The sequence below is a fragment of the Pseudomonas sp. W2Aug9 genome (genome assembly GCF_023127755.1).
In the GTDB taxonomy this organism is placed as follows: domain Bacteria; phylum Pseudomonadota; class Gammaproteobacteria; order Pseudomonadales; family Pseudomonadaceae; genus Aquipseudomonas; species Aquipseudomonas synxantha_A.
This window is the reverse complement of record NZ_SPKL01000009.1, coordinates 52,588-110,258: the sequence shown is the minus strand read 5'-3', so window position 1 is coordinate 110,258 and position 57,671 is coordinate 52,588. Positions and strand designations below refer to the sequence as shown.

Sequence of the window (57,671 nt, the reverse complement as noted above, 5' to 3'; positions counted from 1 at the left end):
TCTGTGTTCAGTTCAGGGAGAGGTGACCCGATGTCGTTGATCACAACCATCGAAGACTTACGAAAGCTGGCGCAAAAACGTGTACCCCGGATGTTCTACGACTACGCCGATTCCGGCTCCTGGACTGAGAGCACCTACCGCGCCAATGAAAGCGATTTTGCGCGCATCAAGTTCCGTCAGCGCGTGGCACGCAATATTGATGAGCGTTCGATCCGCGCCAGCATGATTGGCCAGGACATGGCCATGCCCGTGGCCCTGGCACCTACCGGCCTGGCAGGTATGCAACATGCCGATGGCGAGATCCTGACCGCACGAGCCGCTGCGGCGTTCGGCCTGCGCTACACCTTGTCGACCATGAGTATTTGCTCGCTGGAAGACATTGCCGAGCATGTCGGCCAGCCATTCTGGTTCCAGCTTTATGTGATGCGCGACCGTGGGTTTATCGAGCAACTGATCGAACGCGCCAAGGCTGCCGGGGTGGATGCGCTGGTGCTGACGCTGGATTTGCAGATCCTGGGGCAACGCCACAAGGACTTGATCAACGGCTTGTCGGCACCGCCCAAACTGACCCTGCCCAATATCCTCAACATGATGACCAAACCGCGCTGGGTCATGGGTATGCTCGGCACCCAGCGGCGTGGCTTCGGCAATATCGTCGGGCATGTGAAGGGCGTGGCCGACATGAGTTCGCTGTCGTCCTGGACTGCCCAGCAATTTGACCCGCGCCTGAGTTGGGACGATGTGGAGTGGATCAAGCGGTGCTGGGGCGGCAAGTTGATCATCAAGGGCATCCTTGACGTGGAGGATGCGCGCCTGGCGGCCGACTCCGGCGCGGATGCGTTGGTGGTGAGCAACCACGGTGGTCGGCAACTCGATGGCGCGCCGTCGAGTATCAGCCAGTTGCCCGCCATTGTTGAGGCCGTAGGCAACCGTATTGAAGTGTGGCTCGACGGTGGTATTCGTTCCGGCCAGGACGTGCTCAAGGCCATGGCGCTGGGCGCCAGGGGCACCATGATCGGTCGCCCGCACTTGTATGGCCTGGGGGCGATGGGTGAGGCGGGCGTGACAAAGGCGCTCGATATCATCGCCCGTGAGTTGGACGTGTCGATGGCGCTGTGTGGCTATAACGATATACGCGATGTGAACCGCGAAATTTTGCTGCCTGGCACCTTTCCTGAAAGTGCTGCCTGAGCAAAAAAACGTAAAAATATAAAAAGAGTTGTCCACGAAAACCGTGGGTATCTCTGTGGATAACTTTGCGAAGGCCCGGCTGCGTTGGCGATTTGCGTGAAGATCATTATTTGATCAACTTGTGTTTCGAGCCAGTATGGGCAGGGTTTGCGCTTGACAGCCAAACGCGAACCCAGTGTCGAAAAGTGTATTTATGACGCGTTGTCGCGCCCTGTGGAGTGTGTCACTACCCGGGCGGGTATCTGCGTGCGCATCAGGTTTTCCAGCGTCTTGCCATAGTTGCGACCGGCCAGGCTCATGCTGTTGTTATGGCTGGCAACGGGCACCCATAACAATTGCTTGGGGTTGCTGGGCGGCTTCAAATAATTGCTGGCTGAAGCGCGTGGTTACGTGCGGTAGCTACAAAGTTGTGTAGATATTTATGCGGTGATGACCAGGCAGTTGATCGCCGACTGACGGTTGTTGTCAGAAATTTCCTACAGGAGTACAAATGTACTCCATGACCAACCTGACTCCCCGCCGTACCGCCATCCTGACCTTCATTCGCGAGCGCATCGCGCACCAAGGCCAGCCCCCCAGCCTCGCCGAGATCGCCGAGGCGTTCGGCTTCGCCTCGCGCAGCGTCGCCCGCAAGCATGTGGTGGCCTTGACCGAAGCCGGTTTCATGGAGGTCAACCCCAACCAGGCCCGTGGCATTCGTTTGCTCAATCAACCCGCGCGTCCCGAGTGGCTGGATGTCCCGGTACTTGGCCGCGTGGCGGCTGGCCGGCCCATCGGTGCCGATGCGGACGTGCACAGCCACTTGCAACTGGATCCGGCCACTTTCGCCAAGACCCCTGACTACCTGCTGCGAGTACAGGGCGATTCGATGATCGAAGATGGCATTCTCGACGGCGACCTGGTGGGCGTACGTCGCAGTGCCGAAGCCTTGAACGGGCAGATTGTGGTGGCGCGTCTGGATGGTGAGGTCACCATCAAGCGTTTTGAGCGCAACGGCGAGCGGGTGCGTTTATTGCCGCGCAACCCGGCATATCAACCCATTGTGGTCGGCCCCGACCAGGACCTGGCCATCGAAGGGGTGTTCTGTGGCCTGGTGAGGCAAGGCTGATGGGCGCCGTGGTTGCCCTGGACTCGCTGTTCAATGGCGGGCGAGTCTGGAAGGGCCGGCCCGCCGCACGACCGGCCAGCGTGCACCCCACGGGGCTGGCGGCGCTGGATGCGGTGCTGCCCACTGGCGGCTGGCCAGAAGCGGCCTTGAGTGAAATCCTCATGGCCAAGGACGGGGTGGGCGAATTGCAACTGGTGCTGCCAACCCTGGCACGCTTGTCGGCCCTGGGTGAGCGCATTGTGCTGGTGGCGCCGCCCTATACGCCGTATCCCCATGCCTGGCAGAACGCCGGGGTAGATGTGCGTCAGCTTTCCATTATCCAGGCCCAGGAGCGCGATGCGCTGTGGGCGGTGGAACAATGCCTGCGCTCCGGCAGTTGCGGTGCGGTGTTGTGCTGGCCGCGCAAGGCCGATGATCGGGCCTTGCGGCGCTTGCAGGTGGCGGCGGAAACCGGACAGACCCTGGCATTTGCCTGGCGCTCCTTGAATGAGGCGGTCAATGCCTCGCCCGCGGCCTTGCGCCTGGCGGTCGAGGCAAAGCCTGCACAAGTGCGCGTGCTCAAGTGCCGGGGCGGGTTGGCCCATCCGGCACCGATTGCCCTGGCGGGGCATTGAGGTTGCCATGCGTTGGGTCTGTATCGTATTCCCGCAATTGGCGCTGGACGGGGCGCAGCGTGTGCATCCCGAACCTGACCAGCCTCTGGCACTGCTGGCCGGCACGCCGCAGCGGCGTGTGCTGCAAACCGTCAACGCCGCCGCCCGCGCCCTGGGCTTGCGCCCTGGTCAATCGTTGACGGCAGCCCATGCCCTGGCCAAGGGCTTTGCCTGTGTGGAATACGACCCTCTGGAAATCGAGCGCTTGCAGCAGTTGCTTGCCGCCTGGGCCTACCGTTTCAGTTCCCAGGTCAGCCTGTATTACCCGCGCGCCTTGTTGTTCGAGATCGAATCGAGCCTGGGCCTGTTCGGGCCCTGGTCGCAGTTCGAGGCGCGCTTGCGCAAGGAGTTGACCGACCTTGGCTTTCGTCACCGCATCGTCGCAGCGCCCAATCCGGCGGCGGCGCGGGTGTTGGCAAACCTTTACGATGGCCTGGCCGTGGCCGATGACAACGCCTTGATGCAGGCCCTGGCGCCACTGCCTGTCGACCGCGCCGGTCTTGACCCGCAGGCCGCCACCGCCTTGTCACGCATGGGCCTGCGCACCCTGGCCCAGGTGCAGGCATTGCCGCGGCATACCCTGGCGCGACGTTTTGACGCCAGCCTGCTCAAGCACCTCGACGCCTTGAGCGGGCAACGCCCCTTGGCCCTGGCGTTCTATCAGCCGCCGGACCAGTTCGAGGCGCGCATCGAGTTGAACTTCGATGTGCAATCCCACCAGGCCTTGCTGTTTCCATTGCGGCGCTTGACCGGCGACTTGTCGGCCTTCCTTTGCGGGCGCGACAGTGGCGTGCAGCGCTTTGACCTGCACCTGGAACATGCCCAGGCGCCCGACAGCGTGATCAAGGTGGGCTTGCTCAGTGCCGAGCGTGAGCCTTTGATGCTGTTCGAGCTGGCCCGTGGCCGCCTGGAACAGGTCCAGGTCACCTCGCCGGTGCGCGGTTTGCGCCTGGTGGCCGAGGACTTGCCGGTGTTCGTGCCCCAGCGCCAGGACCTGTTCGACGACCGTCCGCAGCAAACCCTGCCGTGGGAACAATTGCGCGAACGCTTGCGTGCGCGCCTGGGGGATGAGGCAGTGCAGGGCCTGCGCTTTCACGCTGACCATCGTCCCGAATGCGCCTGGCAAGCCGCGACCGACAGCCGTCCATGCCCGAGCTTGAGCAAGGTGCGGCGCCCCGGCTGGTTGCTGTCCGAACCGACGCTGCTGGCCGAGCAGGGCGTGCACATTCTGATGGGCCCGGAGCGCATCGAATCCGGCTGGTGGGATGGCGCCGATATCCGCCGCGACTATTACCTGATCCAGACCCGCGCCGGCCAGCAAGGCTGGGCCTACCGCAATGTGGGGTGCAGCGATGGACTGTGGCTGCAAGGCTGGTTTGCATGAGCTCGGTAGGAGCGAGTAGCGCATGAGTTACGCCGAACTGCATTGCCTGTCCAACTTCAGCTTCCAGCGCGGTGCCTCCAGTGCACTGGAGCTGTTCCAGCGGGCCAAACACCAGGGCTACAGCGCCCTGGCAATCACTGATGAATGCACCTTGTCGGGCATCGTACGGGCCTGGCAAGCAGCGAAAGCGGTGGATTTGCCGCTGATTATCGGCAGTGAAGTGCGCATCGAAAACGGCCCCAAACTGGTGCTGCTGGTGCAAGACCTCAACGGCTACCAGCATCTGTGCCGTCTGATCACCCTGGCCCGTCGCCGTGCTGAAAAAGGCCGTTACCGCCTGCTGCAGGAAGACTTCGAGCAACCATTGCCCGGCCTGTTGGCGCTGTGGGTGGCGCAGGACCATGACACCCAGGCCTCGATCCAATGGCTGTGCCGCACTTTCAACGGGCGCCTGTGGCTGGCAGTGCAGCTGCATTGCGGCCAGGACGATGGGCGCCACCTGGAGCAGCGTCTGAACCTGGCCGCCCGGTTGCAGATCCCGGCGGTGGCTTGCGGCGATGTGCACATGCATGCTCGTGGCCGCCGTGCCCTGCAAGACACCATGACCGCCATCCGCCATCACGTCGCGGTGGCCGACGCCGGTACCTTGTTGCATCCCAATGGCGAGCGGCACTTGCGCAGCCTCGATGCCCTGACCGCGCTGTACCCGCAAGCGCTGCTTGACGAAACCCTGGCGATTGCGCGGCGTTGTACCTTCGACCTCAGCCAGTTGCGCTATCACTACCCACGCGAACTGGTGCCGACAGGTCATGACGCCGCCTCCTGGTTGCGTGCGGTGACCGAAGAAGGCATTGCCCGGCGCTGGCCCGAGGGCGTCGATGCCAAGACCTTGCAGCAGATCGACAAGGAGCTGCTGCTGATCAGCGAGTTGGGCTACGAAAGTTATTTCCTCACGGTGCACGACATCGTGCGCTTCGCCCGCAGCCGCTCGATCCTGTGTCAGGGTCGTGGCTCGGCGGCCAATTCGGCGGTGTGTTTTGCCTTGGGTATCACCGAAATCAACCCGAGCTTGAGCGACTTGCTGTTCGAGCGCTTCCTTTCCAAAGAGCGCAATGAACCGCCGGACATCGACGTAGACTTCGAGCACGAGCGCCGCGAAGAAGTGCTGCAATACGTATTTCAGCGCTACGGCCGCAATCGTGCAGCGTTGACGGCGGTGGTCAGCAGCTACCACGCCGCCGGCGCAGTGCGCGATGTAGCCAAGGCCCTCGGGCTGCCACCAGACCAGATCAACGCGTTGGCCGACTGCTGCGGGCGCTGGAGTGATGACGCGCCACCTCTTGAACGCCTGCGTGAAAGCGGTTTCGATCCGGACAGCCCACTGCTGCGCCGCGTGTTGACGCTCACCCGGCAACTGATCGGCTTTCCCCGGCACCTGTCCCAGCACCCCGGCGGTTTCGTGATTTCCGAATACCCGCTGGACACCCTGGTGCCAGTGGAAAATGCGGCCATGGCCGAGCGCACCATCATCCAGTGGGACAAGGATGACCTCGACGCCGTCGGCCTGCTCAAGGTGGATATCCTCGCCCTCGGTATGCTCAGCGCAATCCGCCGCTGTTTCGATTTACTGCGTCGGCATCGCAACCTGGATTTGAGCCTGGCAGGCATCCCAAAGGAGGATCCGGCGACCTACGCCATGATCAGCAAGGCTGACACCATCGGCGTGTTCCAGATCGAATCGCGGGCGCAGATGTCGATGTTGCCCAGGCTCAAGCCGCAAACGTTCTATGACCTGGTGATCGAAGTCGCCATCGTGCGCCCTGGGCCGATTCAGGGCGGCATGGTGCATCCGTATTTGCGCCGCAGAAACAAAGAGGAAGCAGAAACCTATCCTTCACCCGAATTGGAGGCCGTGCTTAAACGCACCCTGGGTATCCCTTTGTTCCAGGAACAAGTGATGCAGATCGCGATGGTCGCCGCCGACTACAGCCCTGGCGAGGCCGACCAGTTGCGCCGCTCCATGGCCGCCTGGAAACGTCACGGCGGCCTGGAGCCGCACCAGAAGCGCCTGCGCGACGGTATGCTCGGCAACGGCTACACCGAAGCCTTTGCCGCGCAGATTTTCGAGCAGATCAAAGGCTTTGGCAGCTATGGTTTCCCCGAGTCCCACGCGGCCAGTTTTGCCCTGTTGACCTACGCCAGTTGCTGGCTCAAATGCCATGAACCGGCGGCCTTTGCCTGCGCCCTGATCAATAGCTGGCCCATGGGTTTCTACAGCCCGGACCAGATTCTGCAGGACGCCCGGCGCCATCGCTTGCAGATTCGCCCGGTGGATGTGCAGGCCAGTGACTGGGATTGCAGCCTGGAGCCCATCGATGGCCAGCAACCGGCGATTCGTATGGGCTTGCGCATGATCTCGGGGTTTCGCGAGGACGACGGGCGGCGTATCGAAGCCGCACGCCACCGGCAACCGTTCAGCGACATCGCCGACCTGGACGCACGCGCCGGCCTGGATGCCCGGGCCCAGGCGCTGCTGGCGGATGCCGGTGCGTTGCGCGCCCTGGCCGGCAACCGACACCAGGCGCGTTGGGACGTGGCCGGTGTGCACAAGCAGCTCGGCTTGTTTGCCGGCCAGCCAGGTCAGGATGAAACCGTGGTGGCATTACCCGTGCCCAGCGTAGGCGAGGACCTGCAAGCCGATTACGCCACGCTGGGCACCACCCTTGGGCCGCACCCCTTGGCCTTGTTGCGCGCCGAGCTGCGCAAGCGACGCTGCCGCAGTTCCCAAGAGTTGCTGGCGGTGGAGCATGGGCGCAATGTGAGCATCGCCGGGTTGGTGACCGGTCGCCAGCGCCCTGGTACGGCCAGTGGCGTGACCTTTGTCACCCTCGAAGATGAATTCGGCAACCTCAATGTAGTGGTCTGGCGCGACCTGGCCGAGCGCCAGCGCAGGGCGCTGGTGGGGTCGCGCCTGCTCAAGGTGGATGGGCGCTGGGAGGCGGTGGGCGAGGTGCGGCATTTGATCGCAGGGCGCCTGACCGATTTGACGCCGCTGTTGGATGGCATGGTGGTGCGCAGCCGGGATTTTCATTGAGTTCAGTGGTTTCTGCATTCCAGCGTACACAAGATGAAACCATCCACCGTCGGCGCGCTCCAAAACTTGCGATCGTCCTCTCCTGCGCACAGAGCCCAATGATGCAATTTTTATCCAACCCCCACGGCTGTGAAGGCTGGGCCGGCGAAATGGCTCAGCGGATACGCACCTTTGACTGGTCAACTACCGACCTTGGCCCTTTGGATCAGTGGTCCACAAGCCTGGCTTGCACCGTGCAAATGATGCTGGCCTCACCCGTGCCGATGGTGATGCTGTGGGGGCAGGCGGGGTACATGATCTACAACGACAGCTATTCGGCATTTGCCGGCGGGCGCCATCCTTACCTGTTGGGCACGCCGGTGGAACTGGGCTGGCCGGAAGTGGCCGAGTTCAATCGGCATGTGGTGGATACGTGCCTGGCGGGCGGTACCTTGTCGTTCAATAACAAGGAACTGGTGTTGTCGCGTCACGGCCGACCGGAAAGCGTGTGGCTGGATCTCTACTACAGCCCGGTGGCGGGTGACAACCAGCAGCCGGCCGGCGTGCTGGCGATTGTGGTGGAAACCACCGAGTTGGTGAAGTCCGAGCGGGTACGCCAGGAGCTTACCCATAATCTGGAGCAACGCGTGGCCGCCGAGGTGCAGGCGCGCTCTGCCGCCGAAGACCAGTTGCGCCAGTCACAAAAGCTGGAAGCGATTGGCGGCCTGACCGGGGGCGTGGCCCATGACTTCAATAACCTGCTGCAAGTGATCGCCGGCAATCTGCATTTGCTTGCCCGGCATGAGCCGGACAATTGCCAGGTGCAACGTCGCGTGACCGCGGCCATCGCGGCAGTCGAGCGTGGGGCCAAGTTGTCATCGCAATTGCTGGCGTTTGCCCGTCGCCAACCGTTATCACCCGCGGTGTACAACCCGCAGCGCATTTATGCCGGCCTGGGCGAGTTGCTGCAACGGGCGCTGGGGGAAACCATCCATATCGACGTGCAATTGCCCCAGGACTCCTGGTGCATCAATGTCGACCGTAACCAGCTGGAAAACGCCTTGCTCAACCTGGCTATCAACGCCCGGGATGCCATGCAGGGCGAAGGGGTGATTCGGATCACCGGGGAAAACGTCATCCTCAACCCTGACGATTGCATCGGCAAAAGCATCAAGCCTGGCGAGTATGTGCGCCTGGCGGTGGCCGACACCGGTGTGGGCATGTCCCAGGCCACCCTCAAGCGCGCCTTCGAACCCTTCTTTACCACCAAACGCGAAGGCCACGGCACCGGTCTGGGGCTGAGCATGGTGTTTGGTTTTGTGCGCCAAAGCGGCGGGCATGTGGATATGTGGAGCGAGGAGGGCAAGGGCTCACTGGTGCAGATGTACTTCCCCCACAGCCTGGAGCCCGAGTGCCTCGACGACTACAGTGACGTGGACCCGCAAGGTGGCGGCCAGGAAACCATCCTGGTGGTCGAGGACAACGAAGGCGTGCGCCTGACGGTGGTCGAGTTGCTGCAGCAGTCGGGTTATACCGTATTGACCGCCGAAGATGGCGACCGCGCGATGCAGGTGTTGCAGCGCGGCGCAGCGCCGGACCTGATCTTCACCGACGTGGTGATGCCAGGCCGGGTCAAGAGCACTGACCTGGCCACTTGGGCGCGTACGCAGAACCCGCCGGTGGCGGTGCTGTTCACCTCCGGCCACACCCGCGACATCCTGTCCTCCAATCATTTGCTCGGCGCCGACATCCACTTGCTGAGCAAACCCTACAGCCCCGAGGCCCTGACTCAACGCGTGCGCAGGGTGCTCAGTGCAAGACAAGGTTGCCCATGACATCACAGCGCAACATCCCTGCGGTTACCGCCCAGCAACCGGGCTTTGTCAGGGTGCGTGGCGCCCGTGAACATAATCTGCGTAACGTCGATGTGGATATTCCACGCGATGCCCTGGTGGTGTTTACCGGGGTATCCGGCTCCGGCAAATCGTCCCTGGCGTTTTCCACCGTGTATGCCGAGGCGCAGCGTCGCTATTTCGAATCGGTGGCGCCCTATGCGCGACGCTTGATCGACCAGGTGGGCGTGCCGGATGTGGACAGCATCGAGGGCTTGCCGCCGGCGGTGGCCCTGCAACAGCAACGTGGCACGCCGAGTGCGCGCTCTTCGGTGGGCAGCGTCACCACGCTGTCGAGCTTGATCCGTATGCTGTATTCACGCGCCGGCAGCTACCCGCCGGGGCAGGCCATGCTGTATGCCGAGGACTTTTCCCCGAACCTGCCCCAGGGCGCGTGCCCGCAATGCCATGGCTTGGGCCGCGTGTATGAAGTGACCGAAGCGCTGATGGTGCCCGATCCGTCCTTGACCATCCGCCAGCGTGCGGTGGCGTCCTGGCCGCTGGCCTGGCAGGGCCAGAACCTGCGCGACATCCTTGTGACCCTGGGCTATGACGTCGACATCCCCTGGCGTGACCTGCCGAAAAAACAGCGCGACTGGATCCTGTTCACCGAAGAAACCCCCACCGTGCCGGTATACGCCGGCTTTACCCCGCAGCAGACCCGCGATGCGTTGAAACGCAAGCTCGAACCCAGCTACCAGGGCACTTTCAGCGGCGCACGGCGCTACATCCTGCACACCTTCGCCCATACCCAAAGCGCACTCATGAAAAAGCGTGTGTCGCAGTTCATGCAAGGCAGTGCCTGCCCGTTATGCCACGGCAAGCGCCTGACCCAGGCGGCACTGTCGGTGAAGTTTGCCGGGGTGGATATCGGAGAGTTGTCACAACTGTCCCTGGCGCAATTGGCCCAATTGCTGCGGCCGGTGGCGGCGGGGCAGGACAAGATGAAATTGTCGGTGGAAAAGCGTCTGGCAGCCCAACGCATCGCCCAGGACTTGCTCGAACGGGTGAACACCCTGATCGAGTTGGGGCTGGGCTATCTGTCGCTGGAACGCAGCACGCCGACCTTGTCCTCCGGAGAGTTGCAGCGTTTGCGCCTGGCGACCCAGCTGGGCTCGCAGTTGTTTGGCGTCATCTATGTGCTGGACGAGCCCTCGGCGGGCCTGCATCCGGCGGACGGCGAAGCGTTGTTCAGTGCGCTTGAGCGCTTGAAGGCCGCGGGCAATTCATTGTTTGTAGTGGAGCACGACCTGGAAACCATGCGCCGCGCCGACTGGTTGATCGACGTGGGCCCGGCAGCCGGTGAGCATGGCGGGCAGGTGCTGTACAGCGGGCCGCCTGCGGGGTTGGAGGCTATCGAGGCGTCGCAGACCCGTGAATACCTGTTTGCTCCACAGCGCCCGGCCAACGTGGCGCGGCGCGAGCCCACTGCCTGGCTGAAGCTCGAAGGCGTGACGCGCAATAACCTGGATGACCTGAAGGTGGACTTCCCGCTGGGCTGCTTTACCGCGGTAACCGGTATTTCCGGCTCGGGCAAATCCAGCCTGGTCAGCCAGGCGTTGCTGGAACTGGTGGCCACGGGCCTTGGGCGCGTGCTGGAAAATGACGACGAGCCAAGCCTGGAAGACGCCGCACCGCAAGCCAGTGGCGGGCGCATCAGTGCCGGGCTGGAACACATTCGCCGCCTGGTGCAGGTGGACCAGAAACCTATCGGCCGCACGCCGCGCTCTAACCTGGCGACCTACACCGGGCTGTTCGACAACGTGCGCAAGCTGTTCGCCGCTACGCCGGCGGCCAAGAAACGCGCTTACGACGCCGGGCAGTTTTCGTTCAATGTCGCCAAGGGCCGGTGCCCGAACTGCGAGGGTGAAGGCTTTGTCAGCGTTGAGCTGCTGTTTATGCCCAGCGTGTACGCGCCGTGCCCCACTTGCCACGGTGCGCGTTACAACCCCGAGACCTTGGCGATCAAATGGCAGGGTTTGAACATCGCCCAGGTACTGGGCTTGACGGTCGAGCAGGCAGTGGAAGTCTTTGCCGAACAGCCTGGCGTACTGCGCTCGTTGCAGGTGCTGCGCGATATCGGCCTGGGCTATCTGCGCCTTGGCCAGCCGGCCACCGAACTGTCCGGCGGTGAAGCCCAGCGCATCAAGCTCGCCAGCGAACTGCAACGCAACGCCCGCGGCGCTACGTTGTATGTGCTCGACGAGCCGACCACCGGCTTGCACCCCAAGGATGTCGACCGCTTGCTCAGCCAGTTGAATCAACTGGTCGATGCGGGGCATACCGTGGTTGTGGTCGAGCATGAGATGCGCGTCGTGGCCCAGAGTGACTGGGTGATTGACATCGGGCCGGGGGCAGGGGACCTGGGCGGGAAGGTGGTGGCGTGTGGTACGCCGCACAAGGTTGCCAAAAGCAAGCACAGCCGAACCGCGCCTTATCTAACCCAGGCGCTGACCTAGCAGTTGTTGATGACCAAATGTGGGAGGGAGCAAGCCCCCTCCCACATTAAGCCAAGCGCTAGTCAGTGAGATTATGCTGGATCTGCTCCTTGGCCAGCTTCACCACATTCTCCACGGTAAACCCGAACTTCTCCTGCAACTTGGCCAATGGCGCCGACGCGCCAAAGCTGTTCATCACCACCTTGGCACCGGTTTGCCCGACATAGCGATCCCAACCCAGGGGCCCCGCCTGTTCCACCACCACCCGCGCTTTTATCGCAGGCGGCAAGACGCTGTCGCGGTAGGCTTGATCCTGGTCTTCAAACAACTCCCAACTCGGCATCGATACCACTTGCGCGGCCACGCCTTCGCCCGTGAGTTGCTCGTAAGCGGCCACCGCCAGGCTGACCTCACTGCCTGTCGCGATCAGAATGACTTCAGGCTTATCCGCAGCGGCCAATACATAGGCACCTTTGGCCGCACCGGAGGCGCACGCATACTGGGTGCGATCCAGGGTTGGCAGCGCCTGGCGCGACAGCACCACGCAGCTTGGCCGATGGGTTTGCGCCAGGGCCACCTTCCACAACTCCAGGGTTTCATTGGCGTCGCCCGGGCGCAGAGTCAGCAGCCCTGGCGTGGCGCGCAGTTGGGTCAGGTGTTCGATCGGTTGGTGCGTCGGCCCGTCTTCACCCACGCCGATGGAGTCATGGGTAAACACGAAAATCACCGGCAATTCCATGATCGCCGCCAGGCGGATCGGTGGTTTCATATAGTCGCTGAACACCAGGAAGGTCGAGGTGTACGGGCGCAGGTAGGACAGTGCCATGCCATTGGCAATTGCGCCCATGGCGTGCTCGCGGATGCCGAAGTGCAGGTTTCGCCCGCTGTAGTCATCGGCGCTGAAGCGCCCGGCGCCGTCGAACGTCAGGTTGGTTTTGGTCGACGGCGACAGATCCGCCGAGCCGCCCAGCAACCAGGGGATCTGTTGGGCGAAGGCATTCAATACCTCGCCGCCGGAGGCCCGGCTGGCGACGCCCTTGGCATCGGCGGCGAAGCTGGGCAGGTGCGCCTGCCATTGCTCGGGCATTTCGCCGGCGCGCATCCGGTGCAGTTCATCGGCCCGTTGCGGGTCGAGGGATGCCAGGGTCTGGTTCCATTCGGCGAACAGCGGTTCGGCGCGTTCGTAGAGGGCATCGCGCAGTACCGTGCGGGCTTCGTCGGGCACCAGGAAGTTCGAATCCTGCGGCCAGCCATAGGCAGCCTTGGTCAGGCGAATCTCGTCTTCGCCCAGAGGCTCGCCGTGGGCGGCGGCGGTGTTGTGCTTGTGCGGCGAGCCATAGCCGATCACGCTGTCGACCACGATCAGGGTCGGCGCGCCGGTATTGGCCTTGAAGGTTTCCAGCGCCACGCTCAACGCCTGCAAGTCATTGGCGTCGGTGACGTGCTGGGTGTGCCAGCCGTAGGCCTGGAAGCGCTTGATCACGTCTTCGCTGAAGGCCAGTTCAGTGTGGCCCTCGATGCTGATGGTGTTGTTGTCGTAGATCCAGCACAGGTTATCCAGCTTCAAGTGGCCGGCCATCGAGGCCGCCTCGCTGCTGATGCCTTCCATCATGTCGCCGTCACCGCACAGGGTGTAGACGTCGTAGTCGAACAGCACCTGGCCGTCGCGGTTGAAGCGTTCGGCCAGCCAACGCTGGGCCATGGCCATGCCCACGCTGTTGGCGCAGCCCTGGCCGAGCGGGCCGGTGGTGGTTTCCACGCCGGTGGTCATGCGGTATTCGGGGTGGCCTGGGGTCTTGGAACCCATCTGCCGGAACTGCTTGATATCGTCGAGGCTGATGGCCGGCTGGCCGGAGCGCTGGCCGTGGGCGTCAATCTCCACCACACCGGCCAGATGCAACAGCGAATACAGCAGCATCGACGCATGCCCCACTGACAACACAAAACGGTCACGGTTAGGCCAATCGGGATGTTCGGGGTGATAACGCAGGAAGCGACTCCACAACGTATAACCCACCGGCGCCAGGCCCATGGGCGTGCCCGGATGCCCCGAATTGGCCTTCTGTACAGCGTCCATGGCCAGGGTGCGAAGCGTGTTGATGCATTGAGTGTCGGCAGCAGTGGCAGCGTGATTCATGAAACCTGTCTCCCTCGGGTGGCGATCTACAGTGGAGGGCAGGGCACGGCAAAGGTTTGATCCCATCGCATGCTGCACGACGAACGGGACTGTATTGACCTCAAACATGACAAGACCCATTGGAATGGGCTAGCTTCAAGGGCGTAGACCATTGATCAATTTGTGGAGGTACGCCATGCCAGTGAAACACGACCTGTATGAGGACTTGGGTGTCAGCAAGGAAGACGTTCACAAGCGCAGGGCGGACGACAAACGGCTGGATTCGCTGCTCACTCAATATGACGATGCCGACGCGAATGTGCTGGAGGCGGAAAAAGCCAGTGCCAGCGATGAGAAAGTGGAAAACCTGAAGAAGAAACGGCTGCTGATCAAGGACGAAATCGCCGGGCGATTAGGCTAGGCGCAAAACGGCAATATTTGTTCAGATTTGTATGCGGGACATCGCAGGACTGTGTCTTTATGATGCGCCCCGTCCACCCGGCTCTGGGGACTGTTGCGGCGCAAGGATTGTGCCGCTGAGCCGGGGAGGACACCCTATTTCAGGCCAGCAGTGTGCCCAGGCATTCATCAATGGAGCGCTGCTGCGTCTCGCCGTAAAGCTGCAACTCATCAATCGTCTTGCGCCCCAGCGCCTGTTCGAATTGCGCCTGGTTGGCGTTGGCCGCGTAATGACTCTGCGCCGCATCCCCCAGGTTTGACTGGAAAATCCCCGCCGCACTGACCGGCAGAAAATCCTCATACACCAATGGCTCCACCGCCACGTGATCGGCGTTGACCAGCGCTTGCAACGTTCGCGGCTGCTCGGGCTGGCCGCGTGCCGCCAGGCCCTTTGCGGTAACGAAGTAACGAAAGTACGCCAGGCCCTGCTCGCGCATCTGTGCGGGGGTATCCGGGAACGCCGTAAAGTGCCGTTCCATCAATTGCACATAACGTTCGGCGTTGGCCTCATTGGGGGACGCGCCGAGTTCATCGCGGGCGGCGTTCAGCAGTTGGTCGTACAGGGCGCGGCCTTTAGGCGTGAGCGCTACACCGCGTTGTTCGATTTCGCCAAAGCGTGCGCTGTGGCTGCCGTGGGCGTCGGTGAACGCGATCGGTTCGTCGAGCGCCTTGAAGCTGGTCTGGCGCAGCAGGATCGGGCAATGGCGCCGGGGTGGGCCTTCGATCACGGCTTTGGGCGTAATGCCTTTGCCGGGCATGGCGGCCTGTACCTGGTCGATGTCCAGGGTGCGTGGCGTGAGATGGTTGATATGCGGGCCCCTGAAGGCGACCACGTCGGCGATCAGGCGGTGCTGGTTGCTCAGTTGCTCGTATTGCGCGCCTGTCACGGTGGCGGTGTTATGCCAGCGGAACGTCTCCAGCGCCTCGTCGATGAAAGCCTGGGCGTCGCGGGCATTCAAGCCGCCCTGTGTTTCGGCCTGTTCGATCAGCGCCAGGGCGCCGGGGGTGAAGATCGAGCGCTTGGCCAGGGCACTTTCGGCGAAGGTGCGCAGCTCCAGGTTTTCGATCAGCTCCAGGCGCAGCAGCGAAGTGAACACCCGGAACGGGCTGGTTTGCAGCGCGTGCTCATGCACGGCGCGAAAGGCCGTGGAATGCACCGGCACACCGGCGGGGGTGAGGTCGTAGTAGCCCACCGGTTGCATGCCCATGACCGCGAACAGGCGGCTGATTGTCGCCAGTTCTGCGGCAGTACCCAGGCGGATGGCACCATGGCGCTCCATGTCCAGGCGCTGGATTTCTCCGGTGCGCTGCAACTGCTGCACCAGCTCAGGTTGGCTGTCGAGTACGCGTGCATTGGTTTGGGCCACCAGTTCCAGCAGCGCGCCGTACAGAGGTACTTCATCGCGGTACATGTCGGACATGGCCTTGGAAAAGCCCTTGCGGATCTCATCGGGGCTGACATGTGCAGTGGCGTGCATAGAAAAATTCCTGATGGCTGTGGCGAGCAAAATGACCTTTGCCCGATTTTGTTGAGGCGCAGGCCGGCTTGCAAACGAAGATTCCTCTGGACTTCATTCTGCAAATGAATGAGATGCCATGAACAGGAGCAAACCCAGCCCCAGCGGCTTGTCAACGCCTGGTGCTGTGAGTCTTCATGTGCAACCGGGCACCATTGGGTTCTACACTGCGCCTCACTGTGTAGGTGATGGAGGACTCAATGACGGCCGTACCCGCAAACCGCCTGCTTGACACGATTGAAGGCCAGCGCCTGGCGACGCAAGATGCCGAGCGTTGGCGTGAGTGGGGCCCGTACTTGAGCGAACGCCAGTGGGGCACCGTGCGCGAAGACTACAGCGCCGATGGCGACGCCTGGGCCTACTTCCCCCATGAACAGGCGCGCAGCCGCGCTTATCGCTGGGGCGAGGACGGCCTGGCCGGTTTCAGCGACAAGGCACAACGCTGGTGCCTGGGCCTGGCGCTGTGGAACGAACGGGATGCGATCCTCAAGGAGCGCCTGTTCGGCCTCAATAACGCTGAAGGCAACCACGGTGAAGACGTCAAGGAACTGTACTTTTTCGTCGATGGCGTACCGAGCCATGCCTACATGCGCATGCTCTACAAATACCCCCATGCCGCCTTTCCCTATGCCGACCTGATCGCTGAAAACGCTCGCCGTGGGCTGGGCGATACCGAGTATGAAATCCTTGATACCGGCGTGTTTGAAGACAACCGTTACTGCGACATCAGCGTCGAATACGCCAAGCACCAGCCCGACGATATTTTCATGCGTGTCACCGTGCACAACCGCTCGGAGCAGCCGACACGTCTGCAGGTGCTGCCCCAGTTGTGGGCGCGCAATGACTGGAGCTGGACCTTTGATGCGCCCAAACCCAGGTTGACGCTGGACGGCGACCGCGTGCTCGCCCGTCATCATGAGATGGACGATCGCCAGCTCACCGCCTGGGGCCAGGATGGGTGGCAATGGTTGTTCTGCGAAAACGAGAGCAACTTCGCCAAACTGGGCGGGCAGCCGACGTCCGGGCCGTTCAAGGATGGCATCAACGATTACGTGGTGGAGGGTGATCAAGGGGCCATTCGCGGTGACGCGGGCACCAAGGTGGCGGCGCGATTCAGTCTTGAATTAGCGGGCCTGGAAAGCAAAAGCCTCTATCTGCGCTTTGCCCCTCTGGACGCCCCCGAGGTCAACGCACGCAAGTTGTTCGAACAGCGCCGCCGCGAGGCCGATGACTTCTACGCAGCCCTGCAACAGGGTATCGCCGATGACGATGCGCGCAATGTGCAGCGCCAGGCCCTGGCCGGCTTGCTGTGGTCCAAGCAGTTGTACTATTTCGACGTCAACCAGTGGCTCGACGGCGATCCGGCCCAGCCTGCGCCGCCGCCCGAGCGTTTGCATATCCGTAATACCCATTGGCGGCACCTGTCCAACTTCGACATCCTGTCCATGCCCGATACCTGGGAATACCCGTGGTACGCCTCCTGGGACCAAGGCTTCCAGGCGGTGGCCATGGCGCTGATCGATCCCGGCTACGCCAAGCAACAGCTGCTGTTGCTGGTTAAAGACCGTTTCATGCACCCCAACGGCCAATTGCCCGCCTACGAATGGCGCTTCGACGATGCCAACCCGCCAGTGCATGCCTGGGCCAGCTGGCGCGTGTATCAGCAAGACAAGGCGCTGACCGGCGTGGGCGATATGGACTTTCTGGAGCGGATCTTCCACAAGCTGCTGCTGAATTTTTCCTGGTGGGTCAACCGCAAGGACGCTGAAGGCCGCAACCTGTTCCAGGGTGGTTTTCTGGGCCTGGACAATATCGCCTTGTTCGACCGCTCGGCCACGCTGCCGCCGGGTTACCAGTTGGACCAGGCCGATGGCACTGCCTGGGTCGCGGCCTATGCCCTGGATCTGATGCGCATCGGGCTGGAGCTGGCCAAGCGCAACGCCGTGTACGTGGACATTGCGGTAAAGTTTTTCGAGCACTTCCTGTATATCGCCGGCGCCATCAACCGCGTCGATGACAGTGCCGAAGGCTTGTGGGATGAGCAGGACCTGTTCTTCTACGACGTACTGCACCGTCCCGACGGCCAGAGCGAACCGGTGCGTTTGCGGTCCATCGTCGGCCTGATGCCGCTGTTCGCTGTGCTGGTGCTGGAACAGCGCGAACATGAAGGCTTGAAAGGCCTGCGCGAGCGTCTGCTGGGGTTTATGCATCACCGGCCCGACCTGGCCAAACTGGTCTCGCGCTGGAACGAACCGGGGCAGGGCAATCGCCTGTTGTTGGCGTTGCTGCGTGGCGAGCGTACCAAGGATTTGCTGCGCCGCATGTTGGATGACCAGGAGTTCTTGTCGACCTTCGGTGTGCGCGCCTTGTCCAAGACCTTTGCAGAGCAACCCCTGGCGCTGAAGATGAATGGCGACACCCTGTGCGCCAGTTACCAGCCCGGCGAATCCGACTCTCGCCTGTACGGCGGCAACTCCAATTGGCGCGGGCCGCTGTGGATGCCGGTGAACTACATGTTGATCGAATCGCTGCGCGAATTTCACCGTTACTACGCGGATAACTTCTCAGTGGAATACCCCACAGGCAGCGGCTATCTGGCGTCGCTGGAAGACGTGGCCGACAGCCTCAGCCAGCGCCTGACCGGATTATTCCTGCGCGATGAAAATGGCCTGCGGCCATCCATGGCAGGGTATGCGCAGCTGGAGGCGGACCCGGCCAGCCGCGATCTGGTGTTGTTTCATGAATACTTTCATGGCGAGACAGGGCGAGGGTTGGGGGCGTCGCACCAAACGGGGTGGAGCGCCCTGGTCGCCTTGCTGCTGCAGCCAAAGGTCTAGCACCCATGGCGTGCATAGGCATCGGTAGCTACACCCCTTTGGCGCCGCGTGCGCTCGATCTCTTCAAGCAAGCCATCTATGCCCGCCAGGCGTGCGCGGTTGTCATGTTCCCAGGGGTGAAACCCCGGTTTGAAATAATGCAGCCACGGCCTGAGCATCCGCGGGAACACGCCCTTGGGGCCGTACAAGTATTTGACCATGCGCCACAGCCCCTTCAGCGTGCCGCCCGAGCTGCGGTCGGCAATCAGCAGCCGCACGTGGAAGTCCAGCACCACTAGCCAGAACATGACGGTGGTGGTCAGCATGGTGCCGGTGCGCAGCAGGTAGCGTGCGGGGCCGGGTTTGATTACCTGGTTCCATACATCGAAGGCTACGGCTTTATGTTCGGTTTCTTCCAAGGCGTGCCAATACCACATCTGCTGGTAACCCTTGAGTGAATCACCAAAGCGCGAGGGGTCGCTCAACAGGATTTCCGCCAGCATCGCAGTGTAGTGCTCAAGAGCGATGGTCACCGCCAGGTTGAACGACGGCGGCAGGTGTTTCTTCTGCAAGTCGAGGAAGAACTTCAGGCGTCGGTCGAGGGTGTGCGCCGGCAAGCCCGCCGCTTGCAGCAGGTCGTTATAGGCCACATGTTCGCGGCTGTGCATGGCCTCCTGGCCTATGAAACCCTGGATTTCCTTTTTCAGTTCGGGATCGTCGATCTGCCCGCGGTAGTGGCGCACGCTGTCCATGAAAAACAGCTCGCCCTGGGGAAACAGCAACGACAGGGCGTTGAAGAAGTGGCTGATCACCGGCCCTTGTTCATGCCAGTCTTTGATGCGCTCGGCAGGCAAGGCAAAACGGATATCGCGACGGATCGGCAACATGCTGCGTCCTCCTGTTCAGAGATGGGACTGGTCGTTGGTTTCAAAGACCTGTGTGCGCGGCTTGGGCGCCATGCGTTTGCTGGCAAACACCACCAGTGCCTGATAGGCCGAAGGCAGGCAACGGGCGAGCAGGTCGAGAAAATAGGCGTCGCGGCCGATCAGCACACGGCGCTTGTTTTTGCGTACACCTAGCAGGATCACTTTGGCGGCCTGGTCGGCGTCGGTAATGAACAGCTTTTCGAAATCGGCGCGGGCCTGTTGTTCGCTGTGGATGAGGAAACCGGTCATGTTCGCGTCGATACGGCTGCTGCGGCAGATATCAGTACGAATACCACCGGGGTGCACACAGGTGGCCGATACGCCGCAGCGTTGCAGGTCGAGTTCCTGGCGCAGAGCCTCGGTGAACCCGCGCACAGCAAACTTGGTGGCGTTGTAACCGCTCATGCCGGGTTGGGCGAACAGGCCGAACACGCTGGAAGTATTGACTATGTGGCCTTCGCCGCTGGCCTTGAGATACGGCAGGAACGCCTTGGTGCCATGCACCACGCCCCAGAAGTTGATGCCGACGATCCATTCCAGGTCGGCGTAGTCCACGCCTTCGACGGTACTCGACAGCGCCACCCCGGCATTGTTGAACACCAGGTTGACCTGGCCATGTTCCGCGGCACAGCGTGCAGCCCAATCCTGCATGGCTTGGCGGTCAGAGACGTCCAGCACCTGCGTGGTAACGGTCACGGGCGACAAGGTCGATGTGCGGATCAGCTCCAGGGTCTGTTCCAACCCCTGGTTGTTCTTGTCGGCCAAGGCCAGGTGGCAGCCTTCGCGTGCCAAGGCTAAAGCCAATGCGCGGCCCATGCCGGAGGCTGCACCGGTGATCGCCGCAACGCGGCCATTGAATGACTTCATGACAGGCTGCCTTCTGTTGCGGAGTGAGGGGCTGGTACGGGACGTGGCAGAGCGGGCGCCGGCAACGGGCTGGCGACGTAGTCCTTGAGCGCAAAGTGACGGGTGAGCTGTTTGAAACGCCAGGTAGAACCGGGCCACAGCGTGGTGTTCTTGCCGGTGCGTGGGTCCAGGTACCAGCTCTGGCAGCCGCCGGTGTTCCAGATGGTGCGCTTGAGCTTGTCCTGCAACTGGTGGTTGTAGGCGTGCTCTACGGCGGGTTTGACCTCGACCGTGGCAATGCGCTGGCGCCGCATATGTTTCAAGGCATCGAGGATGTAGGTGACCTGAGCTTCGATCATCAGGATCATCGAGTTATGCCCCAGGCCGGTGTTGGGTCCGACGATCAGAAACAGGTTGGGATAGCCCGGCACGGTGGTGCCTTTGAAGGCATGGGCGCCGTCGCTCCAGGCGTCCATCAGGTCGATGCCGTCGCGGCCGATGATGCAGTCTCGCGGCAAGGGGTCGCTGGCCTGGAAGCCGGTGCCGAAGATCAGGCAGTCAGCGGGATGCTTGATCCCGTCGGCGGTGATCACACCGTCAGCTTCGATGCGCAGCACCCTGTCGGTGACCACCTCGACATTACTGCGCGACAGCGCCGGGTAGTAGTCATTGGAGATCAGCACGCGCTTGCAGCCGATGGTGTAGTCCGGCGTCAGCGTCTTGCGCAGGGAAGGGCGGGCCACTTGTTTGCGCAGATGCCGCAGGGCGATTTTCTGCACCATCTTCATCAGGCGTGGGTGCAAGGCAAAACCCACCACCCGGCCTTCCAGTGCCCAATAAAACGCGCCGCGCACCAGCTTTTGGGTGAACGGCAGGTGTTTGAACAGCCAGCGTTCAAGCGTTGAAATCGGCCGGTCCGGTTTGGGCATGATCCAGGGCGGCGTGCGCTGGAACAGGTCCAGGTGCGCCACTTGTGGCGCGATCTGCGGCACGAACTGGATGGCACTGGCGCCGGTGCCGATCACGGCCACGCGCTTGCCTTTCAACGAGTAGTCATGGTCCCACTGCTGGGAGTGAAAACGCTTGCCGTTGAAGCTGTCCAGCCCCGGGATATCCGGCAGCGCCGGGCGAGACAGCCCGCCCATGGCCGAGACCAGCACCCGTGCGCTGACTTGGCGGCCATTGCTGAAGCTCAGGTGCCAGCGCTGCTGTTGCTCATCAAACACCGCACGTTGCAGGGCCATGCCAAAACGCAGATAGGGCGCCAGCTCAAAACGTGTGGCGCAGTGTTCCAGATAGGCGCGGATCTCAGGTTGTGTCGCGAACTGTCGCGACCAGTCCGGGTTGGGCGCGAAGGAAAATGAATACACATGGGACTGCACGTCACAGGCGCAACCCGGGTAGTGGTTATCGCGCCAGGTACCGCCGAGGGTCTCGGCCTGTTCGGCGATGAAGAAGTCGGTGAGCCCGGCCTCCTTGAGCTTGATCGCCATACACAGGCCAGCGAACCCCGAGCCAATGATGGCAATGTCAATTGAATCACTGTGGGCAGTCATGGGCGTGCCTCATAGATAGAAAGCGGGTGGGCATCGGATGTGCTCCTCTTTTTGTTTTGTCTTTTAGATAGAACACCATTGCAAAGGAAAATTGAATTAATTATTTTAAAAAAGATTTTAAATAATCTACCTGAAAATTTCGCCTACGCTAGGACCTTGTTCCGCATGTGCGATTTGTCCGACGGACGAGCGTGGTATGCAGGACGTCCAGGTCCAAGGGGTGGACGATGGCTGAGGCCCTGATCAATTCCGGTCGGGTCGCCAGCAGCAGGGAAGCAGAGGACCGAGCTATGGCTGTGGAATGGGTTGTCGCTGCGGGTGTGCTGGCCGGCGCCAGCGTGGCGTTATGGGGCTTGAGTGCCTGGATGACGCGGCGCATTGAAGCGCGGGTTCCGATCAACGGGCGTTTCGTCGAGGTGGATGGCGAGCGCTTTCATTATGTCGAAGAGGGCAAGGGCCCGCCGCTGGTGATGATCCACGGGCTGATGGGCAGCAGCCGTAACCTCACATATGCCTTGTCCGGTCAGTTGCGAGAGCATTTTCGCGTGATCACCCTCGACCGGCCGGGGTCAGGCTATTCCAGCCGACACAGTGGCACGGCCGCAGACTTACCGGGTCAGGCCCGACAAATCGCGGCCTTTATCGACACGCTCGACCTGGGCAAGCCGTTGGTGCTGGGCCATTCCCTGGGTGGCGCGGTTGCTCTGGCGCTGGCCCTCGACCATCCCCATGCGGTATCCGGGTTGGTACTGGTAGCGCCTTTGACTCACCCGCAACGCATGTTGCCGCTGGTGTTCCTGTCATTATCGGTGCGCCCGGCCTGGCTGCGACGCTGGATGGCCCACACCCTGACGATGCCTGTTGGCCTGCTGAGTAAAAATGCAGTGGTCAAAGGCGTCTTCGGCCCCGATGCCGCACCGCCGGACTTCGCCACCCGGGGCGGCGGGCTGCTGGGCATGCGTCCAGACAACTTCTATGCCGCGTCCACCGAAATCAACCGGGTCAACGACCACCTGCCCGACATGGTCAAGCGCTACCCGCAACTGACCTTGCCCATCGGGCTGATCTATGGCACCCGCGACAAGGTGCTCGACTTTCAGAAACACGGCCAGGCCCTGGCGAGCAAGGTGCCAGGGCTGAAAATGCAAGTGGTCGAAGGCTGTGGGCATATGTTGCCGATCACCGCGACAGAGCGAGTGGTGGCGCTGGTGGAGCAGGTCGCCAAGCGCGTCAGGCCCGGGGCAGGCATCCGGCTGTTGCACCCTCCCAAGGCCCTGGCGAGTAGATAAGGGTGCACCCGACTCGCGGTTCAAAGGCGTTGATGCCTGTCCTAGACACCTGACCAGACGGCTGAAAAAGAGACTGCCCGGTCACGGTAAAAAGGGCGGGAGAAACTAGTTGACGACCTAACGATTCCGCGCTATTTATTTAAAAAAATTATTTCAATGTGTAATTTGAAATTATTTTTGAAATGCCTAAGAGCGAATAAAATAATGAAAAAAACGCCTTTTATCGCATGGTTGATTTCTCGGGGCAGTCAGCGCTCCGTAAACCTGTTTGCTGCCCCAATGCACACCGGATGTGTACGGAGGTTGCCATGAATCAGACCCTGGCCGCCCCGCACGTCTGGACCGACGCAAAGCGCCACCTGTGGTGGCTCGGCATCATGCCACTGGCAACCCCCTTGCTCTCCGGCGCCCTGGCGATCGGCACCGGCGTACAGCAATTGTGGTGGGTGGGTGTGCTGGTGATCTTCGGCTTGATCCCCCTGATCGACGGCTTGCTCGGCGAAGATGTCAGCAACCCGCCTGAATCTGCCGTCAGCAACCTTGAATCCCAACGTTATTATCGCTGGATCGTCTACACCGGCGTGCTGTTTGTGATCTCTTCAGTGATTATCACCGGCTGGCTGGCCGCCGGTGGCATCGACTGGATCATCAACGGCGGCCTGCTGAACGCCACGGCCACACTTGAGCCGTCGAGCTGGCTGGCCAAGGCTGCTGCATTCGTCACCGCACGCACTGAACTGCATGGCCACATCAGCGTGTTCACTTACCTGGGTATGGCAATGTCCACCGGCGCTGCCACGGGCATCGCGATCAACACCGCCCATGAACTGGGGCACAAACCCAAGCCCCTGGAAGTGTTCCTGGCCAAGGTCACCCTGGCGCCGACGTTCTACGGGCACTTCTACACCGAACATAACCGCGGCCATCACGTTCGGGTCGCCACCCCGGAAGATCCCGCCAGTTCGCGGCTGGGGGAAAGTTTTTGGGCATTCCTGCCGCGTTCGGTGTGGTTCAGCGCCGTGTCGGCCTGGAACCTGGAGCGCGAACGCCTGCGCAAACTCGGTTTGCCGGCCTTGCACTGGAAGAACGCCGTGCTCAGTGCCTGGATGTACAGCGTGGTGTTGTGGGGCGCGATGATTGCCTGGTTGGGCGCGGCGGTGATTCCGTTCCTGATCATCCAGGGCATCTACGGGTTCTCGTTGCTGGAGGTGGTGAACTACGTCGAGCATTACGGCCTCAAGCGCCAGAAGTTGCCCAATGGCCGTTACGAACGCTGCTCGCCGCGCCATTCATGGAACAGTAACCGGATTGTCACCAATATCTTCCTGTTCCAACTTCAGCGGCATTCCGATCACCATGCCAACCCCACGCGCAGTTATCAGTCGTTGCGCCACTTCGATGAGTCACCGCAACTTCCGTATGGTTACGCGAGCATGATTGTCTGGGCCTATGTGCCTTACCTGTGGCGACGTCGTATGGACCATCGGGTACTCAATCATTATGCCGGGGATATCACCCTGACCAATCTTCAACCGTCACAGCGTTTGAAGTATCTGGAGAAGTACAGCAACAGCGCCAAGCCGTTTTGAGATGAAGTAAGCAGTACGGGCGTACTCGGGATCTGTGTATCGCGCAGGTCCTTGTCGCCCCCAGTATCAGGTGCAAGAACGTGGTTTGACCCTACAAAAATAATTTCAAGGGAAGGACGTACACCATGCAAAGTTCTGCCAAGTTCACCGCCCATATCCTGCTGGCAGCGATGGGCCTGATTGTTTATCACCAGGCCCAGGCTGCCCGTATCGAACCTGCCGGCAGTGCCTTCACGGCTCAAGGGCCCATCAGCTTTTCCAAAGGCAAGCTGATCAGCGCCGACTGCACGATCAAGGTGGCCGGCAAGGTCGCGGCCGATGGCTCATCGGTGAATGTCGATAAAGTCGAGTTTGACGGTGGCCTCAAATGCAGCCGTGTCGAAGCGATCAATTTGCCCTGGGTGCTGGTCGCCAAAGATACAAAGAGTGGCTCGATGTCCAGGATCAGCGTCGATGTGCACGCCTTTGGCCTGGGCGGCAAGTGCGGCCCTTCAACCGCCGACGGTACTTGGGATAACGCCACAGGCAAGTTGGAAGCCGCCAATGTTGCTATTGGCGAAGACTGCAAGATCAACACGGTATCCATCAAGATGCCGCCCAACTTCAAAGTGGTCGAATAAACCGTTCCAACTGTTGCAGCGGTAAATGCATTGAAATTTGGCTGGAAAGGGAAGTTCTGCAGTTTCACCGTGACCTCTCGATCATGGCCATTACCCCTGGCGAAATGAATCGCCATAACATGTGAGGAAAAACAATGAAAAGCTTGAAAACTCTCGTGTCGTTGACTGCCCTGGCTGTTTGCATGGGTGCTGCTTCGATGGCCAGTGCGGCTTCAATCAGCCCGGAAGGCCCTTTCACCACGACCGCAGGCTCCATCGTGGTGCAGTCACCGTCGTCGTTCGGGGGCTCTGTGACCTGTGGCATTACCTTCAGCGGCAATGTCAGCGGCGGCGTTGCGACTATCAACAATGCCTCGCTGACCGGCGGTGGCCTGTGTGCATTGCCCACCTTGAAAAGCATCCCGTCGCCAGGCTGGAAGCTGACGGCCTTGTCGGGCACTACCGGCCAAGTAGAGAACGTTGGTTACACCATTAAAAAGACCATCGTAATCCCAGGTACCGACTGCGGTCCATCCACTATCAGCGTGGCCTGGAATGCTGCGACTCACACGCTTACGGCTGCCAACCAGGCTCTGAGCGGTGGCTGCAACGTGGTCTCGCTGACCACCACTGCTGCTGGCCTGACCGTCAATCCATAACGGCTGCTTGTTGCTGGATAAAGGGTTGATCACCCGCTGAAAGGCCGGTACCTCGCCAGAGGTGCCGGCTGACGTGGAAAGCCGGCCATGCCGGGAGCGCATAATAATAAGGAGTGCCGCATGATCAGTAAGAAACAACAGGCTCAAACACTGCTGGGGCTGGCAATATTGGGAGGCTTGATGACGACTGCGCCCGTGCAGGCGGGTGGTTTCTCCACGCCGACTTATGGTGCTCCAGGCTGGGGCCGGGCATTCGGCGGCGGCTCTCTGTTCAAGAATGATCCAAGCTCTGCCTACAACAACCCGGCGGCCATGGCGTTCGTCGACCAGTCCGTGGTTCAACAGACCGTTGACTATGCCCGGGTCAAAATCAAATACAGCGGCCAAGCCTATGATTACACCGGTAACCCGGTCAGTAATACGGCGGTAATGCCTGATGGCAGCTTTGACCCCAGCACTGCAGCACTCAATAACAACGATGGCGGCCAGGGTGGTTTCACCGCCTGGTTGCCTACCGGCTTCCTCGTTATTCCAATCGGTGACCGCTTTGCATTCGGCCTCAGTCAGGTCGTGCCGCAAGGTATGCGCACCACCTGGAATGAAAACTCCAAGTTTCGCGACTTCGCCGTGGACACCAAAATCGAGACCGTCGGTCTGACGGGCTCCTTATCCTTCAAGGTGCGTGACGACTTCTCCATCGGGGGGGGCCTTATCGTTCAGCGCAGTCAAGGCTTCGTCAGCCAGAATGTTGACCTGTTTTCGGCCGCGTCAGTCTCACCAGGCTTGGGTAACGGGGCATTTCCGGCGGGCGTCGGCACCGCGCTGATGCGGGTGAAGGTCGATAACATCTCCACTGGCTGGTTTACCGGTGTTGTCTGGAAGCCGACTGATCGAGACTCGCTGGGCCTTAACTATCACGCCAAAATCAAAAACAAGCTGACAGGCAAATACAGCGTCCGGGCTGATGCCTTGAACAATGGCCTGATGACTGACGATACGATCTTCGGTAACGGCAAGACGCTGGTCGAAACGGCTTATCCGGGCCTGACGCTGTACCCCGGTGGCGCCCATGCCAGTACTCAGTTGGATATTCCAGCCACCGCGGCGCTCGACTGGGTGCACCAGTTCAACGACCGCTGGACCTTGGGTGTCAGCGCCATGTGGACCCAGTGGTCGTCCTTCAAGGACCTCACGCTCAAGTCTCAGGGTTCGACTATCGTCGCCATTCCCTATAACTACAAAGATGCGTGGATGTACTCGGTGGGGGGAGATTTCAAGGCAACGGACGAGCTGACCTTGCGCGCTGGTGTGGCCTATGACCAAACGCCAACCCGCAATTCGACGCGCGATCCGCGTATTCCTGACGGTGACCGTTATTTTCTCTCTTTGGGTGCGGGCTACGATATCAAAGCCGTTCCTGGCTTGACTCTGGACGCCGCGTACTCGCATCAATTTGTCGAGAAGGTCAACATCAAGACCCAGAACGTAGACCGACTGGGCGGTGGCAGGCTTGACGGCAAGGCCGAGTCCTCAGGCGATATTGTCAGCCTGTCAGCCACGTACAAGTTCTGAGCCCACCCTGACAGCGAGTACCAGAGCATCTGGTGCTCGCTGCTCAACGATTTTGATAACTGTTTTGAGGCCTTCGTTCGGCCTCAAATTATTGCGCTCAATGACTAAATAAAAATTTCAAAACAAAATTTGAATTTAGTCATTCAAGTTTGTAGTGTGGTTTTACGCCGCCGCGCAGCTCGACCTGCCTGTGCTTTGGCCACATCTCGAATCAAGTAGAGGTATCCCTATGCTTATCTGGTTATTGGTGGGTTTCGCAGCAGCGATTGCCCTGGCGTATCGACAAGCCGCCGCTACCCTGTGGCTGGTCACTGGCCTGGTTTGGCTGGCAGCGGGTTACCTGTTCAACGTCGTGGCCGGCCTGGGCACCGCCGTCGCGGCGGTACTGGTGGTGTTGCCGGCCCTGGTGCTGGCGCTCAAACCCCTGCGCCGCACGCTGTTGACCAGCAAGGCCCTAGGCCTGTTTCGCACGATCATGCCGGCGATGTCCGACACCGAGCGTGCGGCCATCGAGTCCGGCACTGTGTGGTGGGATGCCGAGCTGTTCAGCGGCAAGCCCAACTGGCAGCGCCTGTTGCAAGCCGCGCCGGCCAGCCTGAGTGCGGAGGAGCAAGCCTTTCTCGACAATGAGGTCGAAACCCTGTGCGACATTGCCAACGACTGGGAAACCACCCAAGTCTGGCAGGACATGTCCCCCGAAGGCTGGCAATACACCAAGGACGCCGGGTTCCTCGGCATGATTATTCCCAAGCAGTACGGAGGCAAAGGCTTCTCCCACTACGCCCACTCCCAGGTGGTGATGAAGCTGTCGACTCGCTGCTCGGCGGCGGCGATTTCGGTGATGGTGCCCAACTCCCTGGGCCCGGCCGAATTGCTGCTGCATTACGGCACCGACGCCCAGCGCAATTACTACCTGCCGCGCCTGGCGCGGGGCGAAGACATCCCGTGTTTTGCCTTGACCAGCCCGTATGCCGGCTCTGATGCGGGTGCGATCCCGGACCTGGGCATTGTCTGCAAAGGTCTGCACGAAGGCGAAGAAGTGCTGGGTTTCAAAGTGACCTGGGACAAGCGTTACATCACCCTTGGCCCGATTGCCACGGTACTGGGCCTGGCATTTCGCGCCGAAGACCCGGACGGCCTGCTGGGCGCGGCCGGTTCCCTGGGTATTACCTGTGCGCTGATCCCGACTTCTCATCCAGGGGTGAACAGCGGTCGTCGTCACTGGCCGCTGAATGCGGTGTTCCAGAACGGTCCTACCACCGGCAAGGACGTATTCATTCCACTGGAGTGGGTGATTGGCGGCCGTGAACAAGTCGGTAACGGCTGGCGCATGTTGATGGAGTGCCTGGCCGCGGGCCGGGCGATTTCCCTGCCTTCGGCGAACGTTGGCCTGGGCAAGGTCGCCGTGCGCGGTACTACAGCCTATGCGGCGATGCGCAAGCAGTTCGGCTTGCCCATCGGCAAGTTCGAAGGGGTGCAGGCTCCGTTGGCGCGCATGGCCGGGCACCTGTATGCCTGCGATGCGTTGCGCAAGGTGTCGGTAGCGTCCCTGGATGCCGGTGAGAAACCTTCAGTGATCTCAGCCATTGCCAAATACCACGTCACTGAGCGCGCGCGCATCATCGTCAACGACGGCATGGACATTGTCGCCGGCAAGGGCATCTGCATGGGGCCCAATAACTTCCTCGCCCGTGCCTATCAGCAAAGCCCCATCGCCATTACGGTGGAAGGCGCCAACATCATGACCCGCTGCCTGATCATCTTTGGCCAGGGCCTGATTCGTTGCCACCCCTATGTGTTGCGCGAAATGGAAGCGGCGCGCAACCCGGACCGGCGCAAGGCGCTGGAAGACTTCGACAGCGCGATGTTCGGCCATGTGAGTTTTGTGCTGGCCAACACCGTCCGCGCAGCGGTGCATTCCCTGACCGGCGGGCGCCTGCTCGCCGCGCCAGCCAAGACCGACCCGGCGCTGGCGTCCTACTACCGTCAGGCCAATCGGCTGTCGGTGGTGTTGGCGTTGATCTCGGACATTTCCATGGGCGTGCTCGGGGGGGCCCTCAAGCGCAAGGAAAGTATCACCGGGCGTTTGGGGGATATTCTGTCGCAGCTGTACATCCTGTCGTGCGTACTCAAGCGTTTCGAGGACGACGGCCGGCCCCAGGAAGATCTGCCGCTGGTGCATTGGGCGGCGCAGGACGCGTTGCTGCGCGCCCATGAAGCCTTGGCTGAGGTGCTCGACAACTACCCGTCGAAACCAGCGGCGAGGGTGGTGCGCGCGTTGAGTTTTCCGTTTGGCATTCCCCTGCACAAACCGTCGGATCGTCTGTTGGCGCAAGTGGCCGATGTGGTGCAAACCCCTGGGGAAACCCGCGACCGCTTGCTGGCCAATTCCTACATACCGCGCCCGGAAATCGACAAGCTGGCCTACGGCGAATTGGGCTTTCGTTTACTGCCACAGGTGGAGTCGATCGAGGCTCGGCTTAAACCCGCCATCAAGCAAGGTTTGCTTGGCCCGCTGCCGATTTCGGCCACGGCCTTTACCGAATGGCGCGTCAAGGCGCGGGCGCTGGACTTGATCAGCGACGACGAGGACGCCTTGCTGGGCCGCTATGTGGAATACGCCGATCACGGTATCCAGGTGGATGACTTCCCCCAGGATTTTGGTTTGCTGGAGGCGTTGCAGCAGCGCAAGCAGGCGCTCGAACCGGCCGCCAAACGGCGCAGCAGCCAAAGCGAAAACGCCCCGGTGAATTGACAGTGTGGGAGGGGGCTTGCCCCCTCCCACATTTGATTGGGTTTACAAGGCAAATGTGTGGCGTGAATGAGTGCTTACCATGAGTGACAACTACCTTTCATTCGTCAACTCCCCCTGGGGCCGTCGCCTGGCCCAGGCTATTGGCTTGCCGCAACCCTTGGCGCTGCAGCGTCATCGCAGCGGCCAGGCCGGGCTGGCCAACCCGGTGATCATCGCCGGGGCAGGGCGCCTGGCGGCGTCGGTGCTGCGTATCTTCAGCGCCACCGACACCGTCGCCGCCACGGCGGCAACCCTCAAGGCACCGTCCACGGTCAAGGTGCAAGGCGCAGTGTTTGATGCCAGTGGCGTGGTCGATCTGCAACAGTTGGACGAGCTCTACCTGTTCTTCCACGCCAATGCCAAACGCCTCGGTCAACATGGCCGAGTGGTGGTGCTCGGCACCGCGCCGGAACACAGCAAGGACTTGCCCCAGGCCATCGCTCACCGTGCTCTGGAGGGCTTGGTGCGCTCGCTGGCCAAGGAGCTGCGTCGGGCGATCACCGTGCAATTGTTGTATGTGGCGCCGGGTGCCGAGGAGGCGTTGGACAGCAGTTTGCGCTTCTTCCTCTCACGCCGCTCTGCCTATGTCTCGGGGCAGGTGGTGCGCCTGGAAAGACCTGTGGATGGCAACACCACCGTCAATTGGGACAAACCCTTCGCCGGTCACCGTGCCTTGGTCACCGGTGCTTCCCGAGGCATCGGCCTGGCTATCGCCCAGGTGCTGGCGCGTGACGGCGCCCATGTGGTGTGCGTGGACGTGCCCCAGGCCCAGCAAGCTTTGCAACAGGCCGCCGCCAGCGTCGGCGGGTCGTCGTTGCCCCTGGACATCACCGCCGCCGACACCGCCGCGCTGTTGCAAGCCCATGTCAGCCAATACGGTGGCTTTGATGTGGTGGTGCACAACGCCGGGATCACCCGTGACAAGACCATCGCCAAGATGACCGAAGCCGCCTGGCGCAGCGTGATGGCGGTCAACCTGCAGGCACCGTTGCAGCTCAGTGAAGCCTTGCTCGACAACCAGGGCATCAACGCCGGTGGGCGCATCATCTGCGTGTCGTCGATCTCAGGGATTGCCGGCAACCTGGGGCAAAGCAACTATGCCACCTCCAAGGCGGGCGTGATTGGCCTGGTGCAAGGTCTGGCACCGCGTGCGGCGGCCCGGCAGGTCACAGTGAATGCGGTGGCGCCCGGCTTTATCGAGACCCAGATGACCGCGAAGATCCCGTTGATGATCCGTGAGGCGGGGCGGCGCATGAATTCATTGTCTCAGGGCGGGCAGCCCATTGATGTGGCCGAGACTATCGCCTGGCTGGCTCATCCTGCGTCGGGCGGAGTGAATGGCCAGGTCGTGCGAGTGTGTGGCCAAAGCCTGTTGGGAGCCTGAAGCGATGGACTATGTGACGCAGATTATCGACCCGCCGCCGTCGCGCACGCAGCTGCTGCTCGACGGTATGCGCGCTATGCGCAAGCCCAAGCTCGACGGTGCGCCGCTGTTACCCACGGCGTGCCTGGTGCGCTCTGCAGTGGCGCTTTCCCCCGCGGGTATCGCCGCTTACGCACGGGCCTGTGGCTTTCGTCCCGAACAGGGCGTGCCGCTGTCCTACCCCCATGTATTGGCCTTCCCCTTGCACTTGATGCTGCTGACCCGGCCAAGCTTTCCGTACCCGGCCAGCGGCATGGTGCATCTGGCCAATCGTATTCGTCAGCACCAGCGCCTGCACCAGGGCCAGGCGTTGCGCGTGGAGGTGTACTGCGAGCGCTGGGTCGCGCATCCCAAGGGGCAGGCATTGAGCATCGCCACCCGTGCCTTCAGTGCGGGCGCGCTGGTGTGGGAAAGCGACAGCCTGTACCTGCGCCGTAACGTCAACAACCCCGTGGGTGAGCCATGGAATGACCCATTGCCATTGCAGGAGGAAGGCTTGCTGCGCACCCAGCGCTGGGTGCTTCCCGCCGACCTGGGGCGACGCTTTGCCAAGGTTTCGGGGGATTTCAATCCGATTCACACCTCGGTCATTGGGGCCAGGCTTTTTGGTTTTCGCCGTGCCATCGCCCATGGCATGTGGACGCTGGGCCGTGCATTGGCGGCGCAACAACCGCCCGGTGGCCTGGAGCAGGCGCAAGCGCATTGCGATTTCAAGTTGCCGATTTTCCTGCCAGGCCAGGTCGCCCTGTGGAGCCACCCGGTGACTGGCCCACGCCGTGAGTTCGAAGTGCGCAATTTCGCCGGGGACAAACCCCATATGCGCGGGCTGTTTATTTGGAAAGAGAACCAGTGATGAGTGACTACAGCTTCAACCCGGCGCCAACTCGCCGCGTGGCGATTATCGGCGGCAATCGCATTCCGTTTGCTCGCTCCAACACGGTGTATGCCCATCACAGCAACCAGGATCTGCTGGTCGCCGCTCTCCAGGGCCTGGTCGACCGTTACAACCTGCATGGCCAACGCCTGGGCGAATTTGCCGCCGGGGCAGTGATCAAGCATTCGCGGGATTTCAACCTGGCCCGTGAAGCGCTGTTGTCCACCACACTGTCGCCGCAAACCCCGGCCTATGATGTGCAGCAAGCCTGCGGCACCGGGCTTGAAGCTGCGCTGCTGGTGGCGAATAAAATCGCTCTGGGCCAGATCGAAGTCGGCATTGCCGGTGGCGCCGACACCACCTCCGACGCGCCTATTGGTATCAACGAATCCTTGCGCCATACCTTGCTTGCGGCCAATCGCGCCAAGGGCATGGGCGACAAGCTCAAGCAACTCCTCAACGTGCGCCCGTCGATGTTGTTCAAGCCGCTGCTGCCGCGCAATGGCGAGCCGCGTACGGGGCTGTCCATGGGCGAGCACTGCGAAGAAATGGCCAAGCGCTGGCAGATCAAGCGCCTGGCCCAGGACGAGTTGACCCTTACCAGCCATCAACGATTGGACGCGGCCTACAACCGTGGTTTTTTCAACGACCTGATCAGCCCCCATCGCGGCCTGGCCCGCGACAATAACCTGCGTGCCGATATCAGCCTGGAGAAACTGGCGGGCATGTCGCCGGTATTCGACCGCCAGAACGGCACCCTCACTGCCGGCAACTCCACGCCCTTGACCGATGGCGCTTCGGTGGTGCTGCTTGCCAGTGAAGAATGGGCCACTGCCAATGGCTGGCCGGTGCTGGCCTACTTGCGCACGGGTGAGACGGCGGCGGTAAATTTTGTCGACGGCACCGAGGGCCTGCTGATGGCACCGGCCTACGCCGTGCCGCGCATGTTGCAACGGGAAGGCTTGAGTTTTGCCGACTTTGATTTATTCGAGATACACGAAGCGTTTGCCGCCCAGGTGCTGTGTACGCTCAAAGCGTGGGAAGACCCTGAATATTGCCGCGAGCGGCTCGGCCTTGAGACGCCCTTGGGCACCATCGAGCGCAGCAAGATGAACGTCAACGGTGGCTCACTGGGCTGCGGCCATCCGTTCGCGGCCACTGGCGGTCGGCAATTGGCGGCGCTGGCCAAGGCGATCCATGAACGCGGTGGTGGCCGCGGCCTGATCTCGATCTGTGCGGCGGGTGGATTGGGCATCACCGCCATCGTCGAAAAGTAACGCTTTTAAAAACAACAATAAGGACACTGCCATGAACGCTATCAGCCTGGAACACACCGAACGTATCTGGTTGAACACTTACCTGCCCGGCGTTCCAGCCGATATCGAGGCCGGGATCGAGGAGTATCCGTCGCTGCGTGAAGTGTTCCTGGAGCATCTGGAAAAATTCAGCGAGCGGGTGGCCTACGTCAGCATCGGCACCGAAATGACCTACGCCGACTGGCGGGTTCAGGGCATCGCCTTTGCCGCTTGGTTACAGGGCCAGGGCGTAAAGAAGGGCGACCGCGTGGCGCTGATGATGCCCAACTGCTTGCAATACCCGATCTGCCTGTTGGGCACGATCCTGGCCGGTGCCGTGGTGGTCAACGTCAACCCGTTGTACACCGCCCATGAACTCAAGCACTTGCTTAAGGACAGCGGCGCCGAAACCGTGGTGATCTTCGAGAACTTCGCCCACACCCTGGAAAAAGCCATGGCCGGCAGCAGCGTCAAGCGCGTGGTGCTCGCGGCTATCGGTGATTTGCTGGGGACCTTCAAGGGCGCGGCGATGAACTTTATCCTGCGCCGCGTGCAGAAGCAGGTGCCGGCTTTCAAGCTGCCCGGTGCGCTGCGCTTCAATCAGGTGCTTGAACAGGGCAGGGGGCTGCACCACTTGCCGGTTGCGCTGGATCGCGATGAGCTGGCCTTCCTGCAGTACACCGGCGGCACTACCGGCGATGCCAAGGGGGTAATGCTCAGCCATCGCAATATCATTGCCAACCTGCTGCAAGCCAAGGCCTGGGTCGGCGACCAACTGGACCAGCACAAGCAGGAAACCAATGTGACCCTGCTGCCGCTTTACCACATCTTTTCGCTGACCGTGAATTGCCTGATGTTCATGTGCCTGGGTGGGCGCAATATCCTCATCGCCAACCCGCGGGACGTGAAGCGGGTGCAGATGATCCTGCGCAAAGAGCGCTTCAACGGGATTGCCGGGGTTAACACGCTGTTTAATGGCTTGCTGGAGAACAAGGAATTCTGCTCGCGGGATTTTTCCGACCTGCGCCTGGTGATCGCCGGCGGTATGGCCACCCACACCGCGGTGGCCAAGCGCTGGAAGGAGGTGACCGGGCTGCCGATCATCGAAGGCTACGGGCTGACCGAGTGTTCGCCCGTGGTGAGCATCAGCCCTATCGATATTTCGCGTATGCGCGAGATGGAATTTACCGGCAGCATCGGCGTGCCGTTGCCGTCGACCTGGGTGCGTTTCATGCGCGAAGACGGCGAGCTGGCTGACATCGGCGAGCAAGGCGAGCTGCAAGTACGCGGCCCGCAAGTGATGCAGGGCTACTGGAAGCGGCCCAAGGAAACCGCTGAGGTATTGGATGCCGACGGTTGGTTGTCCACCGGTGATATCGGGGTGATGGACGCGCGCGGCTATATTCGCCTGGTGGACCGCAAGAAGGACATGATCCTGGTCTCGGGTTTCAATGTGTACCCCAATGAAATCGAGGATGTGGTGGCGATGCACCCGGGTGTCGCGGAAGTGGCGGCGATCGGTGTGGAAGATGCCGTGAGTGGGGAGAAGGTCAAGATCATCGTGGTGCGCAAGGATCCGGCCCTGACCCAGGAGCAGATTCTTGCGCATTGCCGGGGATACCTGACGGGGTACAAGGTGCCCCGGTATGTGGAGTTCCGCAGTACCGAGCTGCCCAAGACGACGGTTGGCAAGGTACTGCGGCGCGCATTGCGCTGACTCGGTTTACCGGGGCTGGCCAATCGTCAGAGGTAACCATCGTCGGGGAAATTGAGACCAATGACATCCTGGCTGTGGATCGGTCGGATGCTTTTGATCAAGAAATCAGTCTTGCCATTTCCCGTCAAATCGACACCGAGGAAGTACCTATTGGTTTTTGGGTTGAATGTCAGGATGGTATCGCCCGGTTGTCCGCTGTACTGACTGACGTAGTTGAGTTGGACTTGCGAATTTTCGCTCAGGCTGCTCAAGTCGATTTTGTCTTGGCCTGTGGTGAAGTCCATAAGCAAGTCAGCGTTGTTGCGCGGGGAGTCGCCGGCGGCATGATAAGTAAACGTGTTGGAGCCACCGTTGCCGGTCAGTATGTCGGCTCCGCCACCTCCAGTCAGGACGTTGTCCGCACTGTTTCCGGTAATACGATCGTTGCCTGTGCCGCCTTTGGCGTTTTCGATAAGGGTTTGGGCGCTGATGTGCACGTTGTTAGTCAAACCACCCACGCTGGAGCGTGAATCCGGGGCCAGGTTGATTCGCTGGTTTTGCGCGAAGCCAGAGAAGTCCAGCGTGTCATTGCCTTGTTTGTCGTGCACGCTGAAACCGGGCCTGTCGGTGGGAGACGTAAGGCTGGTTTCGGGCTTGCCCGTGTTGGAGTTGAAGCCGTAGACAGTGTCGGCGGCTGTGGATTGCGCAAGTGGAGGCGTAACCGGGGGTGGCGTCGTGGGTACCGGAGTGGGAACGGAAGGGCGTGTAAGTTTTGATTCAGGTGGCACCACTGGGGTGGCATTCGTCAAAATATCTGTGGGCTTTATGGGCTTTTCACTCAGAATCACCAGCATGGAATAGGGGTCGCCAGTTACATTCATGATCAGCCTGTAGCGCTTGATACTCTCATCGTAGTCCAGCGTCAGTTCACCTTTCTTCCCCGTGTGCCAGTCAACAAGCTTGGGTTTCTGGATGCCCGCATCTTTCAACATGGTTGTCAGGTCAATCTTGTCGATGCCACTTGTGAAGTCTGTGAGTGTATCGGGGTTTTCACCAGGTGAGTCGCTGACACTGTTATATACAAAAGTATCTGCGCCACCTCCACCGGTCAGCGTGTCGCCGCCAGCACCTCCCCTCATGCGGTTGTTGGCATTATTGCCGATCAGCACATCGTGCCCCGAGCCGCCAATGGCATTTTCAATAAACGCCCTTGGCAATTGATACATTACCCTCACGGCCGCCGACATCCGAGAGTGTTCCCGCGTTCAAGTTGATCCTTTGATTTTTTTTGAAACCGGAAAAATCCAGAGTGTCTTCACCGCCGTTATCCCAGACACAAAAGAACGGCAAGTCGTTGGGGGAGGTCAACGTGTAGTGGTCGCGCTCTGTGTTGGAGTTGAAACCGTAGGTCGTATTGCCTTTACGGGTTTCGTCGTTGGCCTTGTATTGCAGATGAGCGCCGGCAATATCGTGCATCATCGGGGTTTGGGAAGAGTCCGATACGAACGAGTTTTTATTATTTCCATTGGGGCGAAACAAGCTGAATTTATAACTCATAGTGCTATAGACGTCGCTGCTTTGAGGCAGGTCAAGATCCGGATGCTCAAGTCCCAAGGTGTGCCCGATCTCGTGGACCATTGCCGCATGCAGCCCAGCCCCTTCATTTTTTCCGATGTTTACGTCCTGAGCGCCGTGAGCATTTGGCAACGTAGCGTCACCGCCCCCACCTGAGACTTCCCGAACTGACAGGTGAGTGTCAGCATTTTTGCCATTTTCGACAAAATTGACTTTTATAACATCTTCCCAAGACCGAAGTGCCTGCCTGAATGCTCTCTTTTTGGTCTCGCTGAATTCGGTAAATGCATAGGACACAGTGAGTTGTCCGTCACCATTGCGATCTTGTATTTTATAGTTGCTGCGAGTGAGACTTTTAGCAACTTCATTGGGAGGATCGGAAGAGAGTGAGTTGCTAGCGGATAAGTTGCAAGTTTCGGTTGTCACAGAGAACGATTTTGCGGGCGGGCAGTAAGCGCGAATCGACGACATGATTGAGACCCTTGAGTAAGTGGGTATTAGTTGCTGGCCATGCTTGCAATTGATGTTGAAGGCGGGGGTAAGTTAGACGCTTTTGGGAGGCTGCTCTAGGGGTACAGTATTTCGATATATGATTGTGTTGTTAGGTAACTGTGATCATGTTGCTAGTGTGCTAGGTGTTGTCGGAATAATTACTTTGTGGGGGAGGTGCCAAGATAGTTAAGCGAAGGGCGAGGGTTATCTTGTCAGATGGAGCGGGCGTTGAATGGCTCGTGCGCTCATATTTTCGTTATTTAGAAAACAAGCAATGAGTGCGTGCCTAGAACATGCAACAATGAGTGACGTCGCCCGTAGACAGGGCGACGTGATTGATCATTTGCACCGTGATTGATTAAAGTGCGCTGACCTTGACCCAACGTTCTTCGAGGGCCGCCACGCGAATCGCTGTCGCCAACCGCTCCACCTCCCATGCAGCATCAAAGTCCGTGCCATCCGCACCTTGCCCCGCAAGCGCCATGATCAACTCCTGCACCTCCAGCGTCTTCAACTCGTTGTAGCCCAACTGATGCCCCGCCGCCGGGCTGAACGCCGCATAGCCGGGCAGCGCAGGGCCTGCCAACACGCGTTGAAAGCCGTCCTGGCCGACGCGGTGCAGGCGCAGTTCATTCAAGCGCTCCTGATCGAACGCCAAGGTGCCTTTGGTCCCGCTTATCTCAAAGCACAGGTGGTTTTTGTAGCCGTGCTTGAGCCAGCTGCTGCTCACCGTGCCGCGCGCACCGTTGGCGAAGCGCAGCAGGGCGTGCACCTGGTCATCCACTGCGATGGATTTCAAATCAGTGCTGCCTTGGGTAGCGGGGCGCTGAGCATGCACGGTCTGGGTATCGGCACACACACTGACCACATCGCCCACCAGGTAACGCGCCATCGACAGCAAATGGCTGCCCAGGTCAGCCAGAGCACCACCGGCGTGTCCCACTTCGCAACGCCACGACCACGGCGAGACCGGATCGGCCATGAAGTCTTCGCTGAACTCACCCTGGAAGCTGATGATCTGGCCCAGCTCACCCCGGGCTAGCATCTGGCGCGCCAACACGATCATCGGGTTGTTCTGGTAGTTGTAGCCCACTCGCGTCACCACCCCGGCGTTGCTGGCTGCACGGCGCATGGCATCGGCTTGCTCCAGGCTGATGGCCAGGGGTTTCTCGCAATACACCGCTTTGCCCGCCGCAATCGCGGCCATGGCCATGGGGTAGTGCAGGTGGTTGGGGGTGGTGATGGCCACGACATCGACCTTAGGGTCCTCGATCAGCGCCTGCCAATCACCATGGGCCTGGTCAAACCCCCAGGCCGTGGCGCAGCGTTGGGCTCGCTCGGTGTCGGCATCGGCCAGGGCAGCAAGCTTTAGCTGTACCGGCAACTCGAACACTGTGCGCGCGTTATTGAACGCTAACGCGTGGGCACGGCCCATGAAGCCTGTGCCGATCAAGCCGATTCCGAGTTCACGCATAGCCGTGGTCCTTTGATTATTGTTTTCAGGGATGGCATTAATGGAATAAAAATTCGCAAAGATCAATAGTTGGAATAAAAATTCACTCATCACTTCAGTTGATATGAACCTATTCAGCCGTAGCCAAACGCCGCCAGTTAACAAAAGATAACGTAGCGCCGATTGTCAGACGATTCCAAAGCCCGATAGGATGGCCCGTGCTGACTCCAGGCGCTCTAGATTGCAGGTTTCAACGTCCTGGAAGATAAGCCGACCTAACAATAATAAATGGGAGAAAGGTCTATGAGTGAGCCTGTCATGGGTTGGGTTGTTTGCCGCCCACGCGCCGCACGCAGGGTTGCGTTGCTGGCCACAGCGCTCTCGCTGCTTGCCGGTGCGGTGTTGTCTACGCCCGTACTGGCCGCCAGCGATACCTCCGCCGCCGCGGTATTTGCGATTCAATCCCCCAAGGCCGCCAAAGGCTTGATGATCGATGTGGTTCACGCCGGCAAGCGGCTGGTGGCGGTCGGTGATCGTGGGCATATCCTGTATTCCGATGACCAGGGCAACACCTGGACCCAAGCCAAAGTTCCCACCCGGCAACTGCTCACGGCGGTGTTTTTCGTCGATGACCAACAGGGCTGGGCTGTCGGCCATGATGCGCAAATTCTTGCCAGTTCCGATGGCGGCGCCACGTGGACCCAGCAATATGAAGACCTCAAGCGCGAAGCGCCGTTGCTCGATGTGTGGTTCAACGATGCCAAGCACGGACTGGCCGTCGGCGCCTACGGTGCGTTGATTGAAACCACCGACGGCGGCACCACCTGGGCCGACGTCAGTGACCGCCTCGATAACGAAGAACAGTTTCACCTCAACGCCATCGCCCGGATCAAGGACGCCGGCCTGTTTATCGTCGGCGAACAGGGCAGCATGTTCCGCTCCAGCGACGATGGCCAAACCTGGGAGAAACTCGAAGGCCCCTACGAGGGCTCGTTGTTTGGCGTGATCAGTACGGCGCAGCCGCAGACCCTGCTGGCTTATGGCTTGCGCGGCAATCTCTACCGCTCCACGGATTTCGGCAGCACCTGGGAACAGGTCGAACTCAATGCCACACGCGGTGCGCTTGAGTTCGGCCTGTCTGGCGCCACCTTGCTTGATGATGGCGCCATCGTCGTCGTCGGCAACGGTGGCAGCGTGGTGGTCAGCCATGACGACGGCCAGACGTTCAGCGTGTTCAATCGCCCGGACCGGATTTCACTCTCGGCAGTCACAGCCGCAGGCAATGGCAACTTGATTCTGGTGGGGCAGGGTGGCGTTCGTGTCGCCACGCCAGCCGGCGCCGAACTCGTAAAACAATAAGAAGGGCGGGGAACGCATGAGCAGTCATCACAACGATAAAGCGACCTTTCTTGAGCGCCTGATTTTTAACAATCGCCCGGCGGTGATCGTCATCTGCCTGCTGGTGAGTATTTTCCTGTTCTGGCAGGCGACGTTGATTCGCCCGTCTACCAGCTTTGAAAAGATGATCCCCCTCAAGCACCCCTTCATCGAAAAGATGATGGAGCACCGCAACGACCTGGCCAACCTGGGCAACACCGTGCGCATTTCGGTGGAGGCCAAGGATGGGGATATCTTCACCAAGGACTATATGGAGACCCTGCGTCAGATCAATGACGAGGTGTTCTACATCTCTGGCGTCGATCGTTCGGGCCTCAAGTCGCTGTGGAGCCCCAGCGTGCGCTGGACCGAAGTGACCGAAGAAGGCTTTGCCGGCGGTGAAGTGATCCCGCAGAGCTACAACGGCTCGCCGCAAAGCCTCGACCAACTGCGCAACAACGTGCTCAAGTCCGGCCAGGTCGGGCGTTTGGTGGCTAACGATTTCAAGTCGAGCATTGTCGATATCCCGTTGCTGGAGTCCTACCCGGACCCGCAGGACCAGGGCAAGCTACTGGCCCTGGACTACCAGAAGTTTTCCCACGAGCTTGAGGACAAGATCCGCAACAAGTTCGAGGCGCAAAACCCTAATGTAAAAATCCACATTGTCGGCTTTGCCAAGAAAGTCGGAGACCTGATTGACGGCCTGATCATGGTGGTGCTGTTCTTTGGCGTGGCCTTTGGCATCACCCTGATCCTGTTGCTGTGGTTCACCAACTGCCTGCGCAGCACCATCGCGGTGTTGAGCACCACATTGGTGGCGGTGGTATGGCAGTTGGGCCTGATGCATGCCGCCGGTTTCGGGCTGGATCCCTACTCGATGCTGGTACCGTTCCTGATCTTCGCCATCGGTATTTCCCACGGCGTACAGAAGATCAACGGTATCGCCCTGCAGTCCGGTGAGGCCGACAACGCCCTGACGGCTGCGCGCCGTACCTTCCGGCAACTGTTCCTGCCGGGAATGATCGCGATTCTCGCGGATGCGGTCGGCTTTATTACCCTGCTGATCATTGATATCGGCGTGATCCGTGAACTGGCCATCGGCGCGTCGATCGGCGTGGCGGTGATCGTGTTCACCAACCTGATCCTATTGCCGGTAGCGATTTCCTATGTAGGGATAAGCAAGCGCGCCATCGCCAAGAGCAAGAAAGACGCGAACCGCGAACATGCGTTCTGGCGCCTGCTGTCCAAATTCGCCAGCCCGAAAGTCGCGCCGGTCTCGATTTTCCTGGCCTTGGTCGCCTTTGGCGGCGGCCTGTGGTACAGCCAGAACCTGAAGATCGGCGACCTCGACCAAGGCGCACCGGAACTGCGCCCGGACTCGCGCTACAACAAAGATAACAACTTCATCATCAGCAACTACTCCACCAGCTCCGACGTGCTGGTAGTGATGGTCAAGACCCGTGCCGAAGGCTGCTCGCGCTATGAAGCCATGGCGCCCATCGACCAGTTGATGTGGAAGATGCAGAACACCGAGGGTGTGCAGTCGGCGATCTCGTTGGTGACCGTATCCAAACAAATGATCAAAGGCATGAACGAGGGCAACCTGAAATGGGAAACCCTGTCGCGTAACCCTGACGTACTGAACAACTCCATCGCCCGTGCCGATGGCCTGTACAACAACAACTGTTCCCTGGCGCCGGTGCTGGTGTTCCTCAACGATCACAAGGCCGAAACCCTCGACCGTGCGGTGCACGCTGTGCAGGACTTCGCCAAGGAAAACAACAAGGACGGCCTGGAGTTCATCCTCGCTGCTGGTAACGCAGGGATCGAAGCCGCCACCAACGAAGTGATCAAGGAGTCGGAACTGATCATCCTGATCCTGGTGTACCTGTGTGTGGCGACCATGTGCATGATCACCTTCCGGTCCTGGGCGGCGACTTTGTGCATTGTGCTGCCGCTGGTGCTGACCTCGGTGCTGGGTAACGCGCTGATGGCGTTCATGGGTATTGGCGTCAAGGTTGCGACCTTGCCGGTGGTGGCCCTTGGTGTGGGGATTGGCGTGGACTACGGTATCTACATCTACAGCCGTCTGGAAAGTTTCCTGCGTGCAGGTTTGCCGCTGCAAGAGGCGTACTACCAGACGTTGAAGTCCACCGGTAAAGCTGTGCTGTTCACCGGCCTGTGCCTGGCCATTGGTGTGTGTACCTGGATCTTTTCGGCCATCAAGTTCCAGGCCGACATGGGCTTGATGCTGACCTTCATGTTGTTGTGGAACATGTTCGGCGCGTTGTGGCTACTACCCGCACTCGCGCGGTTCCTGATCAAGCCTGAGAAACTGGCGGGGCAGAAGGGCAATTCGTTGTTTGCGCATTAAGCCAATGCAAAAAGCCGCACTGTGCGGCTTTTTGCAGAGCGTCAGTTGATCAGCCTCACAGCTCCAGAAAGAGCTTCTGGTCCAGCGGGGCTGTAATACTGGCTTTGGTTATTTTCTCCACGACGCCATTGTTTCCTGCTTCTCTAATCAAGTCCTTTTGGGTCTTGTAGCGTTGGGATGGGATTTTCAGATGCGCAGCGTTGTGGTCGGCTCGCTTCCAGCCTTTCTGCGGATAGTGGAAGTGGGCATACCACAACGGTTCGACTTCGCCTTTTTTGCGAACTTGGTACTCGGTGAGAAAGTCGTTTGGCTTTAATTGGAAGTCCCGCTTTACCAGGTTGATATCGACAAAGCGATGGGTCCACAAGAAGTCGACATTTTCCGCTGTCGGCGGCTGAACCAGAAAGCCGTCTGCGGCGTGTTGACGGGCCTTTTGCAGCAGCTCATCTGCGGCGGCCCTCCATTGTGCAACTAAGTCGGCGGTTTCCGGTCTGGCTCTATGGCTGGCTTCGGCTTGATCCGCTGTCTCCCTGAGTTTATTGGCCAGCGGTTCTAGCATATCGTTCCAATCCTTGGGGGTAACAGTATCGCGCCGCGCCGGATCGTTAAGTTTGCGTTTCTGGAAAAGAATTGACTGCTCCTCTTTCGCCGCGTCACTCATCAGCTTTTGTGCCTCGCTCTTATAGTTCGCCAGGGACCTCGGGGGGGAGGCAAGGCGGGGAGGTGTGGGCTGCCCACGGATGATCTTCACCCACCCACGATCATTCGCGTGTTCGCTGTAACTCGCCACGGGTTGGCCGCTTTGTGGGTCTATCACATCGACAATGTCAAAGGTCTGGCCCGGTTCCGGAGCGCGCAGGGTGCCGATCAAGGTCTCATTGTCTTCAGTCTTGAATACGCGTTGATTACTCGGTTTGGCCCGTTGGTCGCTGCGTGGGGGCGCTTTTGGAATTAGAAACTGCTCTTCTTCGACGACCTGGACCAACTCGGCTTCCGCTTCGGCGATGAGCTTATTGAGTACCTCGGTGAAACGCTGGTGGTATTGCGCCCGAAAGAGCTCTGGGTGCTCCTCCTGCATAAGGAGGCTGTCGCTCAATACCTGTTTGTATTTAGTGATAATGGTAGTCAGCGCGGCATTGCGTTCGCTCAAGGTGTAGCCGGTGTATTGGTGCAGATCATTAAAAGCGACTATTTCGGTTTTCAGGGATTCTGCCAGGAAACGCTTCATCTGCAGGTGGTCAGTTGCCCCTGCGCTGCGGGCAGACCATGTCGTGGTTAGTAATTTGAGGAACGACATCCTATTCAGTTTTGATGTCAGTATTCTGGCGGCGGGAGGGGAGGTGTAACGCTCTTTGATGTACTCCTCGGCTTTTTTATTACCGAAGGGGGAGTCGTTCTTCCACTGATCAAATGTGTCACTGACCGCCTGCTTCGACGCCAATAGGTTTTCAGTAGCGTGATAGGCCATTTCGGACACTTCCATCAATTCATCGTAAGCGATCTCGGAGTCGTTATTGGACTGCCGTATCAACTCCTCCAGCGAGGCGCCGTTCACTCCAACGTGGCGGGCGTCGTTGGCCAGCTTCGTGTAAACGTCATCTATTTCAGTCAGGGCGTGCAGGACTTTTTCGTACACCTCTGAGCGGTCCTCTTTGAATTTGGACAGGTCGTCGACCCCGCCGAATTTTTTGGGTGCAATGATTTCAATGGCTTTTTCGCCAGCCACCTTTAGGGTTTGTGTCAGCGGCTTGAGCGCCTGAAGTTGCTGGTCCAGGTTGCTCTTGAGCCGCTCGGAGGCCTCGTACTGTTCTAGATAGGGCGCAAGAAATCGCTGTGCCGAACCCTCACTCCTGGATAGGTTGCGAAGCGTCTTGAGTTTTTTTCGAGCGGTCTCGTAGTCGGAGAGGCTGGTTTGGATTTCTTTGAGTGCGCTTGTATGGGCTTCTACCACTTTGGTCAATTCCCGCGTGCTGCGCTGAAAGTTCGCCTTTGCTTGCTTCTGCGCTAGCAGGTTTTTTTTGACCATATCCTGCGGGCTCTCGTTTTTTGGCATGCCTCCCTTGAGCTTGGGTGCCACGTCAAAATGCCAACGACCCTGGGCATCGCGTTGTATTGGCGGTGCCGTACGTGCCTTGTTCTGTTCATCAATAACGTACGGGCCATCCAGGTCGGTCGCTACGCGATACCAGTGATTGTCGATGTTGGCATACAGCTTATCGTTCACTTGGTACAGACCTTTTTTGATGCCTTCGGCGATGGGCAATCCAGGGGCGGTCGGAGCCGTTACTTTGAACGAGTCTATGTGTGCAAGCAGGCTTGGCGTCAATCCACGCGGGCTGGATAAGCGGATATCGATGGCCATACCGTTGCCGCCAAAATTGCCGGAGGAGGGAGGTGTCGGGTCCTGACGGATCACAGCCTGGCGTACTATCGGCTGATTGCTGTCGCGAGGGCGCGGACCGCGGCTGTCGGAATGGGCGTCCTGCTCGAAGTGTTCAAAGGACTGCGCTGGTTTGCCAGGTTCGCCGGTCGGAGCATGGGTCAGCGTCATGCCCAAATTGATCAGCAGGTCGATCACCGCCGAAGTCGGGTCCGGGTCGCTTGGTGTGGAGAGCCGCTTGATGTCCTCTTCGCTGTTGGCCAATTGCAGTAACCAGCCCGCCATAGCCCCCGGCCCGCGCAATACCGGCAGCAACGTGTTGAACAGCAGCCAACCGAGTTCCTTGTGCGAGGCCCAGCGGCTTTCAGCGTCGGAGGTGGATTGGCCTTCCGCCAGGGTGACGAGGCTGTTGGCGTTGGATCGGAACCAATGCGTGAACAGACCACCGTTGAGCTGGTCCTGGCGTAGCGTGGTGGCCTCAGCATAGCCGTCGACGGCGAGGGTGGTGGGCTTGGGCGTGGTGGGTGGGTCGAACTCATTGAATACGGTGAAGCGTGCAATATTGGGGGTGCGAAAACCGCCATTGCCATACACCGCTCTGACCTTGTCATCCTTCAACCAGGCCAGCACGCTGTCTTGCAACGCACCCGGCTGGCGGATGGCTTCCAGCAGCGCGTCGCGGCTTGCAAACTCCAGCAACGCGGGCTTCAGTTGCGCACGATAGAGAATATGTGGGCCGCTGGTACCGGCCACTGGTTCGATGATGAACATGTTGTCGACAACGTCTGGCGTTGCCCCTGGTTTGCGCACAAATGCCAGGGGGCGCACGGTAATCTCCTGTCCGTCCACCTGTTTGCTGCCCGCACCGGGCTGGGTGAGTGCTTCAATAAAGCGGTAACCCTGGGCGCTCATGCTGGCTTCGCCCTTGAGCTTGAGCTCCAGCGCCTGCATGGCGAGCTGGATCGGTACCTGCTCGACAAAACGCGCTGCCCGGTCCCGGGATTGCTGGGTCTCGCTGAGCAGTTCGCGATTGAGCAGTTGTGGGTAGTGGCGACCGATATCCACGCTGCTGATCAGGTTCTTGAGCATCTGCGGCATTTGCGGGTCGCTGCTCGGTTGCCCACGCAGATGGACTTCCATCTCGCCCTTGGGCAAGCCGGCGAGATTGTTCAGAGCCATATCCACCAGGCTCATCTTCACCCGCTCGATGTAGCCGCTGCCCAGATTACCCACGGCGACCTTGAACACCACCTCCACATCCTTTGCCGTGTAGCCCTTACCGGACAATTGCTCGTCCAGTTGCTGCTGGGCGTAGGTGCGGATATCGGGAATGCCGTCGAGAAACGTCCGGCCGTTGTTACGTTGTACGCTGCTGGCCAGTGCCAACGAGTGACGCCGGTAAGTGTCACGATCTGCTTCGCTGGCGTTTTTGAGCCAGCCTGGCAAATTATCGCGCAGCCGCCCAAGCTCGGCCGCATTTGCAGCATAGGCTCCGGTGAACCAGGGGCTCGGGTCGCTTGCACGGAAGAAGGCCTGCTCCAGTTGATCAGGCGTGCCCGACGTTGGGAGCTCAATGGATGCGACGTTTTCCACCATGGCATTGAGGATGAGCGCCGCTTGTGTATCAAAAATGTTTGTATCGATTTCCTGGCGCTTCCAATTCAGGCTGTCGAAAACAAACACTTTCTCCAGGTTTCTCCCCCAGGCTTCGCCGAATGCTTGCAATGAGTCATACGGTGTGACGACTCCAGCGGGGGTTGTATGCAGCACTTGCGTACGGCCGTCGACTTCTCGTGTGATCAACAGATCCGGGCTCAGTTGAGCTGAATTGCTGGCGCCATGGCTTACGGTGGTGTCGAGGATAAATACCTTGGCCGCTGCGTTGCCTTTTGCGGCTTGGCGGTGCACTTGATCCGGGTAGGTGGCGAGCTGATCGAGAGTCTCGCGTTGCGTGTCGGTGAGCCCGGGTTGTTTCAATGCGGCGGTTCGCAGGGTGTCCCTGAGTGTGTCGCTCAGCCATAGCCAACGGTTTGTCTCAAGATTGGGGATGTCCTGGGTGTTATAGGCGTTGCCGTTGAAGTGGCGAACCAGCGCTTGTTCGAAACCGCTTTTGAGAGTGGTTCGCAGGCTGCGGATGATCAATTCGATGGCTTGCATATCGATGCCCGGCACCAGCGCTCCCGCCAAGGGCCCCGGTTTGAGCATATGGCCCGTGGCTTGATCAATCAGCGTGCAGGCCAGTGAGTGTTTATCGGTAAAGTCCAGCTCGCCGTCGCGGGTCAGGTGCTTGAGTGCTACGTCCAGCAAAGGGGTCAAGCAGTACTGGGGGGGATTGTTGGAAATGGGTTCGGCCAACGCTGTGTATCGAGGGTCAAACGCCAGGGTGGGATACAGGTTTTTGATGGCGTCGCTGAGCAGGTTCGACACCACTGAGCGCAACGTGGGCCGGCCAGCGAACTGGTGTGCAACCGTATTGGCTGTGATGTCGGCAGCGGGCTGCGGCGTTGAGACCGTAGCGGTCGGCGTTGGGCTTAGCGGCACAAAGCTCAAGCCGGATCTGAGCGATGACGACCCCGGCGATGTTTCGTAATGGACGCTGGTATCGCGCCGGGATCTGCGCAGTGATTGATCGTGGTCCGTTTGGAGCGACGCCTCGGAGTGGCTGCCAGGGGGTATTTCGAGCACTTTCCCCGACTTGTGGGTAACGGGGGGGAGCGGTACGGGGCTCAAGGTGTAGTCGGAAAGTCTTGGAGGGTGGTTTCCATGGATCATCGTGTAGCTTCCTTGTCGTTGAGATCTTGCTCGGCGTAGCGATTTGACCCTGAACGCCTAAAGCGAACAGGCGAGCGAAAATTAACGACCGGTGCTTAACCGTCAAATGAACAATGAGTAATCAGCTGTTTCCGGCAACGCTGTATCAGCGGCAAAAGCTGATAATGCGCAGGCCGACGTAGGGGGGAGTAATTATGGCGGCATGTGAACGCCCCCGATGGTTGAACGCAGCGTTTAGGCCGATGCAACAATTTGGCCTATCATGAGGTCTTTCCTCTGAACGACTGATGTGATGACTGCCGAATCTGCCACCCTGCCGGACACCCTTGAAACCAGCGACATGCTTGAAATCGATGGCTTGCACGCCTTTGACTTCGAACTCGATAACGAGAAGTTGCTGATCACCGCCATGGACGGCCGTGCAGAAAAACGCTGGGCGTTCAGCCTGGCCCAGGTGCAGGCGGCCACGTTCGACGGCACCCTGCAAAGCTGGACCCTTACCGGTGAATCGGGCGAGCACCGCTTGATCTGCATGAGCGCCTTCACCGGCAACAATAACGATGAGGATGTAGCCGATGATGATGCGTAAATTCTGGCCCTTGCTGATGGCGGGCAGTGTCGGTGCCATGTCGGTGCAGGCTGCACCGGCTGACACCTATGAGCTGCTGGTGGGCAGCTATACCGCCGGCACCAGCGAAGGTATCTACCGCCTGCAATTCGACAGCCGCACCGGGCAGTTCAGCGGCAAGCCGGTGCTGGCTGCCAAGACGGCCAACCCGTCGTGGTTGACGGTTTCCAAGGACCAGAAGTACCTGTTTGTGGTCAACGAGAACGGTCCAGGCCAGAAAGACCCGGTGGGTCGTGTCAGCAGTTACAGCATCGACCCGCAAAATCATCAGCTCACCCTGATCAACCAGGTGCAGAGCCTGGGCAACGAGCCGACCCATTCCAGCGTCGCCGCCGATGGGCGTCACCTGTTTGTTGCCAACTATTCGGTACTCGAAGACCCGGGCGGCAGCCTGGCGGTGCTGCCGATAGGCGCCGAGGGCAAGCTGTCGGCCCCGGTGCAGTTGAGCGGGCATCCGGCCAGCCGGGTAAATCCTGAGCGCCAGGCGTCCAATCACGTGCATTCCGTGGTGTCGTCACCGGATGGCAAGTACGTATATGTGCAGGACCTGGGCGCGGACAAAGTGTTTGTCTACCAGTACGATCCCAAGGCCAATCACGAATTGCCGCTGACGCCGGCCAACCCGGCCTCGGTGCAACTGCCACCCGGCAGCGGCCCGCGTCATTTGCTGTTCAGCGCCGACGGCAAACACGCCTGGCTGACCACCGAAATGAGCGCCCAGGTCGCGGTGTTCGATTACAGCGACGGCAAGCTGACGCAAACCCAACTGCTGGACTATGCCGCTGGCCAACCGGTGTCCGACAAGGCCGGCGCGGCGCTGCATGCGTCAAGCGATGGCAAGTTCCTCTACGTGAGCAACCGCGGTACGGCCAATCAGTTGCTGGTGTTCAGCATCGACCCGGCCACCGCGCACCTCAAGGAGATCCAGCGTCGCTCTGTCGAAGGTGATCACCCTCGTGAGTTCAGCCTCGACCCGAGCGGCAAGTTTCTGCTGATCGCCAACCAGAAAAGCAATGAAATCATGGTGGTTGAACGCGACCCCAAGACCGGTCTGTTGGGTAAAACCGTGCAGCAATTGCCGATCGATGCCCCCAGCGACCTCAAGTTCCTGGTGCGTCAATAAGCCACAGGCCCCGCAGTGCGGGGCCTGAGCCTTTGTATTAATTCGGTTGATAGCGGCTACTGTTTCAAAGCATTTCTAAGGTTCAATCCTCGGGCGTAAGTTTGGTTCCAAGGCCTCCACCGGCCACTCAACCAAACGAACACAAGGGTTACCGCCATGAACTTGAATCTCTTCTCCATCATCGCCGCTTCCGCTGTTTCCGCCACCGTGGCATTGCCTGCCAGCGCCAGCGTGGAAGTCACTGACAAGAAATCCAGTGTCACGGCCTACACCCAGAAATACCTGCAACAGAGTGCCAATTTCTATGCAGCGCTGGATCACAAGACTCAGCACTGAGCTTCAGACAATAGAGGCCTGATGTGGGAGGGGGCTTGCCCCCGATGAGCATGGGTATCTACACAACTTTTGTAGCCACCGCCGAGCGTAACCACGATGCGAAGCGAGCCGCTCTTGATCTTGATCTTGATCTGCTTTTGATCTTAAGCGCCCCGTCAAACCACGCTGGCCGGAATTCGACAGGGATTTGGGGGGTAAACCGGCAGGGATGCCGGTTTAGCCGCCCCGCGCCATGGATGGCGCGTGGCGGCGGCCCCCCAAATCCATGGCGGATTACGGGCACACCGAGCCTAAGCGAGGTGCCGAGTGGTGGGGCAAGAGCGTTTTGCTTACTTTTGCGCTTTTCAAAAGTGAGCCGCTGTAAGAGCGGAACCAATAGTAGCCGTTGCCTAAATAACGGATATGTACTCGGTTTGATCCGGCATCCTGGTCGGCCCTGAGGCCGCCATCGGGAGCAAGCCCCCTCCCACAGGTACAGCGCCATACCAGAAGTTGTGTAGATACCTATGCCCCGATGAGGGAGTATCAGTAAGCACACCTGTGACTGACCCACCGCTATCGGGAGCAAGCTCCTCCCACATTTAGTCGAGTAAGACTCAGGTTTTTGCCATCACCGCAATAAACAGCGGTGATTCCAGAAACCGTTGAAGCCACGCCTGCAACCGGTAGTACGGCGTCCCCGCAAACCACTCGCGATCCACATGGGCAAACTGCCTTACAAAGGGCACCAGCGCCGCATCTGCCAGGCTCAGGTGATCGGCAAGCAAATACTCCCGCTCTGTCAGCAAACCCTCCAGCTTGCGCAAAAACACCTCGCCCTCGGCCCGATAATGTTCCATCGGTTGCTCCGGGTAGCGTTCGGCGTACTTGTATCGATTCAAGTGATGTTTGAACACCTGATCGTTCTCGCTAATCAGCGCCAATACCGCAGGCTCACCCTGCAACAACCAATCCTCGGGATCGTGCTGTGCCAGCGCCCACTGCATGATCTCCAGGCTTTCTTCGATCACTCGGCCTTCGACGCTCAACACCGGCACCGTGCCCTTGGGCGACAGCGCCAGCATCTCGGTCGGTTTGGCTTTCAGGCTCACTTCGATAATGTCCACCGGCACGCCTGAATAGCGCAGCGCCAATCGCGCCCGCATTGCATAAGGGCAGCGCCGGAACGAATACAGCAGCGCCTGGCTCACTTGACCTCCAGGGTGCTCAGGCCATTGCCCTGGCGCTTGACCTGGATTTGCACCGGGATACGCTCGTGCATTTCCTGAACGTGAGAGATCACCGCCACCTTGCGGCCCTGAGCCTGCAAACCATCCAAAGCGTCCATGGCCAATTGCAGGGACTCGGGGTCGAGGCTGCCGAAACCTTCATCGATAAACAGCGACTCGATCTTCAAGGTGCTTGAGGCCATGGACGCCAGGCCCAAGGCCAGCGCCAATGACACCAGGAAGGTTTCGCCACCGGACAGTGAGTGTACCGAGCGCAATTCGTCACCCATCTCCGTGTCCATCACCAACAGCCCGAGCATACTGCCGCCGCGTTTAAGCCGGTAGCGGCGCACCAGTTGGCGCAACTGCACGTTGGCATGGTGCACCAGCAAATCGAGGTTGTAGGCCTGGGCGATCTTGCGGAAGGTGTCGCCGGTGGCCGAACCGATCAACGCATTCAGGCGCGCCCAGCGCTGCCATTCTTCATAGGCCTTGGTGATCTGTTCGGCCAGGGCCTGGTTGGCGTCCTGGCGGCGTTGATCTTCGGCTTGGCGGGCGCGCAGTTCGGCGCAATGCTTCTCGCCTTCGGCCAGCCGCTGATTGAGCGCCGCCAGGGTGTGGTCCAGTTGATCGGCGTCGAGATTGCCGTTGTGCAAGGCCTGGTGTTCGGCCAAGCGCTGTTCGCGCTCTTGCAGCAGCACCTTGGCTTGTTCGACAGTTTTTTCGCTGCTGTTCAGGTCCTGGCGTAGCTGCGCGATCTGAGCCTCATCGAAGGCTAATAAACGTGACAGGCCCTGGTTATCCAGATCGGGGTGCAGCGTGCGCCATTCATTGATGCGTGTTTCAAGCGCTTGTTGTTCCGCTTGCAGCGCGTGCTGGCGGTCCTGCTGGGCCTTAAGGTCAGCAGCCAGTTGGACCAGGGCCGTGTGCACGGTGTGCAGCTCGTGGTTGGCGTCGGTCTCGCTTTGGCGTGACTGCGCGACGGTCTGCTCCAGTTGCTGCTGCCAGTGTTCGGCGCTGGCGTGGTCGCCCAGCAAGGCGCTGAGTTTTTCTTGAACAGCTTGTTGCTGTGAGGCCACTTCGGTGACTTGCAGCGTGAGCGCGTCGAGCTGCTGCTGGCGATGTTGCTGGTGGGTCTGCTGTTTCTCGATGGCCTGCTGGCGCTCCTGCTGCTCGGCCAGTTCATCGCGCTGATGGCCCAACTGCTCAAGGCGTTGACTGACCTGCTGGTCGAGCTGCATGAAGGTCGCCGCAGGCGCACTGCGCAAGCCCTCCAGGGTTTGGGTGGGCAACAGGGTGGCGAAGGTGGCGAGTTCTGCGTCGAGGCGTTCGCGGTCCTTGGCCAATTCCCGTTGCTGGTCCACCAGCAACTGCCGGGTTTGCTGGCTGGCCTCCTGAGCGGCTTGCAACTGCTGCTGAAGGCGCCCGGCGTTTTGTTGCAGGTTGAGCAGGGCGTCCTGGCGTTGTTCGTCCTGAGTGAGGCTCTGGGTCAGTTGGGCCAGTTGCTGAGCCAGCCAGCCGCTGCGTTTGGCCGCGTCCTGATTGAACAACGAGGCGTACAGCGGATGGGCCTCCAGGCTCTGTGCCAGGCCTTGCTGTTGTATCGCCAGCTGTTCCTGTTGGCGCAGGAACTCCTTCTGTTCGGCGATCAGTCCACCGACTTCACCGCGCAGTTCATTGAGTTTTTCCTTGAGGTCGTCGACCGCCTTTTGCGCCGTGGCTTCTTCGTTCTCGTCATGGCGACCCAGGCTCTGCAACAGGGCTTCGGGCTGGTGATACGGATGCTCGTGGCTGCCGCACACCGGGCAGGGCTGGTCATCCTGCAATTGCGCGCGCAACTCTTCGACGCTGGCGCTGCGGGCCAGGCGCTGACGTTCCAGCAGTTGCTTGGTCACCGTGAGGGTTTGCTCGGCCACGCTGAGTTCGGCCTTGGTTTGCAAACCGCTCTGGTTCAGTCGCTCGCGGCGTTGCGCGGCATCGGCGAGTTGTTGTGTCAGCGCGCCTGTCTGTTGATCCAGTTGCTGCTGGCTGTCCCACAAGCGGGCCAGGTCTTCGAAAGCACGCTGTTGCTTGCGATTATCCTGCAGCAGGCTGGCCAGCAACTGAATTTGCTCGGCCACCGCGTGGGGTTCGGCACCGGCTTCCTGATAGAGCAGGTCGAGGGCTTCGCGCTGTTGGGTGAACTGATCGGCGGCGGCGCTGGCACGCTGTTCGAGTTGCGGCAGTTCGGCCTCGCCCTTGTTGAGGCGATTGCCGATCACCATCAGCTGTTGCAGACGGTCGCGGTAGGCGTTCCAGGCTTCGCTCAGCGGGGCAAGGGCGGTGCTGTGCTCAAGCTCGGCAGCCAGGCGGTGCAGGCGCTCGGCGACTTGGGTTTGCGTGTCTTGCAAACCCTTGAGCAGGGCGTGGCCTTCGTTGCAGGCGCTTTGCTGTTGTTGTTTTTCTTCGCTGCGCTTGGCCAGTTCCCGGGTCAAGTGGGCGAGGGTGTTCTGTTCTTCAACGGCCTGGCGCAGCAGGGGAGCCGCCTCGGCCTGGTTTTTCAGGGCGCCGGCCAGCGCCGCTTGGGCGGCCACTTGCTGTTGTTGCGCCTGGTCCTGGCGGGTATGCAGGGCGACTTGCTGCTCCAGCTGTTGCTGAATCTGTGCCGCGAGTGGCGTCAGCAGGGTGCCGAGTTCAGCCTGGCGCAGGAAGTGATGACGTTGCGGTGCCAATTGCTCCAGGCGATTGAGGTCCTGGCGTTGCGGGCCTTGGCTGTCCCACTGCTGCTGGGCCTGCTGCAGTTGTTCGACGGCGCTGAGCTGGCGCTCTTGCCACTCACGCAACTCTTTAAGCCAGGTGTGCTGCAACTCCAACTGCTTGAGCTGGGCCTGCTGGGTCTTGAGTTGTTGCTGGGCCTCGGCCAACTGTTGATCGAGTTCGGCGCGGGCTTCAGGTGCCAAGGGCACTACGCCGGTGGCCTGGTCTTGCAGCTGTTTGTGGGCGTCCCTGGCCTCCTTGGCCTTGTCGAATGCACGTCGCCCCAGTTGGGTGTACAGCGCGGTGTCGGTGAGCTTTTCCAGCAGTTCGCTGCGCTCATTGTCATTGGCCTTGAGGAAGGCGCTGAACTCGCTTTGCGCCAGCAACACCGCACGGGTGAACTGCTCGAAGTTCAGGCCCAGGGCCAGCTCAAGCTGAGTCTTGTATTCGGTTTTCTGGCTGGCCAGCAGTTGCTCGCTGTCCAGGTCGATCAAGCTTTGCCGGCTGTTCTGCAACTTGCCGCTGGCCTTGTCGCGGGCGCGGTTGGCTTCCCAGCGCGCACGGTAGCGACGGCCACTGACGCCGACGAAATCCACTTCGGCATAACCGCCGCCGGTGCCGCGCCGAATCAGCGTGCGCGGATCGCCGATGGAGATATCGGTGTCGGCGTCCGGCATCTTGGCCTGGCCGGTATCGCCCAGGCGCGGCACCGCGCCGAACAACGCCAGGCACAATGCGTCAAGCAGCGTGCTTTTACCCGCGCCGGTCGGCCCGGTGATAGCGAACAGGCCCGCACTGGCCAGGGGCTCGGCGGTGAAGTCGATCTCGAACGGGCCGGCCAGGGAGGCGAGGTTTTTCAGGCGGATAGCGAGGATCTTCATGGCTGTTCGCCCTCCTGTTGCACTTCCTGGAGCAGCACGGCGAAATCCTTCAGGGTTTGTTTATCCACTTCGCTGCCATAGCTGTCCTGCCAGGCACGGCTGAACAATTCCTGGGGCGTGAGCTGGTCGAGTTCGATCAAGCGCTCATCGTCGCTTTCGCTGTTGCCGCGCTGGCCGGCGTATTCGGCGGCGATGCGCACCAGGCGTACGGCCTTGCCTTGCAGGGCGGTTTCGATCTGCTGGCGCAGGTCTGGCTGTGGTTCGTCGAGGCGTACCCGCACTTCCAGCCAAGGGTGACGTTGGGTTTCGGCCAGCAGGTCGATGTCCGGCAGGTCGCGCAGCTGCTTGAGGATGTCCGCCAGCGGTGCGGCTTCCAGACGTTGCAGGTTGACTGAACGGGGGATCAGCAGCGGTTCGACGCCCACCAGCCGTTCGCCCTGAAATGTCACGTCGAGCACCTGATGCTTGTAGCCAATCTCGGAAAACGACAGCGGAATCGGCGAGCCGCTGTAGCGAATGCGCTCTTCGCCATTGACCTGTTGCGGCTTGTGCAAATGGCCGAGGGCAACATAGCCGACGGTTTTGTCGAACAGGCTGGCCGGCAGTGCCTCGGCATTGCCGATGATCAGGCTGCGCTCGGAGTCTTCCGATACCGACCCCCCGGCCATGTGCGCATGACTGATGGCTATCAGTGCCTGGCCTTTTTTGCGTTTGGCATTGGCGGCGGCGATCAGCCATTCATGCACCTGGCCGATACCCCGCAAGTAGTCGTCTCCCAGATGCGCACCGGTAACTTCCGCCGGGCGCAGGAATGGCAGCGCCAGGCACCAGGCGGCAATCTTGCCTTTGGTATCCGGCAAGGGGATCAGCAGGCGTTCGGCGTCCAACTGGCCATCGTCGAGCCACAACACCCGGCCCAGGGCATGAGTGCGCAGGCGGCGCATCAACGGCGCGGGCAGCTCGATACGCGAGCCGGAGTCATGGTTGCCGGCGATCATCACAATCGTCAGCGTCGGGTTTTGCTCATGGGCGCTGATGATGAAGTCATACAGGCGTTCCTGGGCCTTGAGCGGCGGGTTGACCGTGTCGAAGATATCGCCAGCGATCAACAGCGCATCCGGGCGCTGGGCCTTCAGTTGGCCCAGCAGCCACTCAAGGAAACAGGCATGTTCGAAGTCGCGTTCCTGCCCGTGGAGGTTTTGGCCCAGGTGCCAGTCGGAGGTGTGAAACAGACGCAAGGCGAACTCCGTGGAGAAGATGAAAAGGAGGGGAGTTTACCTGTAAACACGCACACAGTGCCTGCAAGTGGCCCAGACCCGATATAGCAGAGGACTTGCCCCGATGACGGTGAATCAGATATGGATTAATTGGCTGATCCACCGTTATCGGGAGCAAGCCCCCTCCCACAGGGGTTATGGGTGTTGACGGGGTTGGGGGGGCAGGCAGGCCATTGCGCGGGCCATGTCGCGTTGGGCGCCAGCCGTGGGGAACGGTTGGGCAGGGGAGGACCACACACTCACGTGGACGCCTTAATTAACCTTCGGAATCAGAGACTCACCATGACAGTTTCAATAAATGCATCCCCTATTAGTCCTTTTCACGTGATGCCTCAGCAGGTGAACCCTGAAAAAACCTCACCCTCGTCCAGCCATTGGCAAGCGCGAAGCGCTGAGGCCCAAGCCGGCGCCCCTCACGCGCGTCCTTTCGGTGGAGTGACCGACCGGCAACTGATAGGGCTGGTCCGCGACCACTTTCGCGAGTTCGCCGCCGGGGCGACAGACAGCTACGTAAACTTCAATGAATTGAAAGAAGCGGCCGGTCTGATAGCCAGCGACAGGTCATTTTCTCCAGAGGCACACCACACGGCACTGGAGTTGTTGTCACGCCCCGAACTGCTGCGCAAGCTGGATATCGGCATCAGCTTCTTTGGTGGCCCCGGCAAGGAAGATGGCCGGTTCGATATGGATAACCTGAACTATCTGTACAAATTCCCCCATCGTGAATGGAAGGTGCCGCGCCGTAATCACTAACATCCAGATGGATGTCGAACAGGCGACACAGGGCAACTGTGGGAGGGGGCTTGCTCCCGATAGCGGTGGGTCAGTTAAAGATGTATCAACTGAAACTCTGCCATCGGGAGCAAGCCCCCTCCCACATGAGTTTGCGGTATTACTTGGGATACAACGGCGGCAAGCTGGTGGTGTCGGTCGCCGGGTCCTGCTCGCGTTCGGCCACGGGGATGGCCTTGATCGCACGCCACAGGTCTTCACCCAGCCAGTACTGGCCGCTTTCGCTGTACAGCGCGCCGTTCAAGCCATCCAGGGCATCTGACAATGGCACAAACCGCGCCGCCATGTCGGCCAGGGTTTCCGGCTGTTGACGCGCCCAGGCATCGAGGGCCTGGCGGGTGGCTTGCGGATCGTTGGCCTGGGTGGCGCGCTTGAGGTCGTCGAGCAGGGTGCGCGGGCTCGGGCCGGTTTGCGCGGCGCGCTGTACGGCCGGCTGCCGACGGGCGCGCCACCACAGGCCGAAGCCCAGCAACGTGGTGCATGCCAGGATCAGTGTGCTCAG

At 60.3% G+C, this 57,671-nt stretch carries 35 protein-coding genes and 3 pseudogenes; 25 read left to right on the top strand and 13 right to left on the bottom strand.

Translation table 11 applies throughout. The features are described 5' to 3' along the window. Window positions 1-30 precede the first annotated feature (30 nt). Window positions 31-1,191, top strand: coding sequence for an alpha-hydroxy acid oxidase (locus tag E3O56_RS06875; protein WP_032880790.1), 1,161 nt, complete (start codon window positions 31-33; stop codon window positions 1,189-1,191). A gap of 191 nt (window positions 1,192-1,382) precedes the next feature. Here the strand turns inward: E3O56_RS06875 and E3O56_RS06870 are convergent. Continuing rightward, window positions 1,383-1,572 (bottom strand): annotated as a pseudogene (locus E3O56_RS06870) (alpha/beta hydrolase); the annotation flags it as partial. A gap of 109 nt (window positions 1,573-1,681) precedes the next feature. Here E3O56_RS06870 and lexA point away from each other — a divergent pair. From lexA to uvrA, 6 genes are all read left to right on the top strand, one after another. Continuing rightward, window positions 1,682-2,299, top strand: a complete 618-nt coding sequence (gene lexA / locus E3O56_RS06865) for a transcriptional repressor LexA (RefSeq protein ID WP_248128026.1) — start codon at window positions 1,682-1,684, stop codon at window positions 2,297-2,299. After that, complete coding sequence (gene imuA, locus E3O56_RS06860; RefSeq protein ID WP_248128025.1) at window positions 2,299-2,913, top strand: translesion DNA synthesis-associated protein ImuA; 615 nt, start codon at window positions 2,299-2,301, stop codon at window positions 2,911-2,913. The genes lexA and imuA overlap by 1 nt, the downstream gene beginning before the upstream one ends. 7 nt (window positions 2,914-2,920) lie before the next feature. Further along, on the top strand, window positions 2,921-4,336 hold the full coding sequence (locus E3O56_RS06855) for a DNA polymerase Y family protein (protein WP_248128024.1): 1,416 nt from the start codon (window positions 2,921-2,923) through the stop codon (window positions 4,334-4,336). Between the two features lie 22 nt (window positions 4,337-4,358). Continuing rightward, entirely contained in the window at window positions 4,359-7,430 is a 3,072-nt protein-coding gene (locus tag E3O56_RS06850; RefSeq protein WP_248128023.1) for an error-prone DNA polymerase, read from the top strand. A gap of 101 nt (window positions 7,431-7,531) precedes the next feature. Continuing rightward, entirely contained in the window at window positions 7,532-9,244 is a 1,713-nt protein-coding gene (locus tag E3O56_RS06845; RefSeq protein ID WP_103734968.1) for an ATP-binding protein, read from the top strand. Next, window positions 9,241-11,760: an excinuclease ABC subunit UvrA gene (uvrA, locus tag E3O56_RS06840; protein ID WP_248128022.1), complete on the top strand. Its 2,520-nt coding sequence runs from the start codon at window positions 9,241-9,243 to the stop codon at window positions 11,758-11,760. The genes E3O56_RS06845 and uvrA overlap by 4 nt, the downstream gene beginning before the upstream one ends. 58 nt (window positions 11,761-11,818) lie before the next feature. On the opposite strand, the gene tkt is transcribed toward uvrA, so the two are convergent. After that, window positions 11,819-13,876, bottom strand: coding sequence for a transketolase (tkt, locus tag E3O56_RS06835; RefSeq protein WP_248128021.1), 2,058 nt, complete (start codon window positions 13,874-13,876; stop codon window positions 11,819-11,821). 175 nt (window positions 13,877-14,051) lie between these two features. On the opposite strand from tkt, the gene E3O56_RS06830 reads away from it, so the two are divergent. Continuing rightward, on the top strand, window positions 14,052-14,276 hold the full coding sequence (locus E3O56_RS06830) for a DUF465 domain-containing protein (RefSeq protein WP_032880801.1): 225 nt from the start codon (window positions 14,052-14,054) through the stop codon (window positions 14,274-14,276). A 139-nt stretch (window positions 14,277-14,415) separates the two neighbouring features. Here the strand turns inward: E3O56_RS06830 and E3O56_RS06825 are convergent, their stop codons facing one another. Then, window positions 14,416-15,792: a VOC family protein gene (locus E3O56_RS06825; RefSeq protein ID WP_248128020.1), complete on the bottom strand. Its 1,377-nt coding sequence runs from the start codon at window positions 15,790-15,792 to the stop codon at window positions 14,416-14,418. 239 nt (window positions 15,793-16,031) lie between these two features. Between E3O56_RS06825 and E3O56_RS06820 the strand changes: the two genes are divergently transcribed. Beyond that, complete coding sequence (locus E3O56_RS06820) at window positions 16,032-18,668, top strand: glucosidase (protein WP_103734972.1); 2,637 nt, start codon at window positions 16,032-16,034, stop codon at window positions 18,666-18,668. On the opposite strand, the gene E3O56_RS06815 is transcribed toward E3O56_RS06820, so the two are convergent. From E3O56_RS06815 to E3O56_RS06805, 3 genes are read right to left on the bottom strand one after another with little or no spacing between them, the layout of a single operon-like run. After that, on the bottom strand, window positions 18,665-19,534 hold the full coding sequence (locus tag E3O56_RS06815) for a metal-dependent hydrolase (RefSeq protein WP_248128019.1): 870 nt from the start codon (window positions 19,532-19,534) through the stop codon (window positions 18,665-18,667). The genes E3O56_RS06820 and E3O56_RS06815 overlap by 4 nt on opposite strands. Before the next feature lie 15 nt (window positions 19,535-19,549). Beyond that, window positions 19,550-20,440 (bottom strand): SDR family NAD(P)-dependent oxidoreductase, encoded by an 891-nt coding sequence (locus E3O56_RS06810; RefSeq protein WP_248128018.1) that lies wholly within the window; start codon window positions 20,438-20,440, stop codon window positions 19,550-19,552. Further along, window positions 20,437-21,975 carry an NAD(P)/FAD-dependent oxidoreductase gene (locus tag E3O56_RS06805; protein ID WP_248128017.1) on the bottom strand — a complete coding sequence of 513 codons (1,539 nt, stop codon included), beginning with the start codon at window positions 21,973-21,975 and terminating at the stop codon, window positions 20,437-20,439. The genes E3O56_RS06810 and E3O56_RS06805 overlap by 4 nt, the downstream gene beginning before the upstream one ends. Before the next feature lie 290 nt (window positions 21,976-22,265). On the opposite strand from E3O56_RS06805, the gene E3O56_RS06800 reads away from it, so the two are divergent. The 10 genes from E3O56_RS06800 to E3O56_RS06755 all read left to right on the top strand — a co-directional run bounded on the left by E3O56_RS06800 (window position 22,266) and on the right by E3O56_RS06755 (window position 35,786). Continuing rightward, window positions 22,266-23,264: an alpha/beta hydrolase gene (locus tag E3O56_RS06800; RefSeq protein ID WP_148853912.1), complete on the top strand. Its 999-nt coding sequence runs from the start codon at window positions 22,266-22,268 to the stop codon at window positions 23,262-23,264. A gap of 308 nt (window positions 23,265-23,572) precedes the next feature. Next, complete coding sequence (locus tag E3O56_RS06795) at window positions 23,573-24,853, top strand: alkane 1-monooxygenase (RefSeq protein WP_032880808.1); 1,281 nt, start codon at window positions 23,573-23,575, stop codon at window positions 24,851-24,853. Window positions 24,854-24,978: 125 nt separating this feature from the next. Then, window positions 24,979-25,473: an alkane oxidation protein activator PraA gene (praA, locus tag E3O56_RS06790; protein ID WP_078821199.1), complete on the top strand. Its 495-nt coding sequence runs from the start codon at window positions 24,979-24,981 to the stop codon at window positions 25,471-25,473. Window positions 25,474-25,607: 134 nt separating this feature from the next. Then, the gene (gene praB, locus E3O56_RS06785; RefSeq protein WP_032880810.1) at window positions 25,608-26,111 is read left to right on the top strand and encodes an alkane oxidation protein activator PraB; all 504 of its coding nucleotides are present in this window, start codon (window positions 25,608-25,610) and stop codon (window positions 26,109-26,111) included. Window positions 26,112-26,231: 120 nt separating this feature from the next. Continuing rightward, window positions 26,232-27,683 carry an outer membrane protein transport protein gene (locus tag E3O56_RS06780; RefSeq protein WP_103734977.1) on the top strand — a complete coding sequence of 484 codons (1,452 nt, stop codon included), beginning with the start codon at window positions 26,232-26,234 and terminating at the stop codon, window positions 27,681-27,683. A 229-nt stretch (window positions 27,684-27,912) separates the two neighbouring features. After that, the gene (locus E3O56_RS06775) at window positions 27,913-30,438 is read left to right on the top strand and encodes an acyl-CoA dehydrogenase (RefSeq protein ID WP_248128016.1); all 2,526 of its coding nucleotides are present in this window, start codon (window positions 27,913-27,915) and stop codon (window positions 30,436-30,438) included. A gap of 79 nt (window positions 30,439-30,517) precedes the next feature. After that, a complete protein-coding gene (locus E3O56_RS06770) occupies window positions 30,518-31,861 on the top strand; it encodes a 3-oxoacyl-ACP reductase (protein ID WP_248128015.1) in 1,344 nt (447 codons plus the stop codon). Window positions 31,862-31,865: 4 nt separating this feature from the next. After that, on the top strand, window positions 31,866-32,753 hold the full coding sequence (locus E3O56_RS06765; RefSeq protein ID WP_248091570.1) for a MaoC/PaaZ C-terminal domain-containing protein: 888 nt from the start codon (window positions 31,866-31,868) through the stop codon (window positions 32,751-32,753). Continuing rightward, window positions 32,753-34,051, top strand: coding sequence for an acetyl-CoA C-acetyltransferase (locus E3O56_RS06760; protein ID WP_248128014.1), 1,299 nt, complete (start codon window positions 32,753-32,755; stop codon window positions 34,049-34,051). Before E3O56_RS06765 ends, E3O56_RS06760 begins: the two co-directional genes overlap by 1 nt. A 31-nt stretch (window positions 34,052-34,082) precedes the next feature. Then, window positions 34,083-35,786: an AMP-binding protein gene (locus E3O56_RS06755; protein ID WP_248128013.1), complete on the top strand. Its 1,704-nt coding sequence runs from the start codon at window positions 34,083-34,085 to the stop codon at window positions 35,784-35,786. A gap of 29 nt (window positions 35,787-35,815) precedes the next feature. On the opposite strand, the pseudogene E3O56_RS26850 reads toward E3O56_RS06755, so the two are convergent. After that, window positions 35,816-37,630: pseudogene (locus E3O56_RS26850) on the bottom strand (M10 family metallopeptidase C-terminal domain-containing protein); the annotation flags it as partial. Between the two features lie 560 nt (window positions 37,631-38,190). After that, window positions 38,191-39,306, bottom strand: coding sequence for a Gfo/Idh/MocA family oxidoreductase (locus E3O56_RS06740; RefSeq protein WP_248128012.1), 1,116 nt, complete (start codon window positions 39,304-39,306; stop codon window positions 38,191-38,193). Window positions 39,307-39,603: 297 nt separating this feature from the next. Here E3O56_RS06740 and E3O56_RS06735 point away from each other — a divergent pair, with 297 nt between their 5' ends. Together E3O56_RS06735 and E3O56_RS06730 are read left to right on the top strand one after the other, a co-directional pair. Further along, the gene (locus E3O56_RS06735) at window positions 39,604-40,644 is read left to right on the top strand and encodes a YCF48-related protein (protein WP_248128036.1); all 1,041 of its coding nucleotides are present in this window, start codon (window positions 39,604-39,606) and stop codon (window positions 40,642-40,644) included. 16 nt (window positions 40,645-40,660) lie between these two features. Beyond that, window positions 40,661-43,036 carry an RND family transporter gene (locus tag E3O56_RS06730; protein ID WP_103734986.1) on the top strand — a complete coding sequence of 792 codons (2,376 nt, stop codon included), beginning with the start codon at window positions 40,661-40,663 and terminating at the stop codon, window positions 43,034-43,036. A 55-nt stretch (window positions 43,037-43,091) separates the two neighbouring features. Here E3O56_RS06730 and E3O56_RS06725 read toward each other — a convergent pair whose 3' ends face one another. Then, a complete protein-coding gene (locus E3O56_RS06725) occupies window positions 43,092-48,188 on the bottom strand; it encodes a DUF6543 domain-containing protein (RefSeq protein WP_248128011.1) in 5,097 nt (1,698 codons plus the stop codon). 292 nt (window positions 48,189-48,480) lie between these two features. Between E3O56_RS06725 and E3O56_RS06720 the strand changes: the two genes are divergently transcribed. From E3O56_RS06720 to E3O56_RS06710, 3 genes are all read left to right on the top strand, one after another. Further along, entirely contained in the window at window positions 48,481-48,777 is a 297-nt protein-coding gene (locus tag E3O56_RS06720) for a DUF5629 family protein (protein ID WP_078821210.1), read from the top strand. Continuing rightward, window positions 48,764-49,939, top strand: coding sequence for a lactonase family protein (locus E3O56_RS06715; protein WP_248128010.1), 1,176 nt, complete (start codon window positions 48,764-48,766; stop codon window positions 49,937-49,939). Before E3O56_RS06720 ends, E3O56_RS06715 begins: the two co-directional genes overlap by 14 nt. 156 nt (window positions 49,940-50,095) lie before the next feature. After that, on the top strand, window positions 50,096-50,275 hold the full coding sequence (locus E3O56_RS06710; RefSeq protein WP_005787847.1) for a hypothetical protein: 180 nt from the start codon (window positions 50,096-50,098) through the stop codon (window positions 50,273-50,275). A 596-nt stretch (window positions 50,276-50,871) separates the two neighbouring features. Here E3O56_RS06710 and E3O56_RS06705 read toward each other — a convergent pair. Genes E3O56_RS06705 through E3O56_RS06695 form a run of 3 tightly spaced genes read right to left on the bottom strand, consistent with a single transcriptional unit; the run spans window position 50,872 to window position 56,338 of the window. After that, entirely contained in the window at window positions 50,872-51,465 is a 594-nt protein-coding gene (locus E3O56_RS06705; RefSeq protein ID WP_103734988.1) for a glutathione S-transferase, read from the bottom strand. Beyond that, complete coding sequence (locus E3O56_RS06700; RefSeq protein WP_248128009.1) at window positions 51,462-55,100, bottom strand: SbcC/MukB-like Walker B domain-containing protein; 3,639 nt, start codon at window positions 55,098-55,100, stop codon at window positions 51,462-51,464. Before E3O56_RS06700 ends, E3O56_RS06705 begins: the two co-directional genes overlap by 4 nt. Then, window positions 55,097-56,338: an exonuclease SbcCD subunit D C-terminal domain-containing protein gene (locus E3O56_RS06695; RefSeq protein WP_248128008.1), complete on the bottom strand. Its 1,242-nt coding sequence runs from the start codon at window positions 56,336-56,338 to the stop codon at window positions 55,097-55,099. Before E3O56_RS06695 ends, E3O56_RS06700 begins: the two co-directional genes overlap by 4 nt. 321 nt (window positions 56,339-56,659) lie before the next feature. On the opposite strand from E3O56_RS06695, the gene E3O56_RS06690 reads away from it, so the two are divergent. Continuing rightward, the gene (locus E3O56_RS06690; protein WP_248128007.1) at window positions 56,660-57,130 is read left to right on the top strand and encodes a hypothetical protein; all 471 of its coding nucleotides are present in this window, start codon (window positions 56,660-56,662) and stop codon (window positions 57,128-57,130) included. A gap of 139 nt (window positions 57,131-57,269) precedes the next feature. Here E3O56_RS06690 and E3O56_RS06685 read toward each other — a convergent pair. Then, window positions 57,270-57,671 (bottom strand): annotated as a pseudogene (locus E3O56_RS06685) (protein BatD); the annotation flags it as partial.

Excerpts from the sequence above, each read along its gene's own strand:
- E3O56_RS06875 (WP_032880790.1), top strand. The coding sequence starts at position 31 with ATGTCGTTGATCACAACCATCGAAGACTTACGAAAGCTGGCGCAAAAA.
- lexA (WP_248128026.1), top strand. The coding sequence starts at position 1,682 with ATGTACTCCATGACCAACCTGACTCCCCGCCGTACCGCCATCCTGACC.
- imuA (WP_248128025.1), top strand. The coding sequence starts at position 2,299 with ATGGGCGCCGTGGTTGCCCTGGACTCGCTGTTCAATGGCGGGCGAGTC.
- E3O56_RS06855 (WP_248128024.1), top strand. The coding sequence starts at position 2,921 with ATGCGTTGGGTCTGTATCGTATTCCCGCAATTGGCGCTGGACGGGGCG.
- E3O56_RS06850 (WP_248128023.1), top strand. The coding sequence starts at position 4,359 with ATGAGTTACGCCGAACTGCATTGCCTGTCCAACTTCAGCTTCCAGCGC.
- E3O56_RS06845 (WP_103734968.1), top strand. The coding sequence starts at position 7,532 with ATGCAATTTTTATCCAACCCCCACGGCTGTGAAGGCTGGGCCGGCGAA.
- uvrA (WP_248128022.1), top strand. The coding sequence starts at position 9,241 with ATGACATCACAGCGCAACATCCCTGCGGTTACCGCCCAGCAACCGGGC.
- tkt (WP_248128021.1), bottom strand. The coding sequence starts at position 13,876 with ATGAATCACGCTGCCACTGCTGCCGACACTCAATGCATCAACACGCTT.
- E3O56_RS06830 (WP_032880801.1), top strand. The coding sequence starts at position 14,052 with ATGCCAGTGAAACACGACCTGTATGAGGACTTGGGTGTCAGCAAGGAA.
- E3O56_RS06825 (WP_248128020.1), bottom strand. The coding sequence starts at position 15,792 with ATGCACGCCACTGCACATGTCAGCCCCGATGAGATCCGCAAGGGCTTT.
- E3O56_RS06820 (WP_103734972.1), top strand. The coding sequence starts at position 16,032 with ATGACGGCCGTACCCGCAAACCGCCTGCTTGACACGATTGAAGGCCAG.
- E3O56_RS06815 (WP_248128019.1), bottom strand. The coding sequence starts at position 19,534 with ATGTTGCCGATCCGTCGCGATATCCGTTTTGCCTTGCCTGCCGAGCGC.
- E3O56_RS06810 (WP_248128018.1), bottom strand. The coding sequence starts at position 20,440 with ATGAAGTCATTCAATGGCCGCGTTGCGGCGATCACCGGTGCAGCCTCC.
- E3O56_RS06805 (WP_248128017.1), bottom strand. The coding sequence starts at position 21,975 with ATGACTGCCCACAGTGATTCAATTGACATTGCCATCATTGGCTCGGGG.
- E3O56_RS06800 (WP_148853912.1), top strand. The coding sequence starts at position 22,266 with ATGGCTGTGGAATGGGTTGTCGCTGCGGGTGTGCTGGCCGGCGCCAGC.
- E3O56_RS06795 (WP_032880808.1), top strand. The coding sequence starts at position 23,573 with ATGAATCAGACCCTGGCCGCCCCGCACGTCTGGACCGACGCAAAGCGC.
- praA (WP_078821199.1), top strand. The coding sequence starts at position 24,979 with ATGCAAAGTTCTGCCAAGTTCACCGCCCATATCCTGCTGGCAGCGATG.
- praB (WP_032880810.1), top strand. The coding sequence starts at position 25,608 with ATGAAAAGCTTGAAAACTCTCGTGTCGTTGACTGCCCTGGCTGTTTGC.
- E3O56_RS06780 (WP_103734977.1), top strand. The coding sequence starts at position 26,232 with ATGATCAGTAAGAAACAACAGGCTCAAACACTGCTGGGGCTGGCAATA.
- E3O56_RS06775 (WP_248128016.1), top strand. The coding sequence starts at position 27,913 with ATGCTTATCTGGTTATTGGTGGGTTTCGCAGCAGCGATTGCCCTGGCG.
- E3O56_RS06770 (WP_248128015.1), top strand. The coding sequence starts at position 30,518 with ATGAGTGACAACTACCTTTCATTCGTCAACTCCCCCTGGGGCCGTCGC.
- E3O56_RS06765 (WP_248091570.1), top strand. The coding sequence starts at position 31,866 with ATGGACTATGTGACGCAGATTATCGACCCGCCGCCGTCGCGCACGCAG.
- E3O56_RS06760 (WP_248128014.1), top strand. The coding sequence starts at position 32,753 with ATGAGTGACTACAGCTTCAACCCGGCGCCAACTCGCCGCGTGGCGATT.
- E3O56_RS06755 (WP_248128013.1), top strand. The coding sequence starts at position 34,083 with ATGAACGCTATCAGCCTGGAACACACCGAACGTATCTGGTTGAACACT.
- E3O56_RS06740 (WP_248128012.1), bottom strand. The coding sequence starts at position 39,306 with ATGCGTGAACTCGGAATCGGCTTGATCGGCACAGGCTTCATGGGCCGT.
- E3O56_RS06735 (WP_248128036.1), top strand. The coding sequence starts at position 39,604 with ATGGGTTGGGTTGTTTGCCGCCCACGCGCCGCACGCAGGGTTGCGTTG.
- E3O56_RS06730 (WP_103734986.1), top strand. The coding sequence starts at position 40,661 with ATGAGCAGTCATCACAACGATAAAGCGACCTTTCTTGAGCGCCTGATT.
- E3O56_RS06725 (WP_248128011.1), bottom strand. The coding sequence starts at position 48,188 with ATGATCCATGGAAACCACCCTCCAAGACTTTCCGACTACACCTTGAGC.
- E3O56_RS06720 (WP_078821210.1), top strand. The coding sequence starts at position 48,481 with ATGACTGCCGAATCTGCCACCCTGCCGGACACCCTTGAAACCAGCGAC.
- E3O56_RS06715 (WP_248128010.1), top strand. The coding sequence starts at position 48,764 with ATGATGATGCGTAAATTCTGGCCCTTGCTGATGGCGGGCAGTGTCGGT.
- E3O56_RS06710 (WP_005787847.1), top strand. The coding sequence starts at position 50,096 with ATGAACTTGAATCTCTTCTCCATCATCGCCGCTTCCGCTGTTTCCGCC.
- E3O56_RS06700 (WP_248128009.1), bottom strand. The coding sequence starts at position 55,100 with ATGAAGATCCTCGCTATCCGCCTGAAAAACCTCGCCTCCCTGGCCGGC.
- E3O56_RS06690 (WP_248128007.1), top strand. The coding sequence starts at position 56,660 with ATGACAGTTTCAATAAATGCATCCCCTATTAGTCCTTTTCACGTGATG.